Here is a 57,671-nt window from a genome sequence, read left to right on the forward strand (position 1 = left end):
CCGGGGCACCCTCCCGGAGGCCCCGGGCCCGGCCGGGGCGCGCACCGCGCCCCGGTCACCCGCCGCGTCCGAGCCGCGGCACGACCGAGCCCCCGGACCGCGAGCAGCTGCGGGCCCGGGGGCTCCGGCGTTCGGCGGCGCCCGTGGTCCCACAGAGCCACGGCCGACGGCGCCGCCGACGACGGTGAGGTCCCCCGGCCACGGGGGTGAGCCGGGGGCCCTCACCCTGGTCTACGGTCGGACCACCGTCCCGGGTTCACCATCCGCACCGTGCATCCCGTCCACACCGTCCGTCCCACCGGCCCCACGCCACCGGCCCCGCCCGGCCGGGCACGGGAACGCCGGAAGCCCCTGGCGCACGGGGGAACGGGCCAGGGGCTTCCACCCCGGACTACGGCCGACCGGCCGTCACGGGTTCAATGCCAGCACCACGTACCCCGCCAGCACCACCAGGTGCACCGCGCCCTGCAGCAGCGTCGCCCGGCGCGGGATCACCGTGAGGATGCCCAGCACGATCGTCAGGGTCAGCAGCACCATGTGTGCCGGGTCGAGGCCGAGGACGAGCGGGCCGGACAGCCAGGTCGAGGCGATCGCGACCGCCGGGATGGTGAGGCCGATGCTGGCGAGCGCCGAGCCGAGGGCGAGGTTGAGGCTGGTCTGCACCCGGTTGCGGACGGCCGCGCGCAGCGCTGCGATGGTCTCCGGCAGCAGCACCATCATGGCGATCACCACGCCGACGACGGCGTGCGGGAGCCCGGCGTCGTCGACCGCCTTCTCGATGGTCGGCGAGACGCCCTTGGCCAGGCCGACCACCGAGACCAGGGCGACGGCGAGCAGCAGCAGGCTGACCCCGGCGGCCCGGAGGGTGGGCGGGCTCGCGTGGTCGTCCTCGTCCAGCACCCGACCCTCGGGGGTGACGGCCAGGAAGTAGTCCCGGTGCCGGACGGTCTGGGTGGCGACGAACAGTCCGTAGACCACGAGCGAGGCGGTCGCCGCGTAGGCCAGCTGGGTGGTCGAGAACTGCGGGCCGGGCGAGCTGGTGGTGAAGGTCGGCAGCACCAGGCTGAGGGTCGCGAGGGTGGCGATGCAGGCGAGCGCGGCGCCGGTGCCCTCCGCGTTGAAGACCGCGGTGCGGTACTTGATCGCGGTGACCAGGATGGACAACCCGAGGATGCCGTTGCAGGTGATCATCACGGCGGCGAACACGGTGTCCCGGGCGAGGGTGGCGGACTTGTCCCCGCCGTCGGCCATCAGCGTCACGATCAGGGCGACCTCGATCACGGTGACCGCCACCGCCAGCACCAGGGATCCGAACGGCTCCCCCGACCAGTGCGCGATGACCTCGGCGTGGTGCACGGCGGCTAGCACGGCCGCGATCAGGAAGCAGGCCACCACGCCCACCACCCAGCCGGGCAGGTCCTCGTGCCAGGTCAGGGCGAGGACGACGAACGACACCACCGGAACGACGACGGTCCATTGCGCGGCCGCCGCGCGGAGCTTCGTGATCATGCCGCCGAGGATCCCAGACCGGGGGCCGGTCACCCGCGTGCCCGCGCCGGGATACGTGGGGATCTGGCACGACTCGCCCCGGTTCGCACCCTCACCCTCCGTATTCGGCCAGGTACCGGAGCACCGTGTCGACGTGCGCCCGCACCCGGTCCGGGACGCCGCCGGTCGCCTCCACGGTCTTGTCGCTGGTGCGGTAGGCGGCCGAGACGAGGGCCGGCAGGTCGCGGGTGTAGCCGGCGTGCTTGAGCTGCTGGTCCAGCCAGCAGACGTAGTTGCCCATCGCGGCGATGGCGTCGCCGGGGTCCAGGTAGGACTTGGGTCCGGCGTGGGTGGCCGCCCTGGCCCAGGCGTCGAAGACGGCGGGCGTCCACATGGCGATGCCGTACTCGCCGGTCTCCGGGCGGGCCGCGTTCGGGTCGAAGCCGCTCTCGGCCTTGAGCATCGCGGCGAGCAGCACCGGGGTGACCTCCGGTTCGGGGCAGCGCCGGGCGGCGTCGACGATCATGCCCCGGTAGGCGACCGGGACGTCCGAGCCGGCCGGGATCGCGCCGGGCAGCGGCGGCGGGCCCCGGTGGGCGCCCGGCCCGGCGGGCTCCGGTCCCCCGGTCAGCGCGAGGACGGTGACCGCGCAGGCCAGTAGGCCGGCTCCGGCCCGCACGGCGGCGCGGCGGCGACGGACCGGACGGGCGGCGGCCCGGGCGACCAGCGCGGCGAGGTCGGTGCGGGCCCGTTCCTCCCGGCCGGGCGCGAGGCAGGCGGTGACCACGGGGCACCAGCGCGCCGGCAGCGCCGCGTCCAACCGCAGCGGGGCCGCGCCGCGGGCGTACGCCTGGGCGGCCAGCGAGCGGGCCCGGGCGGTGGCGCCGAGGAAGGGGTGCAGTCCGCCGGTGAGCAGCTGGTGGGCGAGCACGCCGAAGGCCCAGACGTCGGCGCTGGGGCGCACCGCGACGCCGCGCGCGCCGGTGCGCTGGGACCACCACTCGGGCGGGACGTGGTCGGGCGAGCCCAGCGGCGGGGCGTACGCGTGGGTGCCCTCCAGTTCGGCGGTGAGGCCGAAGTCGGCGATCTTGGCGGTGCCGTCGGGCATCAGGAGGACATTGGCCGGTTTCAGGTCCCCGTGCACCCAGCCGGACCGGTGCATGTGGGTCAGCCCGGCGCAGACCTCGGCGAGGACGCGCTCGGCGCCGGGCACCGCGGTGCCGGGGCGGGCCACCGCCAGCACGTCCTGCAGGCTGCGGGCGGCGCGCTCCATCACCAGGGCGACGGTGCCGTCCAGGTCCGGGTGGTCCGGGTCCTCGACGGTGACCACGGCGACGGTGCGGATCAGGTGCGGGTGGTCGGCGCGACGGCTGAAACGCTGTTCGCTGCGGGCCATCCGGGCCACGGTCCGGCGCTGGCCCGGACTGAACCGGGCGGCGGCGAGCAGCTTGACGGCGGCCGGGGCGCCGTCCGGCCCCTCGGCGGCGTGGACGCTGCCCCAGGCGCCCGCGCCGAGGAGGGCGCCGAGCCGGTACCCGGCGATCGGGTAGCCGTCCGGCACCCGGAAGGGCCGGTCGTGCAGCCGGTGACCCCCGGGGGTCCGCTCCGGCGACGGTTCGTCCGACGGTTCGTCCCGGGGTTCGTCCCGGGGTTCGTCCGCCGGCCCCTCCGGCGGCCCCGGACCGGGCCCGGCGGCGGGCCTCACGGCCGGGTGGCCGCACGACGGGGCGGGAGCAGGGCCAGGTGCTCCTCCCGGACGAGGTCGAACCTCAGGGCCAGCGCCGCGAGTTCCTCGCGCTTGCCGCCGCCGGGGCCCTCCTCGTACGGCTCCCGCAGCCGCAGCTTGGTCTCCACCAGGTAGTCGATGTGGTAGTTCACCGCCGAGCGGGTCAGCCCGCGGCAGGACGGCAGGGCGCGCAGCCTGGCCAGCACCTCGGTCACCCCGGGGACGGCGGCCGCGGAGGGCGAGCGGAGCCGGGGCTCGCAGAGCGCGAGCAGCACCAGGAAGTACTTGGCGGTCGGGTCCAGGGCGAAGGGGCTGACGGTGCGTTCGCCGTCGGCGCCGCCGGGCCCGCCGTCCAGGTAGGCGTGCTGCGGGGCGAAGACCTTGAAGGAGGCGGGTTCGCCGAGCGCGGGCAGCAGCACCCGGGACAGTTCGAACGGTACGGGTGCGCCGAGCCGGCCGGGGGCGACCTTGACGTGCTCCCCCGCACCCTCCAGGTTCTCCACCACGTAGGTGGCGGAGGTGCTGAAGTTGGACAGCCGCCAGTAGTCCTCCGCCGCGACCACCTCGCCCGCGCGGCGGGAGACGCCCTGGTCGGGCAGCGGGATGGCGGCCGGCCGGCCGGGCTCGCCGCGCCCGAACACCGCGGCCTCGCCGGGGCCCATCCGCAGCAGGGCGGGCACTGCACCGGGCGCCATCTCGCGCCCCGGGCAGGGAAGTTGCACGATGACCGTGTCCACGCAGCCACCTCCGTGGGATCGGGTCGATGGTATCCGCCCGATTCCGCCCGGCGGCACTCCCGCCACTCGGACGGGTGAGGGACACCGCCGACCGGGATCGCCGCACCGGCGGTTGCCGCCCGATCCGGCCCCCACCGGGCGACGAAGCAGACACGGTGAGCAAAAGAATGATCAAAGAGACGGTCAAGCAGGCGGCTCCCGGAGCGTGACACCGAGGGCATCAGGACCCGCCTCGCCCCTCCGGCACCGTCCGCACCGGCACCACCCGACCGTCAGGGGGTCCGTGGCGCGACACCGGCTCCGCACGGGACGACCTGCGCTTCGCCGACCACGAACTGATCGTCCGTCAGGCCGCAAGCTGTCCGGATATCGAACACTGGGCGAACGGTTGCGGTATGTAGTTGAATGGTCACCATGAGTGTGACGCAACGCACACACGCGACGTCCACAATGTGTGCAACACTCATCCCAAGGAGTGAGATTCCCTTAAATTCCAAGGAGGTTCGCATCATGCGCACTCGGATCGCAGCTGTGTTGGTGACGGTGGCAGGGATCGCCGGACTGGCGGCGGGCCCGGCCATGGCCGCCACGGCAACGTCCGAGACCGACGCCGTGGCCTGCGCCACGGTGCTCAACCGCCCCTGCATCTCGCACCAGGCCGACGGCGAGGGCGTCGTCGGCGTCGCCCAGGTCACCGCCGACCCGGCCCAGTTGACGATCGTCAAGGTCGAGGTCCGCACCCAGGCCGCCTGGGGCAGCCCCTGGGAGACCGCGGCCTCGGCCACCACCGTGCGGATCGGCTCCGCCAAGGCCGTCACCCCGCGCGTCGTCACCACCGACCTGCGCATGATCTGCGCCACCGCCGGCCCGGCGCTGGACGCGACCAAGCAGGTCACCACCTGTACCAACCCGTTCTGATCGCGGGGCCCTCGACGGGCAGCACACGCACACGCTCCGTCCGCACGACCGGACGGTAGGCGCAGGACGAGCCGGGTCGGCGCCCCGCTCGGGGCCGGCCGCCGGGACCGCCGTTCCCGGCGGCCGGCCCTTCGGCGTCCCGCGCCGAGGGGCCCGGAGACCGGCTCCGACCAGGCCCCGGGTGGACCTGGGGCACCCGTTCACGGCAAACTGGTCTAGACCTCGGAGGTCTAGACCTCAGACGCGCCTCAGAACGGTGGACCCAGTATGGAAATCGTGATCGTCCCAGACGCCCCAGCGGCCGGCGAGCTCATCGCCGCGGCGATCACCGATCTGCTGACCGACAAGCCCGACGCCCTGCTCGGCGTGGCGACCGGCTCGACCCCGCTGCCGATCTACCAGGCCCTCGCCGCGCGGGTCGGCGACGGCCGGCTGGACGCCTCCCGGGCGCGCGTCTGCCAGCTGGACGAGTACGTCGGCCTGCCGGCCGGCCACCCGGAGTCCTACCGCTCGGTCGTGCTGCGCGAGGTCGTGGAGCCTCTCGGCCTGACCGAGGACTCCTTCCTGGGCCCGGACGGCAACGCGACGGACATCGCCGCGGCCGCCACCGCCTACGACCGGGCGCTGGCCGGGGCCGGCGGCGTCGACCTCCAGCTGCTCGGCATCGGCACGGACGGCCACATCGGCTTCAACGAGCCCTGCTCCTCGCTGGCCTCCCGGACCCGGATCAAGACCCTGACCCGGCAGACCCGCGAGGACAACGCGCGCTTCTTCGACAGCATCGACGAGGTCCCGCACCACGTCATCACCCAGGGCATCGGCACCATCCTGGAGGCCCGCCACCTGGTGCTGCTCGCCACCGGCGAGGCCAAGGCCGAAGCCGTCGCGCTCGCCGTCGAGGGCCCGCTGTCCGCCGTCGTCCCCGCCTCCGCGCTCCAGCTGCACCCGCACGCCACCGTGGTGGTCGACGAGGCCGCCGCCTCGCGCCTCAAGCTCGCCGACTACTTCCGCGACACCTACGCGGCCAAGCCGGCCTGGCAGAAGCTCTGAACGCTCCCGCACACCCGTGACGGCCGGGGCGCCGGCCACCGCTACCCCGGTGGCCGGCGCCGCGGCCCGGTCGTGGGCCCCGGCGGGCGTCAGTGCTTGCGGAGCCAGCCGGCGAAGGCCTCCAGGGCCGGACCGGGGTCGCGGCGGCCGAGGCCGATGCGGAAGCGGTCGGCCGGGGTGGGCGTCAGCTCGGAGCGGAAGATGCTCGCGGGCAGCAGGATGACGCCCGCCTGCTCGACCAGCCCGGCGCAGAAGTCCTCGACGCCGTCCGCCCCGAGGTACCGCGGGAACGCGACGCAGCCGCCGTCCGGGGCGCGCCACTCGAAGCGGTCGGCGAACTCCGCGAAGAAGGCGTCGAAGAGCGGCAGGTTCTCCGCGATGATGCCGCGGTTGCGCGCCAGGATCCGTTCGCGGGCCGTGATCGCGATCCGGGCCAGCACCTCGCTCGGCGCCGAGTTGCAGATCGTGGCGTAGTGCTTGGCCCGCTCCAGGCGGGCGCGCAACTCCCGGTCCCGGCAGGCGATCCAGCCGATCCGCAGGCCGGGCAGGCCGAGCGACTTGGAGGTGACGTTGAGCGAGAGGGCGCGCTCGGAGAGGTCGGCGGCCTGCGGGAGGGTCCGCGACGGGTCGCGCTCCAGGCCGCGGTAGACCTCGTCCGAGAAGAGTCGGATGCCGCGCCCGCCGCAGAGTTCGACGAGCCGGGCGAAGTCGGCGGCGCCGATCACCGCGCCGGTGGGGTTGTTCGGGAAGTTGACCGACACCACCCTGGTGTTCGGGCGCAGCGCCGCCTCGACCGCGTCGAGGTCCAGCGCCCAGTCCCGCCGCTCGTCCAGCGCGACGCCGGTGACCTCGCACAGGGAGAGCGGAATCGTCTCGGCGGACTGGTAGTTGGGGGTCACCACCACCGCGTGGTCGCCCGGTTCGAGCAGCACCCGCATGGCGAGGTTCAGCCCCTCCTGGGCGCCGCCGAAGCAGATCACGTCGTCCGCGTCGACCCGCTCGTACATCCCGGCGACGGCCCGGCGCAGCCCGGGGTCACCGTAGGTCTCGGTGTAGCCGAGGGCGAGGGTGTCCCAGGCCTCGCGGTCCTCGGGGCCGGCCAGGGCGAGCAGCTCGGCCATCGTCATGGTCTGGGCGTCGGAGGCGGTGAGGTGGTGGGGGGCGGTGAACTCCCAGCGGGACAGGTGGGTTTCGAGCCGGAAGTCGGGGAGCTGGGGCACGGGGCGGTTCCTTCCTGAGGCCCGCGGGGGGCTGCGGGGGGCTGCGGGGCGTGCGGTCCTGCGGGGGGTCGCGGGTCTTGCGGGGTTCAGGGCCCCGCGGGGTTCAGGGCCGCGTGGGGTTCAGGGCCGCGTGGGGTTCAGGGCCCCGCGGGGTGCTTGAGTTCGGCGAGCAGGCTGTAGGCGGTGGAGCGGGAGATCCGCAGTGCGGTGGCGACGACGGGAACGGCGCGGCGCACGGCGAACACCCCGGCCTCGTCGAGTTCGCGCAGCACGGCCAGCCGGTCCTCGCGGGTGAAGCGTTCCAGCGGACGGCCCTGCGCGCGGACGCGGCCGCCGATCACGTCGTTCATCCGCTCCGTCCAGTCCCGTTCGAAGAGCGGTTCGGGGCGTGGCGCGCTGGGTGCGGCGAAGCCGGCCAGCAGGGCGGCGGCCTGTTCCAGCGGGCCCCGGTCGAGGTTGACGCAGAGCACCGCCGTGGGCCGGCCGGCGTCGTCGCGCAGCACGGCGCTGACGGAGGAGAGCCGGCGGCCGTCGGGCAGCGACTTCTCGTACGGGCCGTAGACGTCGGGGGCGGAGGGGTCGACCTCGTCGAGTTCGCCGAGCATCGACGGGTCGCCGGGGGCGCGGGGGGTCATCGGGTTCCAGATGGCGAGCACCCGGTCGGTGGCGGGGTCGTGCAGCACCACCTCGGCGTACGGGCCGAGCAGCAGGGCCACCGCGCGGCAGACCGGGGCGAAGGTCCGCACCCGGGGGTCGGGGTTTTCCGAGGGCATGTCTGGACTGTACGTCCAGATCGGACACTTCGTCCAGCACGGTCCCGGCGCCGTCGACGGCGGAGGCCCCGCCGGGTTGCCGGCGGGGCCCGAGGTCCGTGCTCACACCCTCGTCCGGGCCGGCGCCGCGGTCCGAGGACGGACCCGGGGCGCCCGGACGGACGCGGGTGCTACTTGCAGGTGACCGTCAGCCCGAGGACGCTGGCACAACTGCGGGTGTCCCGGCTGGTGGTGGGAGCCGGGTCGGCGGGCGTGCCGGCCGAACGGGCCACGGTGACGTCCCAGTTCCGGATCGGCGAGAGCAGGCCGACCCTGGCCGAGAAGTGCCGGACGGCGGTCGCCCCCTTGGCCAGCGGTGCGGACAGCGCGCAGGTGAGCTTCCCGGCCGCGACCGTGCAGTCGGTGGAGCTCCAGGTCAGCCCGGCGGGCAGGGTGGCGGCCACGGCGGCCGCCGTCAGCGGGTCCGGCCCCTGGTTGGTCAGCGTGACCACGTAGTCGACCCGGCTGGCGAGCAGCTGGGTCACCGGGGTCGCGGTGAGCGCCACGCCCAGGTGGGCGCTGGGCGCGGTGTAGGTGAAGCGGTCGGCGGCGACGGCCGCGCTGGTGCCGCCGGGCGTGGTGACCCGGACGTCCACCGGACCGGTCACGGTGGTGGCGGGGGCGGTCGCGGTGCAGCTGGTCTTCGTGCAGCTGAACGCGGCGGCCGCACCGGCCGCACCGAAGGTCACGGCGGTGGCGCCGTTGAGGTCGGTGCCGGTGACGGTCACCGCGACGCCGCCCGTCCCGGAGCCGCCGTTCGGGGTGACCGCGGTCACGGCGGGCACCGGCAGCGGGAAGTCCAGCACCTGGACGGCGCCGCCGGTGAAGTCCGCCAGGTAGCCGTGCCGCCCGTCGGCGGTCAGCGCCAGCGCGTACGGGCTGGCACCCACCGGGACGGTCGCGGTGACGGTCCGGGCGGCGGTGTCCACCACGCTCAGCGTGTTGTCGGCGTAGTCGGACACGTACGCGGCCGAGCCGTCGGGGGCGAGGGTGACGGCGTACGGACCGGAGCCGACCGCGACGGTGCCCAGGACCGCGTTCGCCGCGGTGTCGATCACGGCGGCGGTGCTGTCGTCGCCGTCGGCGACCCAGAGCCGGCTGCCGTCGGGGCTGAGGGCGAGGCCGAAGGCGCTGTGGCCGACGGGAACGGTGGCGCTCACCGCGCTGCCCACGGTGTCGACGACGTTCACCGCCTTGTCCCCGGAGGCCGCGACGTACAGCCGCTTGCCGTCCGCCGAGACGGCCAGCCCGTGCGGCTCGGCACCGACCGGGACGGTCGCGGTGACGGTGTTCGTCGCGGTGTCCAGCACGCTCACGGTGTTGGCGGCGGCGTTGCTCACGTAGGCGCGCGCGCCGTCGGGCGACAGGGCGAGGCCCCAGGGCTGGGCGCCGACCGGGACGGTCGCGGTCACGGTGTTCGACGCGGTGTCCACGACGCTGACCGTGTTGTCCAGGTGGTGCGTCAGGTAGGCGCGGTGCCCGTCGGGCGAGACGGCGACCGCGTAGGAGCCGGAGCCGTCGGTGAAGCTGCCCGTCACCGTCCCGCTCGCGGTGTCCAGCACGCTGACGGTGCCGGTGCTCTGGCTGGTGACGTAGGCGTGGCCGCCGTCCGGCGTCAGCGCGACACCGGCCGGGTAGGGCGCCACCGGCACCTGGGCGGTGACGGTCGGCGGTGGTGCGGCGGCCCGGGCGGTGCCGGGCTGGGACAGCAGTGCGGCCGTGGCCGCGGCTATCGCGGTCACGGCCGTCAGGGTCCGGCGGGGTGCTCGGCGTGTTCTCACGGTCTCTCCGTTCGGTCGGCGGTGCGGCTGTGCGGTGGTGCCGGTGGTGCCGGTGGTGCGGGTGGTGCGGCTGTGCGGTACGTCACGTGCGGGGTCGACGGTGCCCGGCCGCACCTGCGGTACCGGGCCGCACGGGCGGTGCGGTGCGCCACGCCCGGGGCGCCGCGCCACGCGCGGGGCGGGCCCGGGGCCGCACGAAGCGTAGAAGCCGTGCTGACTGCCCGTCAGCGGGTGACCACTAATGTCGCCAACTGTTCAGATTCGACCGGTTCACCGGGGCAGCCGACGGGACCGGCCCGATCAGGGGCGTGCAGAAAATTGGAGTTGTGGAGTCGTATTCGATAGCGTTTCGAACGTGAGGCTGACCAAGAGCACCGACATCGCCCTCCGGATCGCCATGCGACTGGCGGTCCTGAAGGAGGGCGACAACCCGACCACCCGCGAGGTGGCCGAGTCGGTCGGCGTGCCCTACACCCACGCGGCGAAGGTGGTCAGCCGCCTGCAGCACCTCGGGGTGGTGGAGGCTCGGCGCGGTCGCGGCGGCGGGCTGATGCTCACCTTCGCCGGGCGGACCGGCTCGCTCGGACTGCTGCTGCGGGAGCTGGAGGGCGTCGGCGACGTGGTCGGCTGCGAGGACGACCCGCCGTGCCCGCTGCGTGCCGCGTGCCGGCTGCGCGGGGCGCTGCGCAACGCCCAGGAGGCGTTCTTCGCCACGCTCGACCCGCTCTGCATCGACGACCTGGTGGCCGCGCCCACCGGGCCGGTCCTGCTCAGCCTCACCGCACGACCGCCGGGCACTCCCGCCACCGGGTCCGCCGGCTGACCCCGCCCCACCCACCGCTCCACCCCCGCCCCACCCGACCGACCCGCCCCCAACGGGGTCGCGCGCCACCGCGCGGCCTTTAATGCGAATCTCAGATACCAGTTAGGAGCCCCACTGATGCTGTCCGCGAAGTCCGCCGAGGTCATCGAGGCCACCCTGCCCGTCGTCGGCGCCGCCATCGGCGACATCACCCCGCGCTTCTACGACCGGCTGTTCGCCGCCCACCCCGAGCTGCTGCGCGACCTCTTCAACCGGGGCAACCAGGCCAACGGCACCCAGCGCCAGGCCCTCGCCGGTTCGATAGCCGCCTTCGCCTCCGCCCTGGTCGCCCACCCGGACCAGCGCCCGGACGCGATGCTGGCCCGGATCGCCCACAAGCACGTCTCGGTCGGCATCGCCGACGACCAGTACAAGATCGTCCACGAGCACCTGTTCGCCGCCATCGTGGAGGTCCTCGGCGAGGCCGTCACCCCCGAGGTCGCCGCCGCCTGGGACGAGGTGTACTGGCTGATGGCCAACGCCCTGATGGCCGTCGAGAACCGGCTGCGCACCGAGGCCGCCGCAGGCGGTGACCCGGACGACCTGTGGCGCCCGTACACCGTGGTGGCCCGCCACCAGGAGACCGAGACCGTCACCGGCTACCTGGTCCGCCCGGCCGACGGCCGCCCCGTCCCGGCGTCCCGCCCCGGCCAGTACGTCTCCGTGCGCACCGAACTGCCCGACGGCGCCCGGCAGATCCGCCAGTACAGCCTCTCCGGCCGGGCCGACGGCGCGCTGCGCTTCAGCGTCAAGCGCGAACCGGGCGGCGAGGTCTCCGGCCACCTGCACGACCACCTGCGGGCCGGCGACACCGTCGAGCTCTCGGCCCCGATGGGCGACGTCCTCCTGGCCGACGGCGACGGCCCGGTACTGCTCGCCTCCGCCGGCATCGGCAACACCCCGATGACCGCGATGCTCGACCACCTGGCCGCCGCCGGCTCCACCCGCCGGATCGTCTCGGTGCACGGCGACCGCAACCAGCTCGACCACGCCTTCCGTGCCGACCTGGCCCGGCTGACCGCCGAGCTGCCGAACGCCACCGCCCACGTCTTCTACGAGCAGCCGCTCGGCGAGTGGCCGGCCGAGCGCACCGGACTCGTCGACCTCGCCTCCGTCGAGGTGCCGGCCGGCACCACCGCCTACCTCTGCGGCCCGCTGCCCTTCCTGCGCGCCGTCCGCGAGCAGTTGCTGACGGCGGGCGTCCCGGCCGCCGACATCCACTACGAGGTGTTCGGCCCCGACCTGTGGCTCGGCGCCTGATCACCGGCGCCCCGGCCGGATCCCCGGTCCGGGGGGCGCGGGTCCTGATCCCCCGGACCGGCGCCGCGGGTCCTGATCCCCGGGCCCGCGGCTGACTCCGGGCCCACGACGGCGAGTTCCCCCCACGGCACCGGTCCGCTCGATACGATCACGAGCGGGCCGGTGCCGCACGACTGGAGGGAGCCCGGATGCGGGTCGCGCTGTTCGCCACCTGCGTCAACGACGCGCTGTTCCCCGCCACCGCGGTCGCCACCGTGCGGCTGCTGGAACGCCTCGGCGTGACGGTGGACTTCCCCGCCGGACAGACCTGCTGCGGGCAGCCGCAGTACAACACCGGCTACCGGAGGGCCTGCGAACCGCTGGTGCGGCGCACCGCGCGGGCCTTCGCCGGGTACGACCACGTGGTCACCCCCTCCGGTTCCTGCGTCGCGATGGTGCGCGACAACTACCCGAGGCTCGGCGCCCGGGCCGCCGCCGAGGGCCGGGGCGGCGAACTGGCCGACCTCGCCGCCGACCTGGCGCCCCGGGTGTACGAGCTGACCGAGTTCCTGACCGACGTGCTCGGCGTCGAGGACGTCGGCGCGCACTTCCCGCACACCGTCACCTACCACCCCTCCTGCCACGGCCTGCGGGTGCTCGGACTGGGCGAGCGGCCGCGCCGACTGCTGCGCGCCGTCCGGGGGCTGGAGCTGGTCGAGCTGCCCGGCGCGGAGGAGTGCTGCGGATTCGGCGGCACCTTCGCGGTCAAGAACGCGGCGGTCTCGGCGGCCATGGCCGCCGACAAGATCGCGAACGCCCTCGGCACCGGCGCCCGGGTGCTGTGCGGCGCCGACAACTCCTGCCTGCTGCACCTCGACGGCACGCTGCGCCGCCGGGGCGAGGCACTGCGCCCGCTGCACCTGGCGGAGATCCTGGCCGCCACCGAGGAGCACCCCTGGAGGCCCGCGTGACCGGCACCTTCCTCGGCATGCCCGCCTTCCCCGAGGCCGCCACCCGGGCCGTCCGGGACGAACGGCTGCGCGCCAACCTGCGGCACGCCACCCACACCATCCGCGACAAGCGGGCCCGGGCGGTCGCCGAACTCGCCGACTGGGCCGAGCTGCGCGCCGCCGGGAAGGCGATCAAGGACCACACGCTGCGCCACCTCGACCGCTACCTGCTGCGGTTGGAGGAGTCCGTCACCGCGGCCGGCGGCACCGTGCACTGGGCCGCCGACGCCGCGGAGGCCAACCGGATCGTCGCCGGCCTGGTCCGGGCCACCGGGGAGACCGAGGTCGTCAAGGTCAAGTCGATGGCCACCCAGGAGATCGGGCTGAACGAGGCGCTCGCCGCCGAGGGCGTCACCGCCTACGAGACCGATCTCGCCGAACTGATCGTGCAGTTGGGCGACGACCGGCCCTCGCACATCCTGGTGCCCGCGATCCACCGCAATCGGGGCGAGATCCGGGAGGTGTTCGCCGAACGGATGGCCGACTGGGGCCGCCCGGCACCCGAGGGCCTCACCGACTCCCCCGCCGAACTCGCCGAGGCCGCCCGGCTGCACCTGCGGGAGAAGTTCCTGCGCGCCCGGGTGGCCGTCTCCGGCGCCAACTTCATGGTCGCCGAGACCGGCACCCTGGTCGTCGTCGAGTCCGAGGGCAACGGCCGGATGTGCCTCACCCTCCCGCGCACGCTGATCTCCGTGGTCGGCATCGAGAAGGTCGTGCCGACCTGGCGGGACCTGGAGGTCTTCCTCCAACTGCTGCCCCGCTCCTCCACCGCCGAGCGGATGAACCCGTACACCTCGATGTGGACGGGCACGAGCGGGGGCGACGGCCCGGAGGAGTTCCACCTGGTGCTGCTGGACAACGGCCGCACCGCCGCGCTCGCCGACGAGGTCGGCCGCCAGGCGCTGCGCTGCATCCGCTGCTCGGCCTGCCTCAACGTCTGCCCGGTGTACGAGCGGGCCGGCGGCCACGCGTACGGATCGGTGTACCCGGGGCCGATCGGCGCCATCCTGACACCCCAACTACGCGGCACCGCAAGCCCGTTGGACGCCTCGCTGCCGTTCGCCTCCTCGCTCTGCGGGGCCTGCTACGAGGTGTGCCCGGTGGCGATCGACATCCCCGAGGTACTGGTCCACCTGCGCGAGCGGGTCGCCGAGCAGGGTGGGCACCCGCTGGAGCGGGCCGCGGTGGCCGCCGCCGGGTACGTGCTGGACCACCCGGCGGCGCTCGCGGCCGCCGAACGGCTGGCCGGGCGCACCCGCGCGCTGCACCCCCGCCGGCTGCCCGGGCCCGGGCGGGCCTGGACCGACACCCGGGACCTGCCGGAGGTGCCCGCCGAACCGTTCCGCGACTGGTGGCGGAGGAACCGCACATGACCGCACGGGAGTCGATCCTCGCCCGGATCCGGACCGCGCTCGGCGACACCGCCGGGGCGGACGAGCAGCCGGTGCCCCGCGACTACCTGACCGCGCACGTGCCGCCGGACGACCCGGCGGCGCTGGTCGACCTGCTGCACCGCAACCTGGCCGACTACCGGGCCGTGGTGCACCGCTGCCACGAGGACGAACTGCCGCAGCGGATCGCCGGGTTGCTGGCCGGGCGGGGCAGCCGGGCGGTCGCCGTGCCGGACGGGCTGCCGGCCGGTTGGCTGGCGGCGGCCGCCTCCGCCGTCGAACTCGTCCCGGACCGCGGGACGCTCACCGCGGCCCGGCTCGACGCCGTCGACAGCGTGGTCACCGGCTGCGCGCTGGCCGTCGCCGAGACCGGGACGATCGTGCTGGACGCCGGTCCCGGCCAGGGGCGGCGGCTGCTCTCGCTCGTCCCCGATCACCACGTCTGCGTCGTCCGGGCGCCGGAGCAGGTCGTCGCCTCGGTGCCGCTCGCGCTGCCCCTCCTGGATCCCCGGCGGCCGCAGACCTGGATCTCGGGGCCCTCCGCGACCAGTGACATCGAACTCGACCGGGTGGAGGGGGTGCACGGCCCGCGCACCCTGGAGGTGCTGCTGGTCGACGGGGGCCTCAGGCCGGCCTGAGCTCCAGCGTGCAGCACTTGGCCCCGCCGCCGCCCTTCAGCAACTCGGAGACGTCCACCGGGATCGGCTCGTAGCCGTGCTCGGCGAGGCGGCCCGCCAGGTTCTTGGCGGTGTCCGGCAGCAGCACCCGGCGGCCGTCGGAGACCGCGTTCAGTCCGAACACCTCGGCGTCGGCGCGGTCGGCGAGGATCGCGTCCGGGTAGAGCGTGCGCAGCACCGCGCGGCCGTCGGCGTCGAAGGCCTCCGGGTAGTACATGACGTGGTCGTCGGCGAGGACGGCCAGGGCGGTGTCCAGGTGGTAGAAGCGCGGGTCGACCAGGTTCAGGCTGACCACCGGCACGCCGAACAGCTCGCCCGCCTCGGCGTGCGCGGCCCGCGTGCTGCGGAAGCCCGTCCCGGCGAGCACCCGGCCGCCCACCACCAGGTGGTCGCCCTCGCCCTCGTTGACGTGCCCGGCGCGGCGCACCTCGCGGTAGCCGTGCGCCCGGAACCAGGCCTGGTAGGCGTCCGACTCGGCGGCGCGCTCCGGGTGGCGGAAGGTCGCCACCAGGGCCCGGCCGTCCAGTACGGTCGCGCCGTTGGCGGCGTAGACCATGTCGGGCAGCCCGGGCAGCGGGTCGATCAGTTCGACGGTGTGGCCGAGCCGGCGGTAGGTCCGGCGGAGCCGCTCCCACTGGCGCAGCGCGAGCGCGGTGTCGGTGGGCCGGCCCGGGTCCATCCACGGATTGATCGCGTAGTCCACGGTGAAGTGCGTCGGACGGCACATCAGGTAGCGCCGTGGCCGCGCGGTGCGCTCCGGGGTCTGCGAGGGCATGGCTCAACCGTCCTTGGATCGCGGGAGGGACCGGGTTCCGCCGGTACGGAACGCCGCTCTGTTGCAGAGGCGGCTGCCCCGGCGGCACCGTTCGCACACCCGCGCGGGCGCCCCCGGTGGACGCACGCCCCCGCGCAACCGGCGCGAGCACCGGCGCACGGGCTCTCCCCGTCGGCTGCCGACGGGGAGAGCCGACGACGGAGCGCCCGTCCCTACCAGCGGACCGCCGTGAAGTCGACCGGCGCCGGCCGCAGCCCCCGGCAGCGCTCGGCGAGGGAGCGCAGCCGACGGTCCGCCTCCTCGGCGGGCATCCGGCGCCGGTCGCCGTGGCCGGGCAGCAGCCACTCGAAGCGGAGCACGCCCAGGGCGCGTTCCAGCGAGGCGGCCTGCTCCTCGATCGAGTACCAGGTGACGGCCTCCTGCACCTCCACGTCCCCGGTGGTGCGGGACCAGTACAGGCTGTCGCCGCTGAAGCAGTACCGCTCGTCGGCGACGAACAGCACGCTGCCGCGGGTGTGGCCGGGGAAGGGGTGGGCGACCAGCCCGGGGGTGATCTCCACCGGCCCGGTGCCGCGCAGCACCCGGTCCGCGTCGGGGGCGGCGTCGAGGTCGCCCTCGTGGATCCAGAGCCGGGCGCCGAGCCGGTCGGCGTAGCGCCGGCCGTGCGCGGCGTGGTCCTGGTGGGTGAGCAGGACGTCGGTGACCGGGCCCAGCGCGGCGTAGCGGGCGGCGAGGGCCTCGCTGTAGCGGGGCGTGTCGACCATCGCCCAGCCGCCGGGGCGGCGGCACAGGTAGGAGTTGGCGCCCGCGGTCCGGCGGGAGTTGTGGCCGAGCAGCAGCACGTCGCCGGCGTCGTCGAGCGCGAGCGGGAAGGGGTCGCCGCCGGGGTCGAGCGGACCGGTGCCGGGGCGCACGGAGCGGGTCGGGCAGGCGTGGGCGGCGGCCAGCAGTTGCCGGCGCTCGGCCGCGTCGCGCGGCTGCCGGACCAGCTCGGAGCGGCCGGCGTGCTCGCGGACCAGGTCCGGCGCGAGCTGTCGGGCGACGTCGCAGTTGGTGCAGCGGTCGTCGATGGACCAGGTCTCGGGTGCGCCGGAGCGCGTGTCGGTGGCCATGGATGCCTTCCCCCAGGAGGACGGCGGCCGGGCGGCCGCTCCCTTCGAGCATCGGCCGGGCGGGCCCGGAAGCGGTAGGGGGTACGGATCTTGTGCTTTCCGCGACACGGCGCTCCGAGCGGCGGAGAGGGGCCGATGAGCGTACGTGCTCCATCTCACGTGCCACCAGGGCCACCTACGGTGGCGTAGGTCACTTGATGAGGTGAACTATCTCTTTCATGCCGAACCTCCAGGAGACCCTTCACCTCAGTTCGTACGCCGCCCTCGGGGACAGCTTCACCGAAGGCCTGAACGACCCCGGTGTCGACGGCAGGTTCGCCGGGTGGGCCGACCGCCTGGCCGGGATCCTCGCCGACGGGCGCCCGCCGGGCGCGTTCCGCTACGCCAACCTCGCGGTGCGCGGCCGGCTGCTGGACCAGATCGCGGCCGAGCAGGTGCCGCAGGCCGAGCGCCTCCAGCCCGACCTGGCCACCTTCTGCGCCGGCGGCAACGACATCCTGCGACCCGGAAGCGACCCGGACGAGGTCGCGGAGCGCTTCGAGGCGGCCGTCGTCCGCCTCGCCGCGTCCGCCGGGACCGTGCTGATCTGCACCGGCTTCGACACCCGCGACGTCCCGCTGCTGAAGCACCTGCGCGGCAAGATCGCCACCTACAACGGACACATGCGGGCCGTCGCCGACCGCAACGGCTGCAAGGTGGCCGACCTGTGGTCGCTGCGCGCGGTGCAGGACCGGCGCGCGTGGAGCGAGGACCGACTGCACCTGTCCGGCGACGGCCACCAGCGGGTCGCCCTGCTGGCCGCGCGCTCACTGGGCCTGGCCACCGACCAGGACCCGGAGGCGCCGTGGCCGGACGCCCCCGTGCTCACGCCCGCCGACCAGCGGCGCGAGAACATCCAGTGGGCCCGCGAACACCTGATCCCGTGGGTCGGCCGACGCCTGCGCGGCGAGTCCTCCGGCGACCACGTCGAGGCCAAGCGGCCCGACCTGATGCCTCTCTGACGGACCGTCAGGCCGGTCAGGCCCGTCGTGCCGCTCCACCGGACAGCGCGGGACGCACCCTCCGCGCCGCCCGGTGGAGCAGCACGGCCCCGACCGCGCCGACCAGGTACCAGAACAGGTCCGGCGGGTTGAAGGTCGAGCCGAGGACCAGCCGGGCGAAGGTGCTGCGGCGGCCCCACGCGTCCGGCAGCCCGGTGAGCTGGAACAGCTCCACGGCCCAGCTCAGCGCGGCCGCCGCCACGCCGGCCCGGACCGGGCGCACCCGCGGAACGGCCAGCACGATCAGGGCGTACAGCAGGACGGTGTAGAGCGCGTCCCCCGCGTACTTGGCGACGTCCCCGCCCGCCACCGCCCGCACACCCAGTCCCGCGGCCACCGTCACCACCGCCGCCGCCCCTGCGGCCGCACGGGCCCGCAGATTCCCCCGAAGATCATCCACGCGCCCACGCTACCCCGGCCCGGGACGGCACCCGGACGGCACCCGGTCCGCACCCCTCACGCGCCCCTCGCGCCGCGGCCCGGGGCGGGGCGGGGCGGGGCGGGCGAGGACGCCCGACCCACCCACCGCTCCCGCGACCGCTGCCCACCGCCCCCGCGACCGCGACCGCGACCGCGACCGCCCGCGCATCTCACTCCCCCCGCAGGAACCACCGCGCGGCTCCGGACGTCACTCCCCCCGATGACACCATCCGCGCAGGTCGCGGGCGGGTGAGGACCGGAAGGGACGGGCGGGGCGCGGTGGCGCGGATGACCGAGGCAGTGGACGGGGCGGAGCCGAGAACGGCGGGAGGCCGGGGCGGCCCGGGTGTCGTGGCGCAGCGCAGCGGGGACGGCCCGGCCGGACCGGCCCGGCGCGGGTTCGCGGTGGCCGGGTTCGCGCCGGCGCAGGACGGGCAGGCCAAGGAGCGGGGCAAGGAACTGAGGCTGCGGGTGCCCCGGGAGCGGCACGCCGAGTTCGCCGCGTCCCCCGGGCGGCCGACCGCCGTGCAGGCGCTCGAAGCGTCGAACGCGGGCCGGATCGACGCGTTGGTGCCGATCAGGGTCGGGCGGATGGCCGCCACGCCGTTCGCCTTCCTGCGCGGGTCGGCCGGGCTGATGGCCGCCGACCTCGCGGGCACCCCGGTGACCGGGGTGGGCGCCCAGCTGTGCGGGGACGCGCACGCCGCCAACTTCGGCCTGTACGGCGACGCCCGCGGCCAACTGGTCATGGACATCAACGACTTCGACGAGACCGTGCACGGCCCGTGGGAGTGGGACCTGAAGCGGCTCGCCGCCAGCATGGTGCTGGCCGGCCGGGAGACCGGCGCGAGCGAGGCCACCGCGCGCGACGCCGCCGAGCACGTGGCCGGCGCGTACCGCCGGACCATGCGCACCCTCGCCAAGCTGCCCGCGCTGGACGCCTGGAACGCCGTCGCCGACGAGCAGTTGGTCTCCTTCGCCGAGGCGCACGACCTCGCGGACGTGCTGCGCAAGGTCGGCGCCAAGGCGCTCGGCAACACCAGCGCCAAGTTCGCCGCCCGCAGCACCTCCCGCACCGCGGACGGCGGGTGGCGGTTCGCGGCCGCCCCGCCGGTGCTCACCGAGGTGACCGACGCGACCGCCCGGGCGGTCGCCCACGCGCTCGGCCCGTACGTGGAGACGGTGCCCGCCGAGGTGCGCACCCTGCTGTCCCGGTACCGGGTGCAGGACGTGGCGTTCCGGGTCGTCGGCACCGGCAGCGTCGGCACCCGCTCGTACGTGGTGCTGCTCACCGACCACCAGGACCAGCCGCTGGTGCTGCAGGTGAAGGAGGCTCGCCCGTCGGTCCTGCTGCCCCACCTGCCGCAGCCGGCGCAGCCGGCGCAGGACGGCCACGAGGGCCGCCGGGTCGTCCTCGGCCAGAAGCACATGCAGGTGGTCAGCGACACCCTGCTGGGCTGGACGACCGTCGACGGACTCCCCTACCAGGTGCGCCAGTTCCGCAACCGCAAGGGCAGTGTCGACCCGGCCGCGCTGAAGCCGGGCCAGCTCGACGACTACGCGCGGATCACCGGCGCCCTGCTCGCCCGGGCGCACGCGCACACCGCCGACCCGGGGCTGCTGGCGGGGTACTGCGGCAAGGGCGAGGCACTGGACGAGGCGGTCGCGGCCTTCGCCGTCGCCTACGCGGACCGCACCGAGGCGGACCACGCCGATCTGCTCACCGCGGTGCGCAGCGGGCGGCTGGCCGCCGAACACGGCGTCTGATCCCCGGCCCGCGCAGCGCCCTGAGCGCCCTGAGCGTCCTCAGCGCTCTCAGCGTCCTCAGCGGGCCAGGAACGGCGCCACCACGGCGACGAACTCCCCGGGCCGGGCACCGTGCACCAGGTGCCCGGCCTCGACGGTGACGAGCCGGCAGTCCGGGATCAGCCGGGCGAGTTCGGCGATCCGCTCCTGGGGGATGTGACTCGCCGGCCCGCCGGCGACCGCCAGGGTGCGGGCGGTGATCCGCGTCAGCCCCTCCCGCCAGGCCGGATCGGGGTCGTCCAGCTGGGCCCGGACGGCCCTGACCATCGTCCAGTCGAAGTGGACGCTCCCGTCCGGCTCGTCCGGCAGCGCGCTCGCGGGGCGCGGGTACAGCGCCGGGATGTCCTCCAGGACCAGCCGGTCGATCCGCTCCGGCTCGGCCTGGGCGAGGAGGAACGCGACGGCGCCGCCCATCGAGTGGCCGACCAGGTCGACGCGCTCCAGCCCGAGCACGTCGAGGAAGGCCAGCACGTCGTCCCGCATCGCCTGCAGGCTGTAGGAACCGGGCCGACCGCTGTCGCCGTGGCCGCGCAGGTCGAGCGCGAACACCCGGTGACCCGGCGCGAGCCCGGGCAGGACGACGTCCCAGTCGGCGGCGCGCTCGCCGAGGGCGTGCAGCAGCACCAGCGGCGGCCCTCCGGCGGGCCCGCTCTCACGGTAGGCGAGCGTCACTCCGGGCAGGTCCACGGTCCGTACATCGGTCATGCCGACCACCGTACGGCCCCCGGTCCCGCCCGTGGCCGGGTGTTCGCCCTCGGCTCAGCCGCTGGTCGGGCGCGGTGCCGGGCGCGGTGCCGGGCGCGCGGACCCACCCGGGCGGGTCGATCGACAGGGCGGGTACCCCGGTCTCGGCGAATCCGGCGCGCGGTCCGCTGCCCATCCACCTGACACCGTCGGCGATCTTGAGGAGGCCGACGGCGACCGTCCTGAGCGCACCGCTCGGCGGGTTGCGGACCCGCTACGGCACCCGGGTGCCCTTCGGCAGGTCGAGCTCCGCCCAGACGGCCTTCCCGAAGGCGGTCCGGCAGGCCCCCCAGCGACGGCACAGGACGTTGATCAGTTGCAGTCCGCGCCCACCCTCGTCGCTCAGCGAGGCGTGCTGGATCTGCGGCAGGTCCGGGCCCCGGTCGGACACCTCGATCACCAGGCGGTCATGCCGGAGCAGCCGCAGCGGCCCGATGGCGCGGCCGTGGCGCAGGGCGTTGCCGGCCATCTCGCTGACCACCAGTTCCGCCGCGTCGACCAGGTCGGTCAGCCCCCATCCGGCCAACTGGTTCCGGACCAGGCGGCGGGCGGCGCCGGCGGCCGAGGGGTCCGCCGGGAGGTCCCACACCCGGACCTCGGCGGCCGCCCTACCGTCGAGCGCGTCGGCGACCACCAGAACCGCGTCGTCGTACCGGCCGACCGGCACCAGTTCCGCTGCCTCGGGCCCGGGGCGGGCCCGGAGCACCGGGCCGGCCTCCCGGCGCAGCCGCTCCAGGTCGTCCGCGAGGTCCCCGCGGCGCGTCTTGGCCAGCCCGTCGGTGTACAGCAGGAGCCGGGCCCCGCCGGGCAGGATGATCCGGGTCCCGTCGTAGGGGATCGTCCCGGCGCCGATCGGGCCCCCCACCGGCAGGTCGACGAAGCGCGCGGGGCCGTCCGGGCCGACCAGGACCGGCGGCACGTGCCCGGCCGAAGCGAGCGCGCAGCTGCCGTCGGCCGGATCGTAGACGGCGCACAGGCAGCTGGCGACCTGCTCCTCGTCGAGGTCGCGGGCCGCCAGGTCGAGTCGGGCGAGCACCCGCTCGGGGACCGTGTCCAGGGCCAGCAGGATGCGGGCGGCGCCGCGCAGGCGGCCCATCGTGGCGGCCGCGGGCAGGCCGCCGCCGAGGACGTCGCCGACCACCAGGGCGCTGCGGCCGCCCGGCAGCGCCACGACGTCGAACCAGTCGCCGCCCGCGACCCGGCCGTCCAACGCCGGCAGGTAGCCGCAGTGCACGTCCAGTCCCGGGGTCGGCGGGGACTCGCGCGGCAGCAAGCTCCGCTGCAGGGTGACGACCGTGTCCCGCTCCCGCTGGTAGAGGCGGGCGTTGTCGATGGACAGGGCGGCCCGTCCGAGCAGTTCCGTCACGAGCGCGAGATCCGCCCGGTCGAATCCGGGCCGGTCGCCGGAGCGGACGAAGTCGGCGATCCCCAACAGCACACCGCGGGCAATCACGGGAACCACCAGGTAGCTGTGCACACCGGCGGCGGCCAGCTGCGCGGCACCGCTCCGGGTGGAGGCGATCCGCAGGTAGTCGTCCGGGGTCGTCCTGCTGACCATGACCGGTTCGCCGGTCACCAGGGCGTCCCTGGAGTAGCTGGGCCCGAGCAGGCTGGGGCTGCCGACCGGATCGGCCTCGATCACGCGCACGCTCGGTATCCAGGCGATTGCCATCGCGCGCAGCGCGGGCCGCTCCGGCTCCTGCCACCGCTCGGTCTCCTCGCCCCGCAGCACCGTTTCGAGGAGGTCGACCGCCGCCCCGTCGGCGAACCGCGGCACGGTGAAGTCGGCCAGCTCCTGCGCGGTGCGCTTCAGGTCCAGCGTGGTGCCGATCTGTCGCCCCGCCTCGTTCAGCCAGGACAGGTCGGCCGGCAGCCGCTCGGATCCGGCCCCGCTGCACGGAGTACCGCCGCCGCCCGGAAATCGCGGTTCGGCCATGGCCTCCGCCTGTCTTGTGCAGTCCGGCCGTCCCCACCAGCCTCGCACGGGACGTGGCCGGTTGCACGGCGCGGCCGCCCGGCCGCCCCGGGGAGCGGCGGCTCGGGGCAGCCGTGGCCCCCGGGGCCGCTGCGTGGTCCGGCGCGGGACCGTGGCGGCCGGGGAAATTCCTCGGTCGAACGTGGGCACAGGGGCTCCCGGCACGGGTGGCGGCTTGCGGACCGGCCCGGGGCGGTCCGGCCCGGGGCGGTCCGCCGGCACCGACCGGCTCACGGAGACTCGACACCGGCCTGCGCGCGAGCGGCTGTGCCGAGGACTTCGATGCCTCCTCCGGGGCGGGGTGAGCGGGCCGAAGTCGGGGAGGGCACGGCGCAGCAGCCGGAGTGCGCGGTCGGTGTTGCCCTGGCCGGCGGCGGAACCGAGGCGGATCTCGGCGAAGCCGGGGCCGCGCCGGTCGCCGAGGGCAGCGCAGAGCCAGGTCCTGTCCGGGTGGGTTCGGGTTCGGCGGGGGCGTCCTGCCCGGCCTCGTGCAGGATCGCGCCGATTCCGGCCGTGCACCGGGCGATGCGGCCGATTCGCGACGGCGGCGGGCGATGCGGCCGATTCGCGACGGCGGCGGGCGACGGCAGGACCACCCGCCGACGCCCGGCCGGGTTCAGTCGCGGACGGGAGTCCGCCGACGGGTCGGCGTGACCGGCCGGTCCTCGGGCTGCTCCCGTGCGGTGGCGCGGCCCGCGAGGACCGAGGCCAGGACGGCGAGTGCGGCCACCGCCGCGCAGACCGTGCTGGCGGCGAGGTAGGCGGAGCGGTGCCCGCCCCCGCCGGCGGTCTCCCGCAGGTACACGCCGGACAGCGCCGAGACCGCGACCGCCGCCGCGATCCGCTGTGCCATCTGCAGGATCGCCCCGCTCACCCCGGCCGCCTCGGCGGGAGCGTGACGCAGCACGTACGCCTGGTTGGTGGACGCCATCAGGCCGATCGACGCACCGCCGAGGAGCTGGAGCAGCGCCAGCAGCCAGGGCAGCACGGCGGCGGACGCCCAGTGCGCGACCAGTCCGGCGGCGAGCATGGTCAGGGCCGACCCGGTCATGCCGACGGTGACGGTGCGCCGGCCGAAGCGCTGGACGACCCGCCAGGCGAGCGCGGAGGCGACGCCCATGGCGACGGCGGACGGCAGCGCGACCAGCGCGGCGCCCATCGGGGAGAGCCCGAGGCCGTCCTGGAGGAACATCGTCAGCACCAGCGAGGCGGCCAGCGACGAGCCGAACTGGGCCATCGCCGTCACCGTGCCGAGCGCGTACGGCGCGGAGCGGGTGAGCGCGGGGTGGATCAGCGGGTGGCCGCCGGCCCGGGCGTAGCGGCGCTGCCACCACACGAGCGCGCCGAGCAGCAGGAGCGCGGCGGCCGCGAAGGCCGACCAGCCGGCCCGGCCCGGCGGCCGGACGAAGGGCAGCATCAGGACCAGGGTGAGCGCGCCGACCAGCAGCAGGCCGACCGGGTCGAGGTTCGCCTGCCGGGCACTCGGCCGGGGCCGGGGCAGGTGACGGACCGCCAGGGCGAGGGTGGCCAGGCCGAACGGCAGGTTGAGCAGGAAGGTCAGCCGCCAGCCGAGCCCCGGGCCGGCCGCCGCCAGCACCGCACCGCCGATCGGCGGGCCGAGGGCGAAGGCGAGGCCGCCGGTGACGGCGTACATACCGAGGGCGCGGGCCCGCAACTGGCCGTCGAAGACGTCCTGGAGGGTGCCGATCATCTGGGAGTTGACCAGGCCCGCGCCCGCCCCCTGGACCAGCCGGGCCGCGATCAGCACCCCGGGCTCGGTGGCCGTCGCGGAGACCAGGCCGACCAGGGTGAACAGGGCGAGCCCGGCGACGAAGAACCACTTGCGGCCCTTGACGTCACCGAGCCGCCCACCGGGTATCAGCGCCAGGCCGAAGGCGAGCGAGTACCCGGCGACGATCCACTGCAGGTCGGCGGGCCCGGCGTGCAGGGTGCCGCGCAGGGCGGGTATCGAGGTGTTGAGCACGGACTGGTCGAGCAGCGTCGTGAAGCCGCCCGCGACGCAGACCAGCAGGACGCGGCGCCCGGCCGCGTCGAACCGCTCCTTCGCCGGCGGGCCGTCGGCGGCGCTCACGGCTCGACCACCACCAGGGCGTACCGGGCGTCGCCGGGGCCGAGGCTGCGGAAGCGGCTCGTCCCCGCGACGTAGCGCAGGCAGTCGCCCGGGGTGAGCAGCTGCGCCTCACCGTCCGCCGTCAGCTCCAACGCGCCCTCGAACAGCCAGAGGTGGTGCTCCCGGCCGGGCACGCAGGCTCGGTCGTACGCGATGTCGGCGCCCGCGGGCAGCCGACCCTCGACGATCTCCGCCCGCAGCGAGCCGTGCGGCGGGGACACCGACCGCCGCACGAAGCCGGTGGTCTCGTCCCGCCACACCTGCTGTTCTCCGGCCCGCACCAGCCGGGCCGGGCCGGCTGCCTCCACCTCGGCGAGCAGCCGCGACATCGTCCGGCCGTACACGGCGCACAGCCGCCCGAGCAGCGCCGCCGTCGGACTGACCTCCGCCCGCTCCACCCGCGACAGCGTCGACCGGCTGACGTCCGCCAGCCGGGCCAACTCCTCCAAGGTCCACCCGCGTTCGAGCCTCAGCTCGGCGAGCCGCTGCGCCAGGCGCTCGTCGGCGGCCGTATCGATTCCCATATTCGCGATGCTATCCCGGATACGGGATCCACTCCGGGATCCCCTGCGGGCGCCGGGACGGGCGACGTCGCGGGGCGGACGACGTCGCGGGGCGGGTGACGTCGTGGGGCGGCTGGGTTCGGGGCGGGCGACGTTGCGGGGCGGCTGGGTTCGGGGCGGGTGACGGCTGTCCGAGCGGCGCCCTCCCGTACTCCCGCCCGTGAGCCGGGCCCCGGACGGTGCCCAGCTTTGTGGCTTCGACCAGTACGACGCCCCGCGGGCCGTGCGGTTGACTGCCCGCCAGAGGCCGCGACGCGTGCCGAAGGCGCGGCGGCGGGACACGGATCCGACGGAAGGACCACACGGTGGGCGGGCAGCAGTACGACGGGATCGGCGAGGCCTTCGAGGGCTTCAAGTCCCTGCCGCTGATGCGGTACGGCGAGGTGCCGAGCTTCCTGGGCATGGTCGGGGACGTGCGCGGCAGGTCGGTCCTCGACCTGGCGTGCGGCACCGGCTTCTACAGCCGGGAGTTCAAGCGGCGCGGCGCCGCGGAGGTCCTCGGGGTCGACATCTCCGGCGAGATGATCGCCGCCGCCCGGGCGATCGAGCAGCGCGACCCGCTGGGCCTGGCCTACGAGGTCGGGGACGTGGCCGAACTGCGGCCCCTCGACCGGCGCTTCGACATCGCGCTGGGCGTGCAGTGCCTCAACTACGCCGAGTCCGTGGCGGCGATGGAGCGGATGTGCCGCGCGGTCCACCGGAGCCTGGTGCCGGGCGGGGAGTTCTTCGTGCTGGCCCAGAACCCGGACTACCGCTTCGACTGTCCGTCCCTGGAGACCTACGGGTTCCGGTGCGAGCCGACCGGCGAGGAGTCCGAGACCGGCCCGCGGGTCCGGGTCACCGCGTTCCTCGACCCGCAGCCGATCAGCATCGTCGCCTCGGCGCCGCGCCGGGAGGTCTTCGAGCAGTCGCTGCGGACCGCCGGGTTCGACGGGCTGGAGTGGGTGCCGTTGCAGGTCTCCGAGGCCGGCGTCCGCGCGTACGGCGAGGCCTTCTGGGCGGACCTCCTCGCGCACCCCCCGCTGGAGATGCTGCGCTGCCGCGCCTCCTGAGGGCCCGCAGACCCTCCCGCCGACACGGTCGTCCCCGGCCCGGCCTCGCCACCCGGCAGCTTCTCCCTCCGGGGGAACCGGCCGCCCGCCGACGGGCCTCCTGCTGATCGGGGGCCCGTCCCCGGCCGGGTCCTGCTCGACGGGGGTCCGTCGGCGACGGGGATCCCTTCTCGCCCGGGGTCGACCCCACCGGGGCCGGCCCCCCGGAGGCCGTCCTTGATGGGGGCTCGGGCCAGGCGCGCCGCCGATCATATGATGTGCGGCGAATCGTGGCCGGTCAGCGGCCCGAATGTCGAGGGGGACGATCGTGTTCGGCATCATCAGACCGTGCAGGCACCGGCTGTCCGAACGGCTGCAGACCTCCTGGATGGCCCACCTGTGCGGGCTCTGCCTCGCACTGCGCGACGACCACGGACAGCTCGCCCGGACCGCCACCAACTACGACGGCCTGATCATCTCCGTCCTGGTCGAGGCCCAGGCCGCCCAGGAGGACTCCTCCTGGCGGCGCACCGCCGGACCGTGCCCGCTGCGCGGCATGCGGACCGCCTCCGTCGCCAGGGGCGAGGGCGCCCGGCTCGCCGCCGCCGTCTCGCTCGCGCTCGCCTCGGTGAAGATCCGCGACCACGTCGAGGACCGCGACGGCGTGTTCGCCCGCCGCCCGGTCGCCGCCGGGGCCCGCGCGGTCACCCGACGCTGGGACCGGCAGAGCGCCGGCAGCGCCTCGACGGTCGGCTTCGACACCGCCGTCCTGCTCGACGCCGCCTCCCGCCAGGGCGAGTTGGAGCGGTCGCTGCGGCCCGGCGGATCCGTTCTGCTGGTCACCGAGCCCACCGAGACGGCCACCTCGGCCGCCTTCGCGCACACCGCCGCGATCGCCGGCCGCCCCGGCAACGCCGCCCCGCTCGCCGAGGCCGGGCGCCTGTTCGGCCGGCTCGCCCACCTCCTCGACGCCGCCGAGGACCAGACCGCCGACGCCGCCTCCGGCGCCTGGAACCCGCTGACCGCCACCGGCACCGACCGCGCCGAGGCCGAACGGCTCTGCCGCGACGCCGTCCACGGCATCCGGCTCGCACTGCGCGAGGTCGAGCTGAACGACCGGGCACTGGTCCACCTCCTGCTCGCGCACGAGACGGAGCGCGCCGTCGACCGGGTCTTCGGGTCCGCGCACGCGGCGAGCTGCCGCACCGGGGGCGGCACGGAGCACGGACCGGCCGGCGGCGCCACGGCCGAGCACCCGCACCAGGCACCGCCCCATCAGGCGCCCCCCGGCCAGGAACCGGGCGGGCCGGTCCCGCCGTGGGTGCCGCAGGGCCCCGGCTTCACCCCGCCCGGCTCGAAGCCGCCACGCCCGCGCAACCTGCTCGCCGGCTGCGCGGTGTGGGCGCTGATGGCCTGCACGTGCCAGCTGCTCTGCTGCGAGCACGAGGACCCGTTCAGCCGCGAGCGCCGCAAGGGGTTCTGCGAACGGCACGACTGCTGCGAATGCTGCGACGCCTGCAGCGGGTGTGACGGGTGCGGCGACTGCTGCAGCTGCTGCGACGGGTGCGACTGCTGTGACGGCTGCGACTGCGGATGCGACTGCTGATCGCCCGTCAGTCGGTGGCGGCCCCCGGGCCCGCCACCGGCCGCTGATCGACCGCCACCGGCCCGGAGTGCCCCCGCAGCACCCCGGGCCGGTCCGCGCCCGCGTGTTCCACCCGTTCGCCCTCGCCGCGCCGCCACAACGGAACCACCGTCACCGGCCGGCACCCGGCGAGTTCAGGCGTCACGGCCCGCCGCCTCCCGGTCGGCCGCCAGCGAATGCTCCAGCTTCGCCAGCAGCTGCCGGAACCGCTCGGTGTCCTGCTCCGTCATCCGCCCGTCGGGCACTGCCCCCGGCCACTCGGCCGTTCTCTCGTCCATGCGCCCGAGACTAGGCGGCGACGATCAATGGCCGATAAACGCCGCCTGGAGGCGGGGACCGGTCGGACCGATGCGGTCCCCGCCTCCTCAGGCCCCCGCCCTACTCTGCTGCCGCAAGCTCGCGCTCTTCCCCCACGGAGATCGGAGCACCTCCATGCGCGTTTCCCGAACCACCCACCGCCTCGCCGCCGTTGCCGCCGCAGCCGCACTCACCGCGGGCGCGGCGTGGACCGTCGCACCGGCCCAGGCGTCACCCGACCCGGCGGCCGCGGCCGCCGCGCCCGCCGACGCCCGACTGCCGTCCGACGGCGGGCTCACGCCCGACCAGCGACGCCGGGCCGACCAGCTGATCAGCGTCTTCGAGAACAGCACCACCGAGATCCAGTACGGCTACGCCGAGCACATCGGGGACGGCCGGGGCGTGACCGCCGGCCGGGCCGGTTTCACCACCGACGACGGCGACGCGCTCAAGGTCGTCCGCGCCCACACCGCCGCCTCCCCCGACAACCCGCTCGCCCGCTTCGTCCCGGAGCCGGAGCGGCTGGCCGCATCCGGCAGCGGGGAGACCGGCGGCCTGCCCGAGGACGAGTACGTCGCGGCCTGGAAGCAGGCCGCCGGGGACCCCGTCTTCCGGCGGGTCCAGGACGACCAGGTCGACCAGCGGTACGTCACCCCGGCGATGGACCAGGCCGACCGGCTCGGCCTCACCACCGCCCTGGCCCGCGCCGAGCTGTACGACGCCTCCATCCGGCACGGCAACGGCGGCGAGTACGACGCCCTGCCCGCACTCGTCGCCCGGACCGCCGACAGGGTGGGTCCGCCGGCCACCGCCGGGGAGCGCGCCTGGCTGGACGCCTTCTTCGACGTCCGGATCGACGATCCGACCGACCCCGCCAACCCGTCCACCGCCGACGAATGGCGCAGGTCGGTCGACCGGGTCGAGTGCCTGCGCCGGATCGCCGCCGCCGGGAACCGGGACCTCGGGTCCGTTCACCGTCACGGCCTTCGGCTCCTCCTACACCATCGGCTGACGCCACCGGCCCGGGCCCGGAGCGCGGGCCCCGCTCCGGCGCTCCGGGTCCCGCTCCGGGTCCGGCCGCCGTCACCGGTCGGCGGACGACAGCCGGCGGACGACGACCGCCCGGCCGCCTGACCGCCCGGCCGCCGCTACCGCACGCGTGCGGCGTCCAGCAGCAGCCGGGCGGCCTCCTTGGCATCGGCGGCGGACGTCGGGTCGCCGTGGACGGCGGCGGTGGTGATGGCGCCCTCGGCGAGCAGGGTCAGGTGGACGGCGGTGGCGGGCGGGGCGCCGGCGGCCTCGGCCAGACCGGCGACGTAGCCGCCGAACTCCTCCTTGTGGTGCCGCGCGGCGGCCGCGACGACGGGCGTGGTCGCGCCCAGTTCGCCGAAGGAGTTGACGAACGCGCAGCCGCGGAAGCCGGGTTCGGCGAACCACAGGCCGAGCCAGTCGAAGACCGCGAGCAGCTGGTCCCGGGGCGAGCCGCCGGAGCGGGAGACGTGCACGGCGAGGCTCTCCCGCCAGCGGCCGTCGCGGCGCAGCAGGTAGGCCTCGACCAGGTCGTTCTTGGACGGGAAGTGCTGGTACAGGCGGCGCATCGTCATGCCGGAGGCCGCCCGGACGGCGTCCATCCCGACCGCCTGGATGCCCTGTCCGTAGAACAGCTCCTCGGCCGCGTCGAGGATGCGGGTCCGCGGGTCTTCGTGCTCCATCTGCCGTGCCCCTTGAGCGAGAACGATAGTTCTCCTATCGTAGCCACCAGAGTGAGAACGATCGTTCTCACCGGCGGAATGCCCGCTCCCGAGGAGTTCACCCATGACCGAACAGCGCGACGCACAGCGCCCGCCCCTGCCCCCGTTCACCGCGGCGACCGCCCGGCAGAAGGTCCGGGCCGCCGAGGACGCGTGGAACACCCGCGACCCGCAGCGGGTCGCCCTCGCGTACACGCCCGACAGCCGCTGGCGCAACCGCGCCGAGTTCGTCACCGGCCGCGGGCCGATCGCCGAGTTCCTCACCCGCAAGTGGCACCGCGAGCTCGACTACCGCCTGATCAAGGAGCTCTGGGCGCACGACGGCGACCGCATCGCGGTCCGCTTCGCCTACGAGTGGCACGACGACGCCGGCCGCTGGTACCGCTCCTACGGCAACGAGAACTGGGAGTTCGCCCCGGACGGCCTGATGGCCCGACGGCACGCCTCCATCAACGACCTGCCGATCACCCCCGAGGAACGCCTGTTCCACTGGCCGCTCGGCCGCCGGCCCGACGACCACCCCGGCCTCACCGAGCTCGGTCTCTGAGCACCCACCGGGCGACCCGGCTCCCGGACCGGCTCCGGGGTCGACTCCGGGGCCCCCTGGGCCTCCGGGGCCGACTCCGGGGCCTCCGGGCCGCTACCCCACGGCAGCTGACGGCGTATCGGAGAACCGCAGCTCCGGACGGCACTGTTCCGCACCTGTGACACGTCGCGAACCCGCCCCTGACCTCGCACTGGGACGCTTCGTTCTCGAAAGCGAACAGCACCTGAGGGGGACCTGGACATGTCCGTGCGCAACAGATTCGGCACCGCCGCCGCGATCGCCCTGATGACCACCATCGGCGCGGTCCTGCTCTCCGCCTGCGGTCCGGAGAACTCCGGCTCCGGGTCCACCACGGCTCCGACCGGCGCCGCGCCGGGTTCCGCCGCGCCGGGGACGGCCGCCCCCGGCGCAGCGTCCGGCTCCGGCAGCCCGGCGCCCGGCGGCAAGGAGGTCAACGGAACCTCCGCCGCCAACCACCTGACCATCAGCACCGGCACCCGGACCGTCGCGATGAACGGCACCACCGTCGACTTCGGCACCGTCGTCCGCGACCTCGCCTGGTCCCCCGACGGCAAGAAGGCCGCCTTCGTCAACGGTGACGGCGACCTCGTGCTCGCCAACCCCGACGGCACCGGGAAGGTCACCCTCGCCAAGAACCCCGGCGGGGAGACCTGGTCCCACCCCACCTGGCTGCACGCGACCACGGACCCCGGTGTCACCGACGCCCCCGGCGCCCTCGCCCGCTTCGACGCCATCGTCTTCGCGAGCAGCAAGGGCGGTGCGCTGAAGCTGGAGAAGGTCCCCACCAAGACCCCCGGCGCCACCCCCGAGGTGCTCACCCCGCACAACTCCGAGGGCGGCAGCGACACCATGCCGCAGCCCCCGCAGACCGGGAACACCTGGGCAAACGCCGGCGGCCACCGCGGCGAGATCGCGTACGCCAACACCCCGGCCAACGAGGTGTACATCTACGACGACTACATCCGGCCCGCGACGCGGGACCTGGGCAAGGGCTCCCAGCCGGCCCTCTCCCCCGACGGCGAGCAGCTGGTCTTCGTCCGCTCGGTGAACGGGCACGACCACCTGTTCACCCGGTCCACGCAGTTCGACCGGAAGGCCGAGAAGGACCTCACCCCGTCGGCCACCACCGACTACACCGAGCCCACCTGGTCGCCCGACGGCAGGACCATCGCGGCCCGCACCCCGGACGGCGTCAGCACCCTGCCCGCCGACGGCTCCGCCCCGCCGGCCCAGGTCTCCACCGTCAAGGGCCTGCCCGCGTACCGGCCGTAGGGCTCCGGGGCATCGGCCGCGGGGCCCCGGAGCACCGGCCGTAGGCCTCCGGGGCACCGGCCGCGGGGCCCGTTCCCGGGCCCCCTGGTCCACCGCCCCCGGCCTACCGCCCCCGACCCGGCCCGGCCAACTCCGCGCGCAGCTCGGCCAGGTGCTCGTCGGCCGACTCGTGCGGCAGGAACTCGACCAGGTCGAGGAAGCGGAACAGCACCCGGCTCTCGGTGACCGCGTACTCGTAGTCCCCGAACCCGACCACCGCGCCCAGCCCGCCGCGCGCCGCCCCGCGGACGGCGGCCGACGTCAGGACGTCGGCCGCGTCCTCGGCGGTCGCCCGCCGGCGGGCGTTCGGGCGGGCCAGGTACGGGCAGACCATCGACGCGTAGAGCATGCACGCCCGGTGCCCGGGGCCCTCCATGGTCGGCGCGAGATTGCGGTACGGCTGCCCGGCCGAGAGCGCCCCGGCGATCGCGGCGCTCTCGGCGGGCCCCACGACCCGCCACACCGGTCCGCGCTCCATGAATCCGCCGCACACCGAACAGCGGCGCTCCAGCGCGCAGTCGGCGCTGCGCCCGTGGTCGGTCAGCGCGAACTGCGGCTCGCCCCCGTGCCACGGCGTGATCGCCGGCACCGGGTACCCCCGCCCGTCCCGGGGACGCGCCCCCACACCGTCCGGCATCGGCACCAGTTCGAATCGCACGCCCCTATCGATACCAGGGACGGGGGTGGCGGGTCGACCCCGGCGGAGGGTCCGCAGCGCACTACTCGCCCTCCTCCTGGGCGAGCATCACCTTGCGCAGCAGCTCCGACAGCGTGTGCCGCTCCTCCTCGGACAGCACCCCCAGCAGCCGGCGCTCCTCCCGCCCGACCACGTCGAGGGCTTCGTGCCAGGCGGCGCGCCCGGCGTCCGTCAGCACGATGTCGACCTTCCGCCGGTCCTCCGTCGAGGGCGTGCGCCGGACGAAGCCGCGCCGTTCCAGGGTCTCCAGCCGACCGGTGATCGAGGCCGGCGCGAGGTTGAGGTCGGCACGCAGGTCGGAGGGGGCGGCGTGGCCGCCGCGGCCGGCCAGCTCGTGCAGGGTGTCGAACTCGTGTTTCTGCAGCCCGTAGTCGGCGACGCCCTGTTCGCGGACCCGGCGGAAGTGGCGGGTGAGCCTCGACATCCGGGTGACGGCGGCCTCGATGTCCGGGTCCAGGCCGGGCAGCACCGGCTGCCAGCGGTCGACGTGGCCGTCCGTCCAGTCTCGCGGCGGGGTGTCCTGCTGAAGGAGGTGCTCGGCCATGGCAGGAGTCTACAAACCCTGAAGCAGCACCACCAAAATATTCGTTGCCAAAATTTCGACACCGAAATACAGTGCGGCGCGTGAACCGACACCCCTTACACCTGCCCGGTTTCCGCCTGCTCTTCATCGGCCGGACGATCTCCACCCTCGGCGACGCCGTCGTCCCGGCCGCCCTCGCCATCGCCATCACCCGGGCCACCGGCTCCTCCGCCGCACTCGCCCTGGTGCTCGGCTGCGCGATGGTGCCGAAGCTGCTCCTGCTGCCGATCGGCGGGGTGGCCGGGGACCGCTTCGACCCGCGCCTGGTCGCCCTCACCACCGACCTGGTGCGGGCCGTCGCCCAGGTGCTCGTCGGCCTGGAACTGCTCCACGGGCGCCCGAGCCTGCTGCACATCGCCGTCGCGTCGGCGGTCGGCGGCATCGCCTCGGCCTTCGCCATGCCCACCGCCTCCCCGCTCGTCGCGGCGACCGTCCGGGGCGAGCTCCGGCTGCGGGCCAACGCCCTGCTCAGCACCGCGACCGGCGTCGCGCGCCTCGGCGGCCCGGCGCTCGCCGGGCTGCTGGTGTACACGGCGGGGCCGGGCTGGGCCTTCCTGCTGGACGGCCTCTCCTTCGCGCTGAGCGCCGCACTGCTCGCCCGGCTCCTCAGGCTCACCCGGCCCACCGCCGACCGCACCCCTGGCACCAGCGGCACCACCGGCACCAGCGGCACCCCGACCGCCGACCGCACCCCGGCCGCCGACGGCGCCGACGGCGGGCGACGTTCGCTGCGCCGGGACCTCGCCGAGGGCTGGAGCGAGGTGCGCGCCCGGGACTGGTACTGGACCAGCCTGATCGCCCACGGCGTGTGGAACGGCGCGAGCGCCGTGCTGCTCACCCTCGGCCCGCTGATCGCCGCCACCCGCCTCGGCGGCGACGGCGCCTGGGTGGCCCTGACCCAGGCCGGGGCGGTGGGCCTGCTGGCCGGCTCGCTGATCGCCGGACGGCTCCACCCCCGCCGCCCGGTGCTCGCCGGGAACCTCGCCCTGGCGCTGTTCGGGCTGCCGCTGCTGGCACTGGCCGTCCCGGCCCCGGCGCCGGTCGCGGTGGCGGCGCAGGCGGTGGCGATGGCCGGGCTGGGCTTCCTCAACCCGGTGTGGGCGACGGTGGTGCAGCAGGACGTCCCGGCCGGGAGCCTGGCCCGGGTCAGCTCCTACGACTGGCTGCTCTCGCTGGCCGCCGCCCCGGTCGGGTACGTGCTGGCGCCGCTGGCCGCCGACGCGTGGGGCAGCCGGGTGCCGCTGCTGGCGGCCGCGGTCCTGGTGACGCTGGTCTGCGCGGGCACGGCGGCGGTGCCCGGGGTGCGGGCGTACCGCGCGCGGCCGGCGGCCGCCCCGGGGAGCCTCCCCGGGGCCGACGACGGACCGGACCGCGCGAGCGGGTCCGGGCCGGTGACCGAGCGGCCACCGGCCCGGACCGGGGCTCGGGTCAAGCCCTGATCACCGCGGGTCAGTTCCAGATGCCCGTGATGTCGCTCGCGGTGGCCGCGTTGCCCGCGTGCCCGGAGGTGCCGGCCAGGTCCTCCAGGGTGCGCAGCACGTTGTAGTGGTTGTCCGTGGTGGCGGAGCTGCTGCCGGGGGTGACGTGGGCGCCGTAGAGCAGGGTCGGGATGCGGTTGCCGGACAGCTTGTTGTCCTCGTCGAAGGTGACGACCAGGAGGCTGTTGTGGGTCTGCGCCCAGGCGGCGTACGCGCCGAGGTTGTTCTTGATCCAGGTGTCGCCGGTGCCGACCGAGCAGTCGTGCATGTCGCTGCAGAGGTTCGGCACGACGAAGGAGACGTTCGGCAGGGTGGTGTAGTCGGTCGGGAACTGCGCGAAGGTCTTGGCGCTGCTGACCGGGACGTTGCCGAAGCCGAACCACGGGTTGTGCTTCTGGGCGTAGTTGCCGCTGCTGCACACGGTGCTGCCCTGGCTGGGCAGGGACTCGTTGTAGCTGGCCCAGGTCTTGCCGGCGGCGATCACCTCGGAGGCCAGGTTGGCGCTCTGGAAGCCGCCGACGGTCACGCAGCTGTCGTCGACGCGGCCCTGGGTGGAGCCGGAGAACAGGGCGTAGTAGTTCGGCTCGCTCGGGTGGGTGATGCCGAAGGACTGGGTGAGGTTGGCGCCGCCCGCCTTCAGGGTGTTGTTGAGGTACGGGGCGCTGCTGCTGCCGATGACCTGGGAGTAGGCGTGGTTCTCCATCACCACGACGACGATGTGGTCGGGCGTGGGGAGGGCGGCCGCCTGCGCGGTGGTGGCGGTCGCCGCCCACAGGCCGGCGGAGGCGGCGACCAGGGCGACGGCGGAGCCGATCGCGGTCGCGGTGCGGCGGGAGCGGGGCTTCGTGGACGAAGTCATGACAAATCCTCGGGTACGGAGCGGCCCGACGAGCCGCTCGGACGGGGGTGAACTCCTGACGGGGGGTGAACTCCTGGGGCCGACAACCGGTCCGGCCGATGCGGCTGGTACAGCCGGTACGGCCGATGCGGCTAGTACGGCGCGCCGTGGGCGAAGTCGCCGGCGAAGGTGGACTCGACGGTGCCGAGCACCCCGGAGTCGGCGGTGATCAGGCCCAGTTCGCGGTTGTGGTTCAGCGAGTTGTCGGAGAAGTTCTCCGAGCCGGCGAACACCTCGGCCGACGCCGTGCCGTAGTCGGCGACGATCGCCTTGGCGTGGACGTACGGCCCGGTGGTCGACGAGTAGGTGACGACCTTGGCGCCCGCCGCCGCGACCTGGTCGAACTCGTCCGCGTACGAGGTCGGGTTCATGCCGACCACCCGCACCGTGACGCCGCGCGAGGCCGCCGCGGCGACGGCGTCCACCAGCGCCGGGTCACCGAACTCCAGCTGCTCCAGGTCGAGGCTGGTCCGCGCGCCGTTGATCAGGGCCAGCAGCCGGGACTGCGCATCGGTGGGCGACCAGACCAGGTTGTCACCGTCGGTCGGGGTGACGGCGGTCCTGGCGTAGTCGGCGGCGAAGACCCGCTCGATCGCGGCGACGTCGTTGGCGTCGGTGTCGACCACGCCGTAGTCGCGGTCGTTCGCGTAGGAGGCGGAGTCCAGGTTGCCGGTCATGATCAGCGACGTGGTGCCGTCCACGGTGACGGTCTTCTGGTGGGTGTAGACGAACGCCGTGGACGAGTAGGTCACGCCGACCCCGGCGGCCTTCAGCGCCGAGTAGGCGGAGCCGTTGACCGAGGTGTGCGCGCCGTCGAGGATCACCCGGACCTTGACGCCGGCGCGCTGACGGGCGATCAGGGCGTCGACGGCGGTGGTGTCGCGCAGCTCGTACATGGTGACGTCGACGGTCCGGGCCGCCGAGCCGATCAGGTCGTAGACGACGGTGTGGTCCTGGTCGGGGAACACGATCGCGGTGAACGTGCCGGGGGCCGCGGCGGCGGCCCCGGCGGTGCCGGACAGCGGTATCAGACCGGCGGCGGCGAGCAGCAGGGCGCCGGCCCGGCATGCCAGGGAGGCCAGGGGCATGGGGAAGCTCCGTGGTCGGTGAGGGGACTGCTGGCGGGGGAACGGGTGCGGTGGTTCCGGCGGGGGAGCCGGTGCGGGGAGCGCACCGGCGGCGCATCGGGCGCCCGAACAGCATGGGGCGCGGCCGTCGATGCGGGTAGACGACGGCGGGTGAAACCTTGGCTCCGGAGCGGGAAACGAACGGTGCGGCCGACACGCCGGTGCCCGCAACGGACGATGCGGGCGAATCGGTTCACATTGCCATCGGCCGCCCCGGCCGGTGATAGTGATCTTCGATCGGCGCGGCCCGACGCCGCGTCACTTGATGAGAGAGCCGAGGAACATGGCGACGACCAGCCTTCTCCGTCCCTTCGCGGTGGCCGCCGCCGGTGCCGTCCTGGTGGCGACCGGTGCCACGCACGCCGCGGCCGCCGACTCCGGTACCGCCGGCGCGCCCGCCTCCGACGTGCCCGGCGTGCTCGCCGCCCTGCAGGCCACCACCGCGGCCGGCGCCCCCGGCGCCTTCGCGGTGATCCGCGACCACGGCGGCACGGAGAACACCCGCTCGGTGTCGGTCGGCCGGGCGAACCTGGACGGGACCCCGATGAACTCCTCGTGGAGGTTCCGGGTCGGCAGCAACAGCAAGATGTTCACCGCCGTTCTCGTCATGCAGCTGGTGCAGGAGGGCCGGATCGACCTGGACAAGCCGCTGCGCGACTACCTGCCCGAGGGCACCCTCCCCGAGGGCTGGTCCATGACGGGCCGCCAGGTGATGGAGCACCGGGCCGGCATCTACGACCACACCAACGACCTGCTGGAGCAGGCCGGCGAGGAGACCACCAGCGCGTTCGAGGCGCGCATCCGCACCAAGACGTACGACCCGCGCGACCTGGTCGCGATGTCGGTCAAGCACGGCGTGCAGTACACCCCCGGCAGCCGCTACTCCTACTCCAACACCGACTTCGTGCTGCTGGGCCTCGCGGTCGAGCACCTCACCGGCCAGCCGTTCGCGGAGGTGCTGAACGAGCGGATCATCCAGCCGCTCGGCCTGCGCAAGACCTCCTTCGTGGTGCCCGACCAGGAGATCCGCGGCGCCCACGTCACCGGCTACCTCACCAACGACGACCGCAGCAAGCCGCTGCTCGACTCCACCGAGCAGACCGGCTCCTGGGTGTGGGCCGCCGGCGCCGTCATCTCCGACGCCGAGGACCTCGACCGCTTCCTCACCGCGCTGCTGGCCGGCAACGCGGGCGGGCTGGTCTCCGACGACTCGGTGCGGCAGATGACCGCCGCCCTGCCGACCCCCACCGCGAAGGTCTCCTACGGCCTGGGGCTCCGCCGCATCTCGCTGACCTGCGGGGACGTGTACGGCCACGGCGGCATCGTCCAGGGCTTCCAGACCCAGTCCTTCGTGACCCAGGACGGACGGCGCAGCGTGGTGGTCTTCGCCAACGCCTCCAACAACGGCGCGGTGACGCAGGGTCTGATGAACACGCTGGAGCCGGCCTTCTGCGGCAAGAAGCCCGCGGTCGCGCCGCGGACGTTCTCCGCGCCGAGCGCGGACCTCCCGGGTTCCGGCGCTCCGCGGACCGCCCCGGCGGCGCAGCTGCCGGTGGTGGAGGACACCCGGATCTGATCCTCGGCGCCCGTCCCTGCGCACCGCCTCCGGGCGGGCGCAGGGGCGGGTCTGTCAGGTGGGCCCGCCCCGCGAGCCCGCCTGCCAGGCCCGCGGGGCGGGCCGCCGGGTCAGTGGCGCGGCGGCCCCGGCCGGGGGCCGTTCGCGCTGAGGTCGGTGAGCGCCTCGGTGAGCAGTTCCCGGGCCTCCTCGGCACGGCCCTGTTCGATCAACGCGGTACCGAGTTCGGTCAGCGTCTTGGTCATGCTGTCCGGCCTGCCGACCGCCTCGTAGTGCGCGAGGGCCTGCCGGAAGGCCTTCTCGGCGGCCGGCCAGCGCTTCAACGCGGCCCGGTCCAGGCCCAGTTCGTGCGCGGTCATGGCCGCCAGCAGGTTCATCAGCGGCGCGGACCAGCGCTCCACCAGCTCCAGCGCGCCCGCCAGGGCCCGCCGGCGGGTGTCCACGGCCTCCTCCGCCCGGCCGGACTCGCGCAGGCAGTTGGCGGCGCCCCGCAGGGTGACCAGCCGGCCGATCCTGGCGGAGCGGTTGTCGACCTCGGCGAAGGCGTTCGCGGCCCGGTGGAAGGCGTCGATGGCCTCGCGGTGGCGCCGCAGGTACCGCAGGCCGGAGGCGAGGTAGGTGAGCGCCCAGCCCTGCTGCTCCCTGTCCCCCAGCTGCCGGGCCAGCTCCAGCCCCTCCGAGGCCAGTTCGATGCCGCGTTGGTAGCGGTGCAGACAGGTGACGTAGGTCCAGGCCAGGTAGTTGACGTGCACCGCCTCGGCCTGCCGGTCGCCGAGCGCCCGGGCGGCGTCCACCGAGAGCTGGAACACCTCCGCCCAGATCCCCCAGCTCAGCAGCCGGTCGGAGAACCAGTGCATGGCCTCGGCCGTGTCGACCACCTCCCGGTACCGGCCGGCCTGCTGCGCGTGGTGCAGGGCCGCCAGCCACTCCGGGTGCTCGTACTCCAGCCAGCGCGCCGCCTCGGTGAGGTGCGCCGACGCGGCTCCGGCGGAGCCGGCCGCCCCGGCGTCCCTGGCGTGCTCGGGGTCGAAGCGCAGCCCGTACGCGGCGGCCCGGTCGAGGATCCAGCGTCCGGCCCGGGTCCGGGCCGCGGCCAGTTCCCCGGGCGTCTCGTCGACGGCGAGCCGCTCGCCCGCGTAGAGCCGCACCAGGTCGTGCAGCCGGTAGCGGTCCGGGGTGGCGGGCTGGACCAGTCCGGTGTCGACCAGCTGCTCCAGCAGCAGTTCGGTCCGGGCCGGCGACCGGCCCGCGTAGGCGGCGGCGACGACCGCGGTGAAGTCCGGTCCGGCGGTCAACGCGCAGCGCCGGAGCACCAGTCGGGACTCTGCGGGCAGACGCCGGTAGGACAGTTCGAAGGCCGGACGGACCGCCAGGTCACCGGTCTCCAGCAGGTCCAGCCGGTTCTCCTCGGCGGCGAGCTGGCGCACCAGGTGGGCAACCGGCTGCTGCGGCCGGGCGACCAGCCGCTGCCCGGCGATCCGCAGCGCGAGCGGCAGGTAGCCGCAGAGCCCGGCCAGTTCGGCGGTGGCGTCGGGCGCGGCCTCGATCCGCTCCCGGCCGGCGATCCGGGCCAGCAGGCCGGCCGCCTCGGCCGGGGCGAGCAGGTCCAGGCTCAGCCGGTGCACCGACTCCAGGCCGGGCAGTGCGTTGCGGCTGGTCACGATGGTGACGGCCGGTCCGGAGCCCGGCAGCAGCGGGCGCACCTGGCCCTCGTCGGCGGCGTCGTCCAACACCAGGACCAGCCGCCGCTCGCGCACCAGGGCCCGGTAGAGGCCGGCCCGTTCCTCCGTCCCCGCGGGCACCGAGGCGTCCTCGACGCCCAGCGCGCGCAGCACCTGGCCGAGGGCGTCGCGGGGGGACAGCGGCTGGGCCGACATGCCTCCGAGGTCGAGGGAGAGCTGGCCGTCCGGGAAGCGCGGCGCCAGGGCGTGCGCGGCGTGCAGGGCGAAGGCCGTCTTGCCGAGGCCGGGCTGACCGCTGACCAGCACCACCCGGGGGTGCGCGGGCCGGTCGTCCGCGGCGAGCCCGACGAGCGCGGCGAGGACGCCCTCCCGGGCGGTGAAGTCGGCGATGTCGCGGGGCAGCGCGAGGGCGCTCTGGCCCGCCGCGACGGGCGGCTCCGCACGGGCCTGCCCGCCCGGCCCGGCCTGGGCCACGACGCGCTCCGGGCCCGGCCGGACGCCGCGCGGGCGCCCGGAACGCGCGGCGCCGTCCAGCGCCTCGGCCTGCTCCCCGTCCAGCCCCAGGGCGGCGGCCAGTGCCCGTACGGTGCGCCGCTGCGGCCCCCGGGTGCGGCCGCGCTCCATGTCCCCGAGGGCCCGCAGACTGACCCCGGCGGCCGCGGCCAGTTCCTCCTGGGTCAGACCGGCCGCCACCCGGTGCCCGGCGAGCAGACGGCTGAACCCGCCCACGTCCGTACCGGCCCCAGCGCCACCACCAGCCGCCATGCCCCGCCCCCACTCACTCGGTCCTGCCACTTCCGCACTTCTGCCTGGTCTCGCGCCGGCGGTCGACGCCAGGCAGAAGTATGCCCGGGCGGCGGAACTCCCCTTCACCTCCCGGTCGTCGACGTCCCGTCCCAGGTCAGAGGTGCCGTCCGGGGCCGGGCGGTCCGGCGGCGAGCCGGTTCCGACCGTCGGAACTGCCGGTAGTTCCGCCTGTGGTTCCGCTCTCCGAACAACGGCTCGACGGCCGGTCGCGGTTCACCACCGACGGAATCACCTGCGTTTCCGCCCACCGCCGTGCCCCGGTCAGTGCTCGCCCGCCGCCAGGGCCTCGGCACGGCGCCGGGCCTCCGCGCCCTCCACGCCGCGGCCCAGCTCGCACAGCAGGTCCGCGAGCAGGCCGTGCGAACGGGCCTCCAGCACGGCGTCGCCGACGGTACGGCCGAGGGCGACCGCGAGCCGTGCCGAGGAGAGCGCGGCGTCCCGGCGGCCGAGGGCGTGCAGGGCACGGGCGCGGCTGTGGGTGGCGAGGACCGCCTCGCCACCGGCGGAGCGGGTGGCGGCGGCCCGGACCGCCTCGTCGGCGTGGGCGAGGGCCGGACCCGGGTCACCGGCCAGGACCAGGGCGTCGGCCAGGCCGGTGAGCGAGGGGACCAGCAGGTGGAGCGTGGCCGGGGCGCGGGCGGCGGCCACCAGCTCGGTGAGCATCGGCAGCGCCCGCTCGTAGCGGCCGGCCCGCAGCAGCGCGGCGGCAACCCGGCCGCGGCACCGGTGGCGCAGCACCGCGTCACCGGCCCGGTCCGCCGCGGCCACCGCGACGTCCAGGTGCTCGGCGGCGGTGCGGTGCGCCGCGCGGGCGACGTGCAGGACGGCCAGGTCGGTGCCGAGCCGGGCGACGGCCGCCTCGTCCCCGTCCGCGTGCGCGGCGCTCAGCCCGGCCTCCACGACGGCCCGCCAGTGGGCCAGGTCGTGGCCGGTGGTCTCGTAGAACAGGGCGATCCGGTGGGCGAGCTGCCAGGAACCGGTGCTCCGGCCGTACTGCTCGGCGCAGACCACGACGGCCCGCAGGGCGCTCTCCTCGCGGCGGAACCAGGCCGCCGCGCGCCCGCCGCCTCCGCCCGCCGCGCCCTCGGCCGTCCAGTCGGCGGTGACGTCCAGGTAGTGGGCGATCAGCCGGTCGAGGGCGACGAACCGTTCGTCGCAGCTGAGGTCGGCCGCCAGCCGGGCGGCGTAGCGGCGCACCAGCTCGCGCCGGGCGTAGCGGCCGGGCGTCGACTCCTCCAGCAGGTGGACGGCGTCCAGCCCGGTCAGCAGGGTGCGGGTGGTGGCGGGCGGGAGGTCGGCGAGGGCGGCGGCGGTGTCGGTGTCGATGACCGCGCCGGGGTGCAGGCCGAGCAGGGTGAACAGCCGGGCGGCGGCCGGCGCCAGCGTCCGGTACGACCGGTCCAGGGCGGTGGTGAGGCCGACCGGGCCGCGCGCGGTGCTCGTGCCGGTGCCGGAGAGGGCGGCCAACCCGGTTTCCTCGTCGGCGAGTTCCCGGACGAGGTCGCCCGGGGACCAGTCCGGTCGGGCGGCCAGCCGGGCGGCGGCCAGGCGCAGCGCGAGCGGCATGCGGTCGCAGCGCTCCGCGAGTTCGGCGAGTTCGCCGACGGCGTCCGGGCCGTCGCCGACCCGATCCGGTCCGAGGGTGCGGGCGAGCAGCGCGGCGGCGTCGTCGAAGGTCAGCGCGCCCAGCGGGAGCGGGATCCCGCCCTCGCGGACCAGCAGGTGGTGCAGGCGGCTGCGGCTGGTGACGACGGTGACGGGGGCCGGCCCGTCGTCGGCCGTGGGAGGGTCGGGCAGCAGGGGGACGAGCTGCTCGTAGCCGGCGGCGTCGTCCAGCAGCACGGCCAGCCGCCGACCGGCGACGAGTTCGCGGTAGCGGCGGGAGCGTTCGGCGGTGGAGGCGGGCAGCGCCTCCGGGGCGACACCGAGGGCGGTGAGGAACTCGCCGAGCACCTCGGCGGGTTCGCGCGGCCCGTCCGGGTCGAAGCCGCGCAGGTCCGCACGGAGCAGACCGTCCGGGAAGTGCCCGGCGCCGAGCCCCGCCGCCCAGTGCCGGACCAGGGCGGTCTTGCCGGCCCCGGCCGGGCCGGTGACCAGGATCGGGCGGCCCGCCCGGGCCGCGGGCAGGGCCTCCTCCAGTCGGGCGAGTTCGGCGCCCCGGCCGACGAAGCGGCGGTCGGGCGGTGCGGGCCGGGCGCCGAACAGCTCACCGGCGCGGCGCAGTTCGGGCCCGGGCGGGCCGGCGAGCCGGGCCACCGCCCGCTCGTACCGCTCCCGCGCCTCCGCATGCCGCCCGGCCTGCTCCAGACAGCCGACCAGCCGGGCGGTCAGCGTCTGCCGGGACGGGTGGGCGTCGGCCGCCGCCGCCAGTTCGGCGGCCGACTCACCGCCGCGGCCCGCCCGGAGCAGGCCCTCGGCCAGCCGCTCCAGGGCGCGCAGCCGCAGATCGGTGAGGTGCGGGAGCGCCCGCTCGCGCAGCAGGGCGGAGCCGCAGTCGGTGAGCGCCGGGCCGCGCCACAGGTCCAGCGCGGCACGCAGCAGCGGCAGCGCCGGATCCTCCGGGGCCCGCTCCCCCGCAACCGGGCCGTCCGGGGCGGCGGGCCCGGGCAGCAGCACCCCCGCCTCCTCGCACAGGCGCGCGAAGCGCAGCGCGTCGACCCGGTCGGGTTCGCCGGCCAGCAGGTACCCGGCGCCCCGGGTGTCCAGCGCCAGCCCCGGCCCGTCCAGCAGGTGGCGCAGCGCCGCGACGTGCCCCTGCAGGGCGGCCCGCGCGGTGGGCGGCGCCGAGCCCTCCCAGACCAGCTCGATCAGTTCCTCGGTGGCCACCGTCTGGTTCAGCCGGGCGGCGAGCGCGCACAGCAGTGCCCGTCGTTTGGGGGCCGACGGCGTCAGCGCCGTCCCGTCCTCCCGCCGTACGACCACCGGCCCGAGCAGATCGATGTGCACGCGCCCCGCTCCTCCCCTGCCCGTCAACTCCCGTCCGAGGATAGGCCCGACCTGCCCGTTCACGATCCCGCCGTCCCGTCGGGCCGACGGGACGGGACCCGCCGCACCGGGCGCTCGGCCCGGGCGCGGGGACCTGCCGCACGTGGTTCCACCATGGCCGCACGGTATCCGGCGGGTCCGACACGAAGGACCGGTCGCCGCCACGGCCTCCGGCCCCGGCACGGGCCCGCGGCCGAAACGCCCCGGCGGCCGACGCAACCGGCACCCGCCCCTCCCGCGTCCACCGGGGGCAGGGACGACGACCTGGTGCGGACCGGCGCGGTCCGCGCACTACACTGCTCCACCCCGGGGGCCACCCCGGACGTGGTGTGCGGCGAACGTGGGGGTACGTGGTGCGGATTCGGCTGCTCGGCCCGGTGGAGTTGCGGGTCGGGGCGGACGGCTTCGCGACCTTGGCCGGGGCGCAGCGGCGTGCGGTGCTGGCCCTGCTGGCGCTCGGGCTCGGACGCGTGGTCACCGTGGACCGGTTCTGCGAGGCGCTGTGGGGCGAGCGGTCTCCGGCCAGCGCGCGGGCCGCGGTCCAGGGACACGTCGCCGCGCTGCGCAAGGTGCTCGCCGACACCCCGTTCGAGCTGCACACCCGGGCGTCGGGCTACCTGCTGACCGGACCGGCCGACGACGTGGACGCGCTGCGCTTCGAGGCGCTGACCGCCCGGGCCGCCGAGCACGCCGACACCGGCGGCCCCGGTGGCGACACCGAGGCGATCGCGCTGCTGGAGGAGGCGCAGCGACTGTGGCGCGGCGAGGCCCTGGCCGACCTGCCCGACACCCCGCTGCGCACCGCCGCCGTGGACCACCTGAAGCAGTCCCGCACCGCCGCCCTGCTCCGCTGGGCCTCGCTGCGGCTGCGCCAGGGCAGCGGTGCGGCGGCGGTCGCGGTCCTGGAACAGGACGTCCGCGCGGACGGGCTGCGCGAGGAACCGGTGGCGCTGCTGATGCGCTGCCTGCGCCAGGCCGGCCGGCCCGCCGACGCGCTGACCGCCTACCACCGGGCCCGGCAGCGGCTGGACCGCGAACTGGGGATCCGGCCCGGCCCGGCGCTGCAGGCGGCCCTCGCCGAGGTGCTCGCCGACGACCGTCCTGACGCCCTGCCCGCCGTGCCCCCGGCGCCCGGGTCCGGCGCCCGGGTTCCCCAGCAACTCCCCCGCCGGATGGTGGACTTCGTCGGACGGCAGGCCGAACTCGACCGGCTCGACCACGACTGCGGCCCGGACCGCGCCGCGGACGGCCCGGTCCTGGTGGTCGGCCCCGCCGGGGTCGGCAAGAGCGCGCTGGTCACCGCCTGGGCACACCGCTCCGCCGCCCGCTTCCCCGACGGCCGGCTCCACGCCGACCTGCACGGCCTCGACCCGGACGGCCCGGCGCGCCCCGACGCCGTCCTCGCCGACTTCCTGCACGCCCTCGGCGTTCCCGCCGACGCCGTCCCCGCCGACCGCGCCGGACGCGCCGCGCTGTTCCGCGAACGCACCGGGGGCCGCCGGCTGCTGGTGGTCCTGGACGACGCCGCCGACCCCGACCAGGTTGCCGACCTGCTGCCCGAGGGGCCCGGCTGCGCCGCGGTCGTCACCAGCCGGGGCCCGCTGGAGGACCTGGTCGCCCTCGACGGGGCCGCCCTGCTGCGCCTGGCCGCGCTGCCCGAGGAGGACGCCCTGCTGCTCCTCGAACGCGCCCTGACGCCCGAACGGGTCCGCGCCGAACCCGAGGCGGCCGCCCGCCTCGTCCGCCTCTGCGACCGGCTGCCGCTCGCCCTGCGGACCGCCGCCGCCCACCTGGCCTCCCGGCCCGACTGGACGGTCGCCGAACTCGCCGACGAACTCGCCGACGAACGGACCCGGCTGGCCGTCCTGGACGCCGACGGCGCCCACGGCATCGGCGCACAACTCCGGCTCACGCACCGCCGGCTCTCCCCGTCCGCCGCCGACCTGCTCACCGCCCTGGCCGTCCACCCCGGCGGCGAGGTGGACACCCTGGCCGCCGCGGCCCTGCTCCGCACGGACACCGCCACCGCCCACCGGGCGCTCGGCGAACTCGCCGCCCACCACCTGCTCACCGGCACCGCCCCCGGCCGCTACGGCCGCACCGACCTGGTCCGGCTGTTCGGCGCGGACCTGCTCGCCGACCTGCCCGAACCGCGCCGGCAGCTGCTCCGGGAGCGCCTGGCGGACCACTACCTCGCCGCCCTCCAGCACTGCGGCTCCTTCCTCGACCCCGGTCAGGAGGACGCCGACCCGCCCGTCCACCCGCCGCAGGCCCTCCCGTCCGCCGTCGACATCCGCACCGCGCTCGACTGGTTCCGGGCCGAGGAACCCGCCGTCCGTGCACTGGTCGACGCCCTCGCCGTCACCGACCCCGAACGCGCCTGGCGCCTCGCGCTGACCAGCGGCTCGCTCTACTACGGCGCCAGCCGCTTCACCGACTGGCTCGCCCGGACCCGCGTCGGCCAGGAGGCCGCCGAACGGTGCGGCGACCCGGTGGCGATCGCCCTGCTGCACAACTGCCGGGCCCAGGCGCTGGTCGCGCTCGAACGGCGGCACGAATCGGCCGAGGCGGCACGGAGGGCGGTGGCCGCCACCGACTCCGCCGACGGCCCGCGGGCCGCGTCCGCACGCGTCCGGGCTCTCGCCACCCTCGCCCTGGTCACCGCGATGCTCGGCGACCCCGCCGAGGCCGGGCGGCTGGCGGCCTCCGCCACCTCCCTCGCCGTGGCCTCGGGCAACCGCCGCCGGCTCGTCGACGCCAAGGTCCACCAGGGCTGGGTCAGCCTGGCGACCGGCGACCGGGACGGCGCACAACTCAGCTCCCGCGAGGCCCGCGAGCTGCTGCCGCCCGCGCCGGTCACCCAGGTCCACCTCTGGTCGATGCTGACCGAGGCGCAGGCCCTCCCGCCGACCGTCCGCGACGAGACCGCCGACCTCGCCTGGCACCGGCTGCTCGCCGCCTGCGAGGAAGCCGGCCTGCTCTACCTGCACGCGCTCGCCGAACAGTCCTACGCCGCCCACCTGCTGGCCCGCGGCCGCGAGCGGGAGGTCGGCGAGCGGCTGCGCACCGCGCTCGACCGCTTCCGCTGCCACGACCGGTCGGCCGGCTACCGCAGCGAGTTCACCACGAGCCTGGAGGAGTCGCTCGACCGCCGCTCCCCGGACCGGTCACCGGTCCGGTGATCCCGGGTCGGTGACCTGCGCCCCGGCCCCGGGCCGCCGACCCGGGGCCGGCCACCGGCCGGGCGGCACCGCGCTGTTCACCGATCGGACGTCACCAGGCCGTTCACCGGCCGGGCACCACCGGGCCGTTCACCGATCGGGCGTCACCAGGCCGTTCACCGGCCGGGCGTCACCGGGCTGCCGAGGCGGCGCCGCTCTCCGCGGCCGCCGCCGCCGACGACCGCGCGGTCGGGGCGTACCCGTGCTCCGCCGCCAGGACCGGACGCAGCGCCCGGATCGCGTAGAAGTTGCGGGACTTGACCGTCCCCGGCGGCACCCCCAGCCGGGCCGAGGCCTCCAGCACCGACCGGTCCTTCAGGTGCAGCTCGACCAGCACCTCCCGGTGGTGCTTCTGCACCCGGCGCAGCGCCAGCGAGATGTCCCGGGCGACCACGACCTGTTCGTACGGGTCCTCGGCGAGCGGGCGGTCCTCCAGCGGCTCGCCGATCACCTCCTTGGCGCGGGCGGCGGCCATCCGGTAGTGGTCGATCGCGATCCGCCGGGCGACCGTGAACAGCCAGGGCCGGCTCTGCTCCGGCCCGGCGCTCAGGGCCTCCGGGTGCTGCCAGGCGCGCAGCAGGGTCTCCTGCAGGATGTCCTCGGCCTTGCCGCGGTCGCCGCCCGTGGTCCGCAGCAGCGCACGCAGCAGGTAGCCGCCGTGCAGCCGGTGGATCTCGGCGAGCGTGTCGGGGTCGAGGGTCGGACGGGCCTCGCGGGCCGGGGCGGTGACGGCCCCCTCCACGTCCGACGGGCCCCCGGAGGGCTTGGCGACGGGCGTGGGCTGGGCGGCGGACGGCTTCGACACGCGCTACCTCTCAGATCGGGCAGGGGACACGGCGCGGGCAGGGCACCGTTGGGCACCGGCCGGACGGCCCCGGCGGCGACTGTGAGAGCAGACTGCCGGACCCCGCCAAGTCCTCACCAACGATCCGCCAACGCCCCGGCTCACAGCCCCCGGACCGCCGCCGGAGCCACTGTCGGCGACGCCCGCCCCGCACCCCCGCGGCCCGTTCCCGTGGCGTGTTCCCGCCCCCGGACCGCAACCCGCGCCGCACCCCCCGCGGCCCGGTGACGCCGGACAGGGCCGGACGGGGCTAGTCGACGGCGAGCGCCCGCAGCAGTTCCTGCACCCCGTCCTCGCCCCGGTGCTCGATCAGCATCGCGACCCAGGTCGCCAGCCGCTCCCGCTCCGCCGCCGACCACGCCGCCGCCGACGGGTGCTCGTCCACGACCAGCGCCGAGGCCACCCCCAGCAGGCCCGGCGGCGCCGACCCCGGCCGCCACCGGCCCTGCGGCACCGCCCGCAGCGCCAGCCGCCGGGCGACCGCGATCACCTCCTCCGCCGGTGCCTCCGGCACACCCAGCCCGGTCGGCCCCGGCACACTCGGTGCGCCCGCCCGCACCAGGGCCGCGATCAGCTCGCGCGCCTCCGGACCGTCCGCATCCATCCCGTGCCCCTCCCCCGTCCCGATCACGGGACTCACACTCGTTCGACCTCGGTGGCACTCGGCGGGCGCCGGGTGCCACCGCACGACGGTACCGAGCGGTAGCCGGTCGGGTAGAGGATTTCTGCCGAACGACCGGACGGGCTACGGAGCAGCCCGGCCTCCCGGCACGACGGGGGCGCGCGCCGCGCCCTGCCCCGCTCAACGGTCCTCCCACCGGGGCCGGTTCAGGTGAACCGGAGCGGGCCCGTCAACCGTGGTCCGGACCGGGGCGCCGCCCGGGGGCGCCGGTCGGTCGGGCGCGGCAGGACCGGGAGTCCGGGGCGTGACGGGACCAGGAGTTCACGGCCGGCGGCCGGCCCCACCGCAGGTCGCACGCCGTCGCGCCCCGCGCGCAGGGGATTCACCGCACGGACGGCGCGTCGCTCACCCGAGGCCGTCGGGCCGTCCGGCCGGGACGTCCTGCGGCAGCAGCAGGCCCAGCGCGACCGGGTCCACGCCGTCGAGGCGGGCGAGGCGGCCGGCCTGCCGGGTGATCATCGCTTCCAGGGTCCGGCGGGCGAAGCGGCCGTTGCCGAAGGTGCGGTCGCGCGGGACGGCTTCGCACAGCTGTGCCAGGGCGGCGAGGGTCCCGGGGGCGCAGACGTAGCCGGCCTGTTCGGCCTGCAGCCGCACGATGGTGACGAGTTCGTCGGCGCTGTAGTGGTCGAAGGCGATCTGCCGGGGGAAGCGGGAGGCCAGGCCGGGGTTGGAGGCGAGGAAGCCCCGCATCTCCTCCTGGTAGCCGGCGACGATCACCACGACCTCGTCGCGGTGGTCCTCCATGAGCTTCATCAGGGTGTCGACGGCCTCCTGCCCGAAGTCGCCGCCGAAGTCGCCGCCGCGCGGGGTGAGGGTGTAGGCCTCGTCGATGAACAGCACGCCGCCGCGGGCGCGTTCGAAGGCGTCGCGGGTGAGCTGGGCGGTGTGGCCGATGTAGCGGCCGACCAGGTCGGCGCGGGTGACCTCGACGACCCGGCCGCCGGGCAGCACGCCCAGTTCGGCGAGCAACCGTCCGTACAGCCGGGCGACGGTGGTCTTGCCGGTGCCCGGCGGCCCGGCGAAGACCAGGTGGTGGCTGATCCTCGGAGTGGGCAGTCCGGCCTCCTCCCGGCGGCGTACCTGGGTGAGCAGGTCGACCAGATTCTCGACCTGTTCCTTCACCGCGGCGAGGCCGACCATCGAGCGCAGCTGTGCCAGCGGACCGGCCTCCCCCGCCGTGGCGCCGACGGCCGGGGCGGCCTGCTCGCCGACATCGGCCGGCAGCAGCCGGGTGAGTGCCGCGTCGTCGAACCGGTCCAGCCCGGCGAGCCGGGAGGCCTGCCGGTCGACCACGTCCTCGAAGACCGTACGGGCGGCCCGGCCGTTGCCGAAGTCGGCACCCCTGGGCATCCGTTCGAACAGCGCGGCCAGCGCCTCGCGGGTGCCGTCGGCGAGTTCGTAGCCGTGTCCGTCGGCCGTACGGTCGACGATCGTGACCAGCTCGTCCACGGCGTAGTCGGCGAACTCGACGGTCCGGCTGAACCGGGAGGCCAGGCCGGGGTTGGCGGCGAGGAACGCGCGCATCCCGGCCTCGTCCCCGGCGACGACGACCACGAGGTCGTCCCGGTGGTCCTCCATCAGCCTCACCAGGGTGTCGATCGCCTCGCGGCCGACGTCCGGCCCGGTGCCGCCGGAGTCGGCGGAGTCGGCGGACAGCGCGTACGCCTCGTCGACGAGGAGCACACCGCCGCGGGCCTTCCTGACCGCCTCGGTGGTCTTCAGGGTGGTCCCGCCGATGACCGGGGCGACCAGGTCGGCGCGGGCGACCTCGACCAGGTGGCCGCTGCGCAGCACGCCGAGTTCGGCCAGGATGGCACCGTAGAGCCGGGCGACGGTGGTCTTGCCGGTGCCGGGCGGCCCGGTGAAGACCAGGTGCCGGCTCATCGGCACGGCGGGCAGACCGGCCCGTTCCCGGCGCCGGGTCAGCTTGGTGAGGTTGACCAGGGTGGCGACCTGCTCCTTGACGCCCTCCAGCCCGACCAGGGCCTCCAGCAGGGCCTGCGGCCCGTGCGGACCCGACGGGCCGGTACCGGCGGCGTGGCCCCGGGGTCTCCCGTCGGCGGGCGCGGACCCGTCGGTGGCGGTGGCGGCCGTCCCGGGCTCGGTGGCGGCGGCCGGCGTCGGACCGTGGGCGTCCGGCGACCGGTTGTGTCCGCTGTCGAGGTTCTCGACCGCGAGCCGGTCGGTCGGCTCGGTCTGCCGCAGTCCCGCGCCCCGGTTGCCGGTGGCCAGGCAGTCGGTGAGCCGGACGGGCTCCGCGGACTCGGAGCGCAGCCCGTCCGCGGTGTTGTCGGTGAGCCGGCAGGCGGTCAGGGTGGCGCGGGAGCCGGCCATCAGGTGGAGTCCGTGGCGGCGGTTGGTCCGCAGCCGGGAGCGGGTGGCGGTCAGTTCGCCGCCGCGTTCGACGCTCGCGCCGTCGAAGGCGTTGCCGGTGGCGTCGACCTCGTGCAGGACGGCGGTGCCCCCGGTGCCGACCGAGATGCCGCAGGACCTGCCGTCACGCACCTCGCTGCCGCGGACGTGGGTGCGGGCGCCGTCGGCGATCCGCACGCCGTGCATGCCGGAGCGGAGCACGGTGGCGTCCTCGACCCGGCCGCGCCCGCCGCGCAGCACCTCGATCCCGTGGCCGCCGGCGGCGGTGACGGTGGTCCGGCGCAGCAGCGGGTCGGCGCCCTCGCGCACCACGATGCCGGTGCCCGCCGCGGAGCGGACCTCCAGCCGGTCGAAGTCGGCAGCGCTGCCGCCGGTGAGTTCGACGCCGTCGGTCTCGGCGTCGTGCACCGCCGCCCGGATCAGGACGGGGCGGGCCGACCCGCCGACGTGGATGCCGGCCCGGGCGGGGGCGGTGACCTCGAAGTCCTCGAAGGTGCCCCGGGACCCGCCCGTGATGTGCAGGCCGTGGCCGTGGGGGCGCACGGCGCGGCAGCGGCGCAGCAGCGGGTCGGTGCCGTCGGTGAGCAGGTAGCCGTGGCCGCGGACGGCGGTCACGGTGCAGTCCTCCAGCACGACCCGGGCGGCGGAGCCGACGAACACGCCCAGCGCGCTGTCGCGGATCTCGGTGCGCAACAGGCGCAGGCCGCTGCGCTCCTCCAGGGCCACGGCGGGCTTGTCGGTGGCGGAGATCTCGCAGTCCTCGACCACGCCGCCCGATTCCCCGTTGGCGCACACCCCGTTGCCCCGGGCGTCGCGCAGCACGCAGCGCCGTACGGTCGGGGCCGCCCGCTCGCCGATCACCACGGCGGAGGTGCCCAGGTGCTCGATGAGGCTGTCCTCGACGAGGCCGGCCCCGGTGGAGGTGTCGACCAGTCCGGCACCGGCCGGGTTGACCACCCGGCAGCCGTGCATGGCGAGTTCGCCCTGCCGGCGGGCGAGCACGGCGGTCCACGCGTTGCCGACGACCTCGCAGTCCCGCAGGGCGAGCCGGCCGCGCGGGACGTCCACGGCGGGCAGCTGGTCGTCCTGCCCCAGCAGCACCAAGCCGGTCAGCCGGACGGTTTCGGCGAGGACCTGGACGACCGAGCCGCGCCGCGGGCTGATCCGCACGCTGCCCCGGGCGTCCTCGGCGGCGATGCTGACCTCCTTGGTGAGCACCAGGTTCTCGTCGTACCGGCCGGGGCGGACCGAGATCACCGCGCCGCTGCCGGCGGCCTGGAGGGCTTCGCCGATCGTGCGGTAGGAGCCGGGCTCCCGCTGCTCCGCGCAGACCGTCAGCACCGGGCGCGACATGCCTGGGGTTCCCTTCGTCATGGGGCGTGGTGGTTCGTCACCGGTGACCCGGCCGGCCGGCCGGGTCACCGGACCGTCGGCCGGGTCGTCGCCCTGGCGCCCGGGTCAGGGCGTGCAGGTCGCGCGGACCGCACTGGCGGCGTGGTGGGCCCCCTTGGCCCCGCTGGTCCAGTCGACGCCGCGGCTGTGCAGGGTGAGGGCGATCGGGCCGCGGTAGGGGAACGGCCCCTTGGTCACCCAACTGCCGAGACTGGCGGTCTGGTTGATGGAGAACGAGCCGACCTGGCCGCCGCCGCTCTGCACCGTGTAGTAGCTCGGGTTGCCGCCGACCTGCTTCACGTTGCCGCTGGCCGGGATGTAGACGGCCAGGGTGCAGCTGGTGACCTTGTCCAGGGTGAAGGTCCAGACCACCGAGTTGCTCTTGTCGTCGTTCGCGTCACCGGACATCGGCATCGAGGCGTACGTGCCGTTGCAGCCGTCGCCGGTGTAGCCGCCGGAGTTGTTGCGCCAGCCCTTGTCACCGTCGTCGTACCAGCCGACGGTGCGGTACCCGCCGCAGTACGGTCCGGCGATCGCGGTGACCGGCGCGGGCTGCTTGGCGGCCGGCGGCGCCGACGTCGGGGACCCGGCCGGCGGCGGGACCGGCTGGTTGGGGGCGGGCTGGGTCGGCGCGGGCTGCTGGGGCCCGGGCTTGGCACCGCCGGCGGTGCCGCCGCCCGGGGCGGCACCCCCCGGACCGCCCGGGGCCTGGCCGGTCCCGCCCGCGGAACTCCCGCCTCCCGTCTGCGGGTTGGCCGCGCCGCCGGGCTGGGTGGCGGCGTTGGAGCCGCCGCCCCCGCCGGCGCCGTTCGGCGCCTGGGTCGGCGAGGCCGAACCGGCGTCCACCGGCGGGACGACCGCCCCTGGCTGACCGTCCGGGGCGGGGCCGCCGCCGCTGGTGCCGCCGTGCTCGTCGTACCCGGGGACGAAGCCGCTGCCGCCGTCCCCGCCGCCCTGCCCGTACCCGGGCGGCGCGTCGGCCCGGCCGGGCCCGTGCCCGGGACCGTTGCCGCCGAGCCGGGTCACCACCACCGAGGTGCCGATCAGCACCAGGCCGACGGCGACGGCGGCCGCGATCATCGGCCGGGAGACCCGGCTGGGACGGGCACCGGGGTCCGCACCGGCCTCCTCGGAAGATGCGCCGGATGCGGCGGATGCGGCGGCCGAGGTCCGGGGCGTCCCGGCGGCCGACACCCCCGGAGCGGCGGCGGCCCGGCCCCCTGCTTCGGCCTTCGGCTCCGCCTCGGGCGCGCCAAGGGTCCCGGACACGGCCCCGGACCCGGAGGCGGACCTCGGCCCGGCCCCGCCCCGCGCGGGCAACACGACGGTCGGTGCGCCCGCAGCCGCCTCCCCCGCCTCCGGGGCGGTCCCCGACTTCGGCGCGGCCCCCGACTCCGGCGCGGTTGTCGGGGCCTCCTCGGCAGCCAACGCCCAGTTCACCGAAGGGAGTCGGATGCCGGCCGGCCTCCGCCCCGACCCGCCGCGCTGTTCCTCGCCCACCATGCGTCCCCTGTGTTCGACTTCACTCCTCCAGGGAGGTACGGGCGGACCTCCCCGGCCGGTTCAGCCCGGACCGGCCGGGCGGTCCGTGCTCCGGGGCCCGGCGTCAGTGCTCGCCGGCGCCGAGGGCGTCCAGCCGGGCCCGGACGGCGTCGGCGTCGCGGTGCCGGAGGTGTTCGAGGATGGCCAGGCTCCTCGTCCAGGCGGCCGAAGCCGCCGCCGTGTCACCGAGGGCGAGGTGGGTGTCGCCGATGTGGGTGTGGATGTCGGCCTGGAGGAAGTAGTCGCCGACCTCCTGCCGCAGGCGCAGGGACTCGTGGTAGGCGGGGAGGGCGTCCCCGTACTCGCCGAGCTGGTGGTGGATGTAGCCGATGCTGTCCTGGATGGACGACTGGGCGGGGAGGTTTCCGGTGGCGCGGGCCAGGTCCAGTCCCTGCCGGCAGTGCACGAGCCCGGCGCGCGGCTCGCCCCGGTGCGTCAGGTACCAGCCGATGCTGTTGAGCGCGAGGGCCTGCCCGTTGCGGTCGCCGATCTCCCGGAACAGTTCCAGCGCCCGCCGGGACTCCGACACCGCCTCCGCGTCGTCGTGCTCCTCGCCGCGGGCGAGCGCGAGGTCGAGCCGGGTCCTGCCCTCGCCCGGCCGGTCACCGAGCGCGTCGAACAGGTCGAGGGCCAGGCCCAGTTCGTGCCGGGCCCGGGGCTGGCGGCCCTGGGAGCGGTGGACCTGGCCGAGCCAGCGGTGCGCGTGGGCCCGGCCGCGGAGGTCCCCGGACCGTTCGGCGGCGGCGAGCGCGGTCTCGCCGGCCCGCTGCCACTGCGCCCACAGCCCCGACTTGAGCAGGAAGGACACCTGTACGCCGACGAGTCGCCAGGCGTGCGCGTCGAGCCCCGCCCGGTGGGCCAGGTCGACGACCCGTTCGAGCACCGCCTGCTCCCCGCGGTACCAGGCGAGGGCCTGCGCCCGGTCGGCGAGGGCCTCGGCCTGCGCCCCGGCGGCCGGCTCACCGAGCGGCAGCGGCTGCCAGGACGCGTCGTCGGCGTAGGCCAGGCAGCCGGCCCGGTGCGCGGTGTGGAGGTAGTGGTCGAGCATCCGCAGGGTCGCCCCGGCCCGCTCCCGCGGGGGCTCGTCGGCGGCCGCCCGTTCGGCGGCGTAGGCGCGCAGCAGGTCGTGCAGGGTGTAGCGGCCGCGGTCCGGCTCGGCGATCAGGTGGGCGCGGTGCAGGTCGTCCAGCAGCCGGCGGGTCCGGGACGGCGGCAGTCCCGCGAGGCTCGCGGCCGCGGCGACCCCGATGGACGGCCCGGGGTGCAGGCCGAGCAGCCGGAACAGGCGGGCGGCCTGCGGCTTAAGGGCGCGGTAGGACCAGGAGAACACGAGCCGCACGTCGGCGTGGCCGTCGCCGGCCGACAGCAGGTCCAGGCGGGCGCGGGAGTCGCGCAGTTCGCGCGCCCAGACGCCGAGCGGGGTGCCGGGGTGCTCGGCCGCGCGCGCGGCGGCGATGTTCAGGGCGAGCGGCAGGCGGGCGCACAGCTCGATCAGTTCGTCGGTCCCCTCGGGCTGCTCCTCGACGGCCCCGGGGCCGAGGCGGCGGGCGAGCAGTTCGCGCGCCTCGGCGCGGGAGAGCACGTCGAGGGCGAGCGGGACGGCGCCCTCCAGCGCGACCAGTCCGGGCATCCGGTTCCGGCTGGTGACCATGACCAGGCAGGTGTCCGAGCCGGGCAGCAGCGGACGGACCTGCTCCGCCTCGCGGGCGTTGTCGAGGACGATCAGCGTCCGGGTGCCGGCCAGCCGGCTGCGCAGGAGCGCCAGCTGCCCGTCGGGGTCGGTGGGGATGCGCGGGGCCGGGACGCCGAGCGCGTCCAGGAAGCCGCGCGCCACGTCGGCCGGGTCCGTCGGGGCCCGGGCCGGGTCGAAGCCGCGCAGGTTGGCGAAGAGCTGCCCGTCGGGGAAGCGGTCGGCCACCCGGTGGGCGAAGTGCACGGCGAGCGTGGTCTTGCCCACGCCCGCGGTGCCGGCGATCGCCGAGATCACCACCGCGCCGCAGCCGGGGATCCGGTCGCCCAGCAGTGCGTCGAGTTCGCGGAGTTCGTCGGAGCGGCCGGTGAAGTGACGGATGGCCATGGGGAGTTGCTGCGGCACGGCCGGCCCGGCCGGCGGGTGCGGGAACGGCGGGACGGCCACCGCGTCGGGTGCGGGCGGCCGGGCGGCCGCCGGGGCGTCCGGTCCGGCCGGCTCCTCGGCGCCCACGGCGCGGGCCGCCGCCAGCCACCGGGCCCGGGTGTCCGGATCGACGCCCAGGGCCTCGGCGAGCCGGACCACCGAGGACATCCGCGGCCGCCGCCCGCCCGCCTCCAGCGCACTGATCGACCGGGCCGACACCCCCGAGCGCTCGGCGAGTTCGTCCTGGCTCCACCCCGCCGACAGGCGTCGCTCCCGCAACAGTCCGGAGAACACAGCAGCCCCCCACCCATCCCCCAGGGTCGCCCGGCCGAGCGTGCGGCCGGCCCCGCCCCGCGCCTCCGGGGCGGACCGCGAACGAGCGTAGCGGGAGCGGGCCCAAGTGTCAGGTCAACGTCAGGTCAACGTCGTGGTCGATCTGACCGACCGTCAGCAACGATGAGGCGCACGACCGGCCCACCCGAGGAGGAAGACATGAACGTCCGCACGATCGCTTCGCGCCCGACCAGGGCTCTGACCAGGACGGCCGTGGTCGCCGTCGCCCTCGCCGCGCTCGGCACGGCCGGGACGGTCGGCGCCGCGGCGGCCACGCCGGGCACCGCACCGGCCGCTGCGCCGAGCGGCGCGGCGTCGGCCCCGTCCGGCGCCGTCGTGGTCAAGGAGGTCAGGACCGCCTACGGGGTGCTCACCGTCTCCCGGTTGGACGACGCGTCCGTCGCCGGCGGCGTCTTCCGGCCCGACAGCGGCAGCTACTGCGGCGGCGCCAACCCGAGGGTCTGCTTCTCCGTCAACGGCAGCGGCTACTACGTCAGCACCATGTACAACACCACGACCTACGGGTCCGACGCCTGGGCCGACATGCAGATCAAGAACCCGTCGGGCGGCATCGTGGCGCGCGCGAGCTTCGCCGCGGGCGCGGGCACGTACACCGTGAGCTACAAGCCCTACACCTACGTCGCGGGCGGCTGGTGGTGCGGCTACAGCAACGCCAACGGCGGTGTGTACACCGGAAGCTGCGTCACCGTGACGAACTGACCCGGCGGGACGGCGGGCGGTGCCGTCCGGACACCGTTCGCCGTCCTCCCGGGCCGAACCGCAGCCGCGGCGACGGGGGTGCCGCGGCTCGCGTCCGGCACCGTCCCGCCGCCTCGGCCCGCAGTGGGCCCGCGCCGTGCAGACCGGCGCCTCAGCGCGGCATCGCCGCGAGCGCCGCGCGGGCGAGCGTCGCGGCCTCCGCCTCGCAGCCGCTCGCCGGGTGGCCCGTGCCGCCGAGGTCGACCGAGAGCACCAGGTTGCCGTCGCGGACGGCCAGGGAGCAGTTCGCCCCCCTGCCCGGCGAGTCCCAGTACGCCTGCTCGCCGATGCCGAGGCCGCTGGCGCTCCGCTTGCCGTCGGCCGAGCGCCCGAAGTCCGCACGCTGGACCTGTGTCGCGTTGTCGCTGGTCCCGGCGCTGCGGCGGAGCGTCCAGCGGACGATCGCGGACGGGTCCTGGTCCCAGGAGCGGGTGCCGGAGACGACCGACGAGCCGTACCAGTAGCACCGGGTCTCGGCGTTGGACGACTGCTCGGA

General features: G+C 75.7%; 45 protein-coding genes (1 of these 45 running past the window's edge). 18 read left to right on the plus strand and 27 right to left on the minus strand.

All coding sequences use genetic code 11. The annotated features are described in order from the left end of the window. Positions 1-408: 408 nt before the first annotated feature. The 3 genes from ACFV04_RS17295 to ACFV04_RS17305 all read right to left on the minus strand — a co-directional run bounded on the left by ACFV04_RS17295 (position 409) and on the right by ACFV04_RS17305 (position 3,951). The gene (locus tag ACFV04_RS17295; RefSeq protein ID WP_380347910.1) at positions 409-1,509 is read right to left on the minus strand and encodes a calcium:proton antiporter; all 1,101 of its coding nucleotides are present in this window, start codon (positions 1,507-1,509) and stop codon (positions 409-411) included. A gap of 91 nt (positions 1,510-1,600) precedes the next feature. Further along, positions 1,601-3,049, minus strand: coding sequence for a serine/threonine-protein kinase (locus ACFV04_RS17300; protein ID WP_380529859.1), 1,449 nt, complete (start codon positions 3,047-3,049; stop codon positions 1,601-1,603). A 140-nt stretch (positions 3,050-3,189) separates the two neighbouring features. Continuing rightward, a complete protein-coding gene (locus tag ACFV04_RS17305; protein ID WP_380529860.1) occupies positions 3,190-3,951 on the minus strand; it encodes a serine/threonine protein kinase in 762 nt (253 codons plus the stop codon). Positions 3,952-4,461: 510 nt separating this feature from the next. Between ACFV04_RS17305 and ACFV04_RS17310 the strand changes: the two genes are divergently transcribed. Beyond that, complete coding sequence (locus ACFV04_RS17310; protein ID WP_360267759.1) at positions 4,462-4,869, plus strand: hypothetical protein; 408 nt, start codon at positions 4,462-4,464, stop codon at positions 4,867-4,869. 267 nt (positions 4,870-5,136) lie between these two features. After that, complete coding sequence (gene nagB / locus ACFV04_RS17315) at positions 5,137-5,919, plus strand: glucosamine-6-phosphate deaminase (RefSeq protein WP_360267757.1); 783 nt, start codon at positions 5,137-5,139, stop codon at positions 5,917-5,919. Between the two features lie 89 nt (positions 5,920-6,008). On the opposite strand, the gene ACFV04_RS17320 is transcribed toward nagB, so the two are convergent. The 3 genes from ACFV04_RS17320 to ACFV04_RS17330 form a co-directional block, all read right to left on the minus strand. After that, positions 6,009-7,139 carry an aminotransferase class I/II-fold pyridoxal phosphate-dependent enzyme gene (locus ACFV04_RS17320; RefSeq protein ID WP_380529862.1) on the minus strand — a complete coding sequence of 377 codons (1,131 nt, stop codon included), beginning with the start codon at positions 7,137-7,139 and terminating at the stop codon, positions 6,009-6,011. A 137-nt stretch (positions 7,140-7,276) separates the two neighbouring features. Continuing rightward, positions 7,277-7,912: a transcriptional regulator gene (locus ACFV04_RS17325; protein ID WP_380347900.1), complete on the minus strand. Its 636-nt coding sequence runs from the start codon at positions 7,910-7,912 to the stop codon at positions 7,277-7,279. A 170-nt stretch (positions 7,913-8,082) separates the two neighbouring features. Continuing rightward, the gene (locus ACFV04_RS17330; RefSeq protein ID WP_380529864.1) at positions 8,083-9,693 is read right to left on the minus strand and encodes a beta-propeller fold lactonase family protein; all 1,611 of its coding nucleotides are present in this window, start codon (positions 9,691-9,693) and stop codon (positions 8,083-8,085) included. A 394-nt stretch (positions 9,694-10,087) separates the two neighbouring features. Here ACFV04_RS17330 and ACFV04_RS17335 point away from each other — a divergent pair, with 394 nt between their 5' ends. The 5 genes from ACFV04_RS17335 to ACFV04_RS17355 all read left to right on the plus strand — a co-directional run bounded on the left by ACFV04_RS17335 (position 10,088) and on the right by ACFV04_RS17355 (position 14,872). Then, positions 10,088-10,555 (plus strand): RrF2 family transcriptional regulator, encoded by a 468-nt coding sequence (locus ACFV04_RS17335; RefSeq protein ID WP_380347896.1) that lies wholly within the window; start codon positions 10,088-10,090, stop codon positions 10,553-10,555. A gap of 117 nt (positions 10,556-10,672) precedes the next feature. Then, positions 10,673-11,854, plus strand: coding sequence for a globin domain-containing protein (locus ACFV04_RS17340; RefSeq protein ID WP_380529866.1), 1,182 nt, complete (start codon positions 10,673-10,675; stop codon positions 11,852-11,854). Positions 11,855-12,042: 188 nt separating this feature from the next. After that, complete coding sequence (locus tag ACFV04_RS17345) at positions 12,043-12,804, plus strand: (Fe-S)-binding protein (protein WP_380529867.1); 762 nt, start codon at positions 12,043-12,045, stop codon at positions 12,802-12,804. Then, positions 12,801-14,216, plus strand: coding sequence for a lactate utilization protein B (locus ACFV04_RS17350; protein WP_380529869.1), 1,416 nt, complete (start codon positions 12,801-12,803; stop codon positions 14,214-14,216). The genes ACFV04_RS17345 and ACFV04_RS17350 overlap by 4 nt, the downstream gene beginning before the upstream one ends. After that, on the plus strand, positions 14,213-14,872 hold the full coding sequence (locus ACFV04_RS17355) for a lactate utilization protein C (protein WP_380529870.1): 660 nt from the start codon (positions 14,213-14,215) through the stop codon (positions 14,870-14,872). The genes ACFV04_RS17350 and ACFV04_RS17355 overlap by 4 nt, the downstream gene beginning before the upstream one ends. On the opposite strand, the gene ddaH is transcribed toward ACFV04_RS17355, so the two are convergent. Both ddaH and ACFV04_RS17365 read right to left on the minus strand, forming a co-directional pair. Continuing rightward, a complete protein-coding gene (gene ddaH, locus ACFV04_RS17360; RefSeq protein WP_380347886.1) occupies positions 14,859-15,686 on the minus strand; it encodes a dimethylargininase in 828 nt (275 codons plus the stop codon). The genes ACFV04_RS17355 and ddaH overlap by 14 nt on opposite strands. 212 nt (positions 15,687-15,898) lie before the next feature. After that, positions 15,899-16,798, minus strand: coding sequence for an MBL fold metallo-hydrolase (locus ACFV04_RS17365; protein WP_380347884.1), 900 nt, complete (start codon positions 16,796-16,798; stop codon positions 15,899-15,901). A gap of 218 nt (positions 16,799-17,016) precedes the next feature. Between ACFV04_RS17365 and ACFV04_RS17370 the strand changes: the two genes are divergently transcribed. Further along, on the plus strand, positions 17,017-17,799 hold the full coding sequence (locus ACFV04_RS17370) for an SGNH/GDSL hydrolase family protein (protein WP_380347882.1): 783 nt from the start codon (positions 17,017-17,019) through the stop codon (positions 17,797-17,799). 16 nt (positions 17,800-17,815) lie between these two features. Here ACFV04_RS17370 and ACFV04_RS17375 read toward each other — a convergent pair whose 3' ends face one another. After that, complete coding sequence (locus ACFV04_RS17375) at positions 17,816-18,238, minus strand: DUF2809 domain-containing protein (RefSeq protein WP_380347880.1); 423 nt, start codon at positions 18,236-18,238, stop codon at positions 17,816-17,818. Between the two features lie 308 nt (positions 18,239-18,546). Between ACFV04_RS17375 and ACFV04_RS17380 the strand changes: the two genes are divergently transcribed. Beyond that, complete coding sequence (locus tag ACFV04_RS17380; protein WP_380529873.1) at positions 18,547-20,025, plus strand: DUF2252 domain-containing protein; 1,479 nt, start codon at positions 18,547-18,549, stop codon at positions 20,023-20,025. Positions 20,026-20,082: 57 nt separating this feature from the next. On the opposite strand, the gene ACFV04_RS17385 is transcribed toward ACFV04_RS17380, so the two are convergent. The 4 genes from ACFV04_RS17385 to ACFV04_RS17400 all read right to left on the minus strand — a co-directional run bounded on the left by ACFV04_RS17385 (position 20,083) and on the right by ACFV04_RS17400 (position 25,438). After that, complete coding sequence (locus ACFV04_RS17385; protein ID WP_380529875.1) at positions 20,083-20,769, minus strand: alpha/beta fold hydrolase; 687 nt, start codon at positions 20,767-20,769, stop codon at positions 20,083-20,085. A gap of 253 nt (positions 20,770-21,022) precedes the next feature. Next, complete coding sequence (locus ACFV04_RS17390; protein WP_380347874.1) at positions 21,023-22,744, minus strand: SpoIIE family protein phosphatase; 1,722 nt, start codon at positions 22,742-22,744, stop codon at positions 21,023-21,025. A gap of 655 nt (positions 22,745-23,399) precedes the next feature. Next, on the minus strand, positions 23,400-24,875 hold the full coding sequence (locus tag ACFV04_RS17395) for an MFS transporter (protein ID WP_380529876.1): 1,476 nt from the start codon (positions 24,873-24,875) through the stop codon (positions 23,400-23,402). Further along, on the minus strand, positions 24,872-25,438 hold the full coding sequence (locus ACFV04_RS17400; protein WP_380529878.1) for a helix-turn-helix domain-containing protein: 567 nt from the start codon (positions 25,436-25,438) through the stop codon (positions 24,872-24,874). The genes ACFV04_RS17395 and ACFV04_RS17400 overlap by 4 nt, the downstream gene beginning before the upstream one ends. A gap of 344 nt (positions 25,439-25,782) precedes the next feature. Between ACFV04_RS17400 and ACFV04_RS17405 the strand changes: the two genes are divergently transcribed. Beyond that, a complete protein-coding gene (locus ACFV04_RS17405; RefSeq protein ID WP_380529880.1) occupies positions 25,783-26,529 on the plus strand; it encodes a class I SAM-dependent methyltransferase in 747 nt (248 codons plus the stop codon). Between the two features lie 307 nt (positions 26,530-26,836). Then, complete coding sequence (locus ACFV04_RS17410; RefSeq protein ID WP_380529882.1) at positions 26,837-28,114, plus strand: DUF5685 family protein; 1,278 nt, start codon at positions 26,837-26,839, stop codon at positions 28,112-28,114. A gap of 173 nt (positions 28,115-28,287) precedes the next feature. Here ACFV04_RS17410 and ACFV04_RS17415 read toward each other — a convergent pair whose 3' ends face one another. Then, complete coding sequence (locus tag ACFV04_RS17415; protein WP_380347862.1) at positions 28,288-28,431, minus strand: hypothetical protein; 144 nt, start codon at positions 28,429-28,431, stop codon at positions 28,288-28,290. Positions 28,432-28,585: 154 nt separating this feature from the next. On the opposite strand from ACFV04_RS17415, the gene ACFV04_RS17420 reads away from it, so the two are divergent. After that, positions 28,586-29,584 (plus strand): chitosanase, encoded by a 999-nt coding sequence (locus ACFV04_RS17420; protein WP_380529884.1) that lies wholly within the window; start codon positions 28,586-28,588, stop codon positions 29,582-29,584. Positions 29,585-29,598: 14 nt separating this feature from the next. Here the strand turns inward: ACFV04_RS17420 and ACFV04_RS17425 are convergent, their stop codons facing one another. Beyond that, entirely contained in the window at positions 29,599-30,162 is a 564-nt protein-coding gene (locus tag ACFV04_RS17425) for a TetR/AcrR family transcriptional regulator (RefSeq protein ID WP_380347856.1), read from the minus strand. A 103-nt stretch (positions 30,163-30,265) separates the two neighbouring features. On the opposite strand from ACFV04_RS17425, the gene ACFV04_RS17430 reads away from it, so the two are divergent. Together ACFV04_RS17430 and ACFV04_RS17435 are read left to right on the plus strand one after the other, a co-directional pair. Next, the gene (locus tag ACFV04_RS17430) at positions 30,266-30,748 is read left to right on the plus strand and encodes a DUF1348 family protein (protein WP_380347854.1); all 483 of its coding nucleotides are present in this window, start codon (positions 30,266-30,268) and stop codon (positions 30,746-30,748) included. Positions 30,749-30,988: 240 nt separating this feature from the next. After that, positions 30,989-32,041 (plus strand): hypothetical protein, encoded by a 1,053-nt coding sequence (locus tag ACFV04_RS17435; protein WP_380529887.1) that lies wholly within the window; start codon positions 30,989-30,991, stop codon positions 32,039-32,041. 103 nt (positions 32,042-32,144) lie between these two features. Here the strand turns inward: ACFV04_RS17435 and ACFV04_RS17440 are convergent, their stop codons facing one another. After that, complete coding sequence (locus ACFV04_RS17440) at positions 32,145-32,738, minus strand: hypothetical protein (RefSeq protein ID WP_360268216.1); 594 nt, start codon at positions 32,736-32,738, stop codon at positions 32,145-32,147. A 61-nt stretch (positions 32,739-32,799) separates the two neighbouring features. Continuing rightward, positions 32,800-33,321, minus strand: coding sequence for a MarR family transcriptional regulator (locus ACFV04_RS17445; RefSeq protein ID WP_360268213.1), 522 nt, complete (start codon positions 33,319-33,321; stop codon positions 32,800-32,802). 80 nt (positions 33,322-33,401) lie between these two features. On the opposite strand from ACFV04_RS17445, the gene ACFV04_RS17450 reads away from it, so the two are divergent. Beyond that, complete coding sequence (locus ACFV04_RS17450; RefSeq protein ID WP_380529889.1) at positions 33,402-34,799, plus strand: MFS transporter; 1,398 nt, start codon at positions 33,402-33,404, stop codon at positions 34,797-34,799. A 10-nt stretch (positions 34,800-34,809) separates the two neighbouring features. On the opposite strand, the gene ACFV04_RS17455 is transcribed toward ACFV04_RS17450, so the two are convergent. Together ACFV04_RS17455 and ACFV04_RS17460 are read right to left on the minus strand one after the other, a co-directional pair. After that, positions 34,810-35,697 carry an alkaline phosphatase family protein gene (locus tag ACFV04_RS17455; protein WP_380347845.1) on the minus strand — a complete coding sequence of 296 codons (888 nt, stop codon included), beginning with the start codon at positions 35,695-35,697 and terminating at the stop codon, positions 34,810-34,812. 131 nt (positions 35,698-35,828) lie between these two features. Further along, complete coding sequence (locus ACFV04_RS17460; protein WP_380529892.1) at positions 35,829-36,824, minus strand: phosphatidylserine/phosphatidylglycerophosphate/cardiolipin synthase family protein; 996 nt, start codon at positions 36,822-36,824, stop codon at positions 35,829-35,831. A 322-nt stretch (positions 36,825-37,146) separates the two neighbouring features. Between ACFV04_RS17460 and ACFV04_RS17465 the strand changes: the two genes are divergently transcribed. Next, complete coding sequence (locus tag ACFV04_RS17465; protein WP_380529894.1) at positions 37,147-38,439, plus strand: serine hydrolase domain-containing protein; 1,293 nt, start codon at positions 37,147-37,149, stop codon at positions 38,437-38,439. 110 nt (positions 38,440-38,549) lie between these two features. Here ACFV04_RS17465 and ACFV04_RS17470 read toward each other — a convergent pair whose 3' ends face one another. Both ACFV04_RS17470 and ACFV04_RS17475 read right to left on the minus strand, forming a co-directional pair. Beyond that, a complete protein-coding gene (locus ACFV04_RS17470) occupies positions 38,550-40,850 on the minus strand; it encodes an ATP-binding protein (RefSeq protein ID WP_380347998.1) in 2,301 nt (766 codons plus the stop codon). Positions 40,851-41,189: 339 nt separating this feature from the next. Then, positions 41,190-43,874 carry a BTAD domain-containing putative transcriptional regulator gene (locus ACFV04_RS17475; RefSeq protein ID WP_380529895.1) on the minus strand — a complete coding sequence of 895 codons (2,685 nt, stop codon included), beginning with the start codon at positions 43,872-43,874 and terminating at the stop codon, positions 41,190-41,192. Positions 43,875-44,263: 389 nt separating this feature from the next. On the opposite strand from ACFV04_RS17475, the gene ACFV04_RS17480 reads away from it, so the two are divergent. Then, positions 44,264-47,095: a BTAD domain-containing putative transcriptional regulator gene (locus ACFV04_RS17480; protein ID WP_360268194.1), complete on the plus strand. Its 2,832-nt coding sequence runs from the start codon at positions 44,264-44,266 to the stop codon at positions 47,093-47,095. A 169-nt stretch (positions 47,096-47,264) separates the two neighbouring features. Here ACFV04_RS17480 and ACFV04_RS17485 read toward each other — a convergent pair whose 3' ends face one another. From ACFV04_RS17485 to ACFV04_RS17505, 5 genes are all read right to left on the minus strand, one after another. Continuing rightward, the gene (locus ACFV04_RS17485) at positions 47,265-47,939 is read right to left on the minus strand and encodes a sigma-70 family RNA polymerase sigma factor (protein ID WP_380529897.1); all 675 of its coding nucleotides are present in this window, start codon (positions 47,937-47,939) and stop codon (positions 47,265-47,267) included. Between the two features lie 289 nt (positions 47,940-48,228). Further along, on the minus strand, positions 48,229-48,582 hold the full coding sequence (locus ACFV04_RS17490) for a hypothetical protein (RefSeq protein ID WP_380347992.1): 354 nt from the start codon (positions 48,580-48,582) through the stop codon (positions 48,229-48,231). 423 nt (positions 48,583-49,005) lie between these two features. After that, positions 49,006-52,386, minus strand: a complete 3,381-nt coding sequence (locus tag ACFV04_RS17495) for a right-handed parallel beta-helix repeat-containing protein (protein WP_380529899.1) — start codon at positions 52,384-52,386, stop codon at positions 49,006-49,008. 105 nt (positions 52,387-52,491) lie between these two features. Continuing rightward, positions 52,492-53,694, minus strand: a complete 1,203-nt coding sequence (locus ACFV04_RS17500) for a hypothetical protein (RefSeq protein ID WP_380529900.1) — start codon at positions 53,692-53,694, stop codon at positions 52,492-52,494. A gap of 337 nt (positions 53,695-54,031) precedes the next feature. Further along, the gene (locus tag ACFV04_RS17505; RefSeq protein WP_380529902.1) at positions 54,032-56,377 is read right to left on the minus strand and encodes an ATP-binding protein; all 2,346 of its coding nucleotides are present in this window, start codon (positions 56,375-56,377) and stop codon (positions 54,032-54,034) included. A gap of 198 nt (positions 56,378-56,575) precedes the next feature. Here ACFV04_RS17505 and ACFV04_RS17510 point away from each other — a divergent pair, with 198 nt between their 5' ends. After that, positions 56,576-57,136, plus strand: coding sequence for a hypothetical protein (locus tag ACFV04_RS17510; RefSeq protein WP_380529904.1), 561 nt, complete (start codon positions 56,576-56,578; stop codon positions 57,134-57,136). Between the two features lie 151 nt (positions 57,137-57,287). Here the strand turns inward: ACFV04_RS17510 and ACFV04_RS17515 are convergent, their stop codons facing one another. Further along, positions 57,288-57,671, minus strand: partial view of a serine/threonine-protein kinase gene (locus tag ACFV04_RS17515; RefSeq protein ID WP_380529906.1) — the 3' end only. 1,275 nt of this gene lie beyond the right edge of the window; the window shows 384 of its 1,659 coding nt (coding positions 1,276-1,659); the start codon falls outside the window, past its right edge — the gene reads right to left on this strand; the stop codon is at positions 57,288-57,290.

Source organism: Kitasatospora sp. NPDC059599 (assembly GCF_042735125.1).
In the GTDB taxonomy this organism is placed as follows: domain Bacteria; phylum Actinomycetota; class Actinomycetes; order Streptomycetales; family Streptomycetaceae; genus Kitasatospora.

Bases quoted from the DNA above. Each gene is read 5' to 3' on its own strand.
- ACFV04_RS17490 (WP_380347992.1), bottom strand. From the start codon at position 48,582: ATGGATGCGGACGGTCCGGAGGCGCGCGAGCTGATCGCGGCCCTGGTG.
- ACFV04_RS17310 (WP_360267759.1), top strand. From the start codon at position 4,462: ATGCGCACTCGGATCGCAGCTGTGTTGGTGACGGTGGCAGGGATCGCC.
- ACFV04_RS17325 (WP_380347900.1), bottom strand. From the start codon at position 7,912: ATGCCCTCGGAAAACCCCGACCCCCGGGTGCGGACCTTCGCCCCGGTC.
- ACFV04_RS17390 (WP_380347874.1), bottom strand. From the start codon at position 22,744: ATGGCCGAACCGCGATTTCCGGGCGGCGGCGGTACTCCGTGCAGCGGG.
- ACFV04_RS17465 (WP_380529894.1), top strand. From the start codon at position 37,147: ATGGCGACGACCAGCCTTCTCCGTCCCTTCGCGGTGGCCGCCGCCGGT.
- ACFV04_RS17420 (WP_380529884.1), top strand. From the start codon at position 28,586: ATGCGCGTTTCCCGAACCACCCACCGCCTCGCCGCCGTTGCCGCCGCA.
- ACFV04_RS17355 (WP_380529870.1), top strand. From the start codon at position 14,213: ATGACCGCACGGGAGTCGATCCTCGCCCGGATCCGGACCGCGCTCGGC.
- ACFV04_RS17430 (WP_380347854.1), top strand. From the start codon at position 30,266: ATGACCGAACAGCGCGACGCACAGCGCCCGCCCCTGCCCCCGTTCACC.
- ACFV04_RS17400 (WP_380529878.1), bottom strand. From the start codon at position 25,438: ATGGGAATCGATACGGCCGCCGACGAGCGCCTGGCGCAGCGGCTCGCC.
- ACFV04_RS17340 (WP_380529866.1), top strand. From the start codon at position 10,673: ATGCTGTCCGCGAAGTCCGCCGAGGTCATCGAGGCCACCCTGCCCGTC.
- ddaH (WP_380347886.1), bottom strand. From the start codon at position 15,686: ATGCCCTCGCAGACCCCGGAGCGCACCGCGCGGCCACGGCGCTACCTG.
- ACFV04_RS17385 (WP_380529875.1), bottom strand. From the start codon at position 20,769: ATGACCGATGTACGGACCGTGGACCTGCCCGGAGTGACGCTCGCCTAC.
- ACFV04_RS17365 (WP_380347884.1), bottom strand. From the start codon at position 16,798: ATGGCCACCGACACGCGCTCCGGCGCACCCGAGACCTGGTCCATCGAC.
- ACFV04_RS17295 (WP_380347910.1), bottom strand. From the start codon at position 1,509: ATGATCACGAAGCTCCGCGCGGCGGCCGCGCAATGGACCGTCGTCGTT.
- ACFV04_RS17445 (WP_360268213.1), bottom strand. From the start codon at position 33,321: ATGGCCGAGCACCTCCTTCAGCAGGACACCCCGCCGCGAGACTGGACG.
- ACFV04_RS17455 (WP_380347845.1), bottom strand. From the start codon at position 35,697: ATGACTTCGTCCACGAAGCCCCGCTCCCGCCGCACCGCGACCGCGATC.
- ACFV04_RS17495 (WP_380529899.1), bottom strand. From the start codon at position 52,386: ATGTCGCGCCCGGTGCTGACGGTCTGCGCGGAGCAGCGGGAGCCCGGC.
- ACFV04_RS17370 (WP_380347882.1), top strand. From the start codon at position 17,017: ATGCCGAACCTCCAGGAGACCCTTCACCTCAGTTCGTACGCCGCCCTC.
- nagB (WP_360267757.1), top strand. From the start codon at position 5,137: ATGGAAATCGTGATCGTCCCAGACGCCCCAGCGGCCGGCGAGCTCATC.
- ACFV04_RS17415 (WP_380347862.1), bottom strand. From the start codon at position 28,431: ATGGACGAGAGAACGGCCGAGTGGCCGGGGGCAGTGCCCGACGGGCGG.
- ACFV04_RS17345 (WP_380529867.1), top strand. From the start codon at position 12,043: ATGCGGGTCGCGCTGTTCGCCACCTGCGTCAACGACGCGCTGTTCCCC.
- ACFV04_RS17460 (WP_380529892.1), bottom strand. From the start codon at position 36,824: ATGCCCCTGGCCTCCCTGGCATGCCGGGCCGGCGCCCTGCTGCTCGCC.
- ACFV04_RS17425 (WP_380347856.1), bottom strand. From the start codon at position 30,162: ATGGAGCACGAAGACCCGCGGACCCGCATCCTCGACGCGGCCGAGGAG.
- ACFV04_RS17380 (WP_380529873.1), top strand. From the start codon at position 18,547: ATGACCGAGGCAGTGGACGGGGCGGAGCCGAGAACGGCGGGAGGCCGG.
- ACFV04_RS17435 (WP_380529887.1), top strand. From the start codon at position 30,989: ATGTCCGTGCGCAACAGATTCGGCACCGCCGCCGCGATCGCCCTGATG.
- ACFV04_RS17510 (WP_380529904.1), top strand. From the start codon at position 56,576: ATGAACGTCCGCACGATCGCTTCGCGCCCGACCAGGGCTCTGACCAGG.